This window comes from Asticcacaulis sp. P2_C5, assembly GCF_056404555.1.
On sequence record NZ_JBFUDU010000005.1, the window covers coordinates 115,344 to 170,279 of the forward strand.

General features: G+C 61.8%; 58 protein-coding genes (2 of these 58 running past the window's edge). 37 read left to right on the plus strand and 21 right to left on the minus strand.

The genetic code is table 11. From position 1 onward, the window contains the following. Window positions 1–8, minus strand: partial view of a Fe2+-dependent dioxygenase gene (locus AC1DXO_RS10375; protein ID WP_476978063.1) — the beginning only. The gene continues 628 nt to the left of window position 1, outside the view; the window shows 8 of its 636 coding nt (coding positions 1–8); it begins with the start codon at window positions 6–8; the stop codon falls past the left edge of the window. Between the two features lie 68 nt (window positions 9–76). Here AC1DXO_RS10375 and AC1DXO_RS10380 point away from each other — a divergent pair, with 68 nt between their 5' ends. Continuing rightward, complete coding sequence (locus AC1DXO_RS10380; RefSeq protein WP_476978064.1) at window positions 77–634, plus strand: hypothetical protein; 558 nt, start codon at window positions 77–79, stop codon at window positions 632–634. 16 nt (window positions 635–650) lie between these two features. On the opposite strand, the gene AC1DXO_RS10385 is transcribed toward AC1DXO_RS10380, so the two are convergent. Then, window positions 651–1,421, minus strand: coding sequence for a TlpA family protein disulfide reductase (locus AC1DXO_RS10385; RefSeq protein ID WP_476978065.1), 771 nt, complete (start codon window positions 1,419–1,421; stop codon window positions 651–653). Window positions 1,422–1,485: 64 nt separating this feature from the next. On the opposite strand from AC1DXO_RS10385, the gene argH reads away from it, so the two are divergent. From argH to AC1DXO_RS10410, 5 genes are read left to right on the plus strand one after another with little or no spacing between them, the layout of a single operon-like run. Beyond that, entirely contained in the window at window positions 1,486–2,853 is a 1,368-nt protein-coding gene (argH, locus tag AC1DXO_RS10390; RefSeq protein WP_476978308.1) for an argininosuccinate lyase, read from the plus strand. Further along, entirely contained in the window at window positions 2,850–3,221 is a 372-nt protein-coding gene (locus AC1DXO_RS10395; protein ID WP_476978066.1) for a hypothetical protein, read from the plus strand. The genes argH and AC1DXO_RS10395 overlap by 4 nt, the downstream gene beginning before the upstream one ends. Window positions 3,222–3,250: 29 nt before the next feature. Beyond that, entirely contained in the window at window positions 3,251–4,570 is a 1,320-nt protein-coding gene (gene lysA, locus AC1DXO_RS10400; RefSeq protein WP_476978067.1) for a diaminopimelate decarboxylase, read from the plus strand. A 23-nt stretch (window positions 4,571–4,593) separates the two neighbouring features. Next, window positions 4,594–5,124 carry a DUF4175 family protein gene (locus AC1DXO_RS10405; protein WP_476978068.1) on the plus strand — a complete coding sequence of 177 codons (531 nt, stop codon included), beginning with the start codon at window positions 4,594–4,596 and terminating at the stop codon, window positions 5,122–5,124. A 1-nt stretch (window position 5,125) separates the two neighbouring features. Beyond that, window positions 5,126–5,371: a hypothetical protein gene (locus AC1DXO_RS10410; RefSeq protein ID WP_476978069.1), complete on the plus strand. Its 246-nt coding sequence runs from the start codon at window positions 5,126–5,128 to the stop codon at window positions 5,369–5,371. 102 nt (window positions 5,372–5,473) lie between these two features. Here AC1DXO_RS10410 and AC1DXO_RS10415 read toward each other — a convergent pair whose 3' ends face one another. Continuing rightward, the gene (locus AC1DXO_RS10415; RefSeq protein WP_476978070.1) at window positions 5,474–6,043 is read right to left on the minus strand and encodes a phosphoribosyltransferase; all 570 of its coding nucleotides are present in this window, start codon (window positions 6,041–6,043) and stop codon (window positions 5,474–5,476) included. Continuing rightward, a complete protein-coding gene (locus tag AC1DXO_RS10420; RefSeq protein ID WP_476978071.1) occupies window positions 6,006–6,911 on the minus strand; it encodes a zinc-ribbon domain-containing protein in 906 nt (301 codons plus the stop codon). The genes AC1DXO_RS10415 and AC1DXO_RS10420 overlap by 38 nt, the downstream gene beginning before the upstream one ends. Before the next feature lie 115 nt (window positions 6,912–7,026). Between AC1DXO_RS10420 and AC1DXO_RS10425 the strand changes: the two genes are divergently transcribed. The 5 genes from AC1DXO_RS10425 to AC1DXO_RS10445 are packed head-to-tail and all read left to right on the plus strand — an operon-like array spanning window position 7,027 to window position 10,566. Beyond that, window positions 7,027–7,806, plus strand: a complete 780-nt coding sequence (locus AC1DXO_RS10425) for a cell division ATP-binding protein FtsE (RefSeq protein WP_476978072.1) — start codon at window positions 7,027–7,029, stop codon at window positions 7,804–7,806. Further along, window positions 7,803–8,735, plus strand: a complete 933-nt coding sequence (locus AC1DXO_RS10430; RefSeq protein ID WP_476978073.1) for a cell division protein FtsX — start codon at window positions 7,803–7,805, stop codon at window positions 8,733–8,735. Before AC1DXO_RS10425 ends, AC1DXO_RS10430 begins: the two co-directional genes overlap by 4 nt. After that, window positions 8,736–9,401 (plus strand): YdcF family protein, encoded by a 666-nt coding sequence (locus AC1DXO_RS10435; protein ID WP_476978074.1) that lies wholly within the window; start codon window positions 8,736–8,738, stop codon window positions 9,399–9,401. Between the two features lie 13 nt (window positions 9,402–9,414). Further along, entirely contained in the window at window positions 9,415–10,158 is a 744-nt protein-coding gene (locus AC1DXO_RS10440; protein ID WP_476978075.1) for a lysophospholipid acyltransferase family protein, read from the plus strand. Window positions 10,159–10,173: 15 nt separating this feature from the next. Further along, window positions 10,174–10,566, plus strand: a complete 393-nt coding sequence (locus AC1DXO_RS10445; protein ID WP_476978076.1) for a nuclear transport factor 2 family protein — start codon at window positions 10,174–10,176, stop codon at window positions 10,564–10,566. Between the two features lie 58 nt (window positions 10,567–10,624). On the opposite strand, the gene AC1DXO_RS10450 is transcribed toward AC1DXO_RS10445, so the two are convergent. From AC1DXO_RS10450 to AC1DXO_RS10470, 5 genes are all read right to left on the minus strand, one after another. Beyond that, window positions 10,625–11,752, minus strand: a complete 1,128-nt coding sequence (locus tag AC1DXO_RS10450) for a succinylglutamate desuccinylase/aspartoacylase family protein (RefSeq protein WP_476978077.1) — start codon at window positions 11,750–11,752, stop codon at window positions 10,625–10,627. 61 nt (window positions 11,753–11,813) lie between these two features. After that, window positions 11,814–13,454 (minus strand): sulfotransferase family protein, encoded by a 1,641-nt coding sequence (locus tag AC1DXO_RS10455; RefSeq protein WP_476978078.1) that lies wholly within the window; start codon window positions 13,452–13,454, stop codon window positions 11,814–11,816. Between the two features lie 90 nt (window positions 13,455–13,544). Further along, entirely contained in the window at window positions 13,545–14,162 is a 618-nt protein-coding gene (locus AC1DXO_RS10460) for a hypothetical protein (RefSeq protein WP_476978079.1), read from the minus strand. 25 nt (window positions 14,163–14,187) lie between these two features. Beyond that, complete coding sequence (locus AC1DXO_RS10465) at window positions 14,188–15,087, minus strand: hypothetical protein (RefSeq protein WP_476978080.1); 900 nt, start codon at window positions 15,085–15,087, stop codon at window positions 14,188–14,190. Between the two features lie 46 nt (window positions 15,088–15,133). Next, window positions 15,134–15,718, minus strand: a complete 585-nt coding sequence (locus AC1DXO_RS10470) for a DUF2059 domain-containing protein (protein WP_476978081.1) — start codon at window positions 15,716–15,718, stop codon at window positions 15,134–15,136. A gap of 212 nt (window positions 15,719–15,930) precedes the next feature. Between AC1DXO_RS10470 and AC1DXO_RS10475 the strand changes: the two genes are divergently transcribed. Further along, on the plus strand, window positions 15,931–16,305 hold the full coding sequence (locus AC1DXO_RS10475; protein ID WP_476978082.1) for a cupin domain-containing protein: 375 nt from the start codon (window positions 15,931–15,933) through the stop codon (window positions 16,303–16,305). Here AC1DXO_RS10475 and secA read toward each other — a convergent pair. Next, window positions 16,302–19,184, minus strand: a complete 2,883-nt coding sequence (secA, locus tag AC1DXO_RS10480; RefSeq protein ID WP_476978083.1) for a preprotein translocase subunit SecA — start codon at window positions 19,182–19,184, stop codon at window positions 16,302–16,304. The genes AC1DXO_RS10475 and secA overlap by 4 nt on opposite strands. A 245-nt stretch (window positions 19,185–19,429) precedes the next feature. On the opposite strand from secA, the gene AC1DXO_RS10485 reads away from it, so the two are divergent. The 7 genes from AC1DXO_RS10485 to AC1DXO_RS10515 all read left to right on the plus strand — a co-directional run bounded on the left by AC1DXO_RS10485 (window position 19,430) and on the right by AC1DXO_RS10515 (window position 24,748). Beyond that, window positions 19,430–20,551: a peptidylprolyl isomerase gene (locus tag AC1DXO_RS10485; RefSeq protein ID WP_476978084.1), complete on the plus strand. Its 1,122-nt coding sequence runs from the start codon at window positions 19,430–19,432 to the stop codon at window positions 20,549–20,551. A 23-nt stretch (window positions 20,552–20,574) separates the two neighbouring features. Beyond that, on the plus strand, window positions 20,575–20,880 hold the full coding sequence (locus AC1DXO_RS10490; RefSeq protein ID WP_476978085.1) for a hypothetical protein: 306 nt from the start codon (window positions 20,575–20,577) through the stop codon (window positions 20,878–20,880). 474 nt (window positions 20,881–21,354) lie between these two features. Further along, window positions 21,355–22,782 (plus strand): bifunctional glutamate N-acetyltransferase/amino-acid acetyltransferase ArgJ, encoded by a 1,428-nt coding sequence (gene argJ / locus AC1DXO_RS10495; protein WP_476978086.1) that lies wholly within the window; start codon window positions 21,355–21,357, stop codon window positions 22,780–22,782. Between the two features lie 251 nt (window positions 22,783–23,033). Then, window positions 23,034–23,432, plus strand: coding sequence for an 8-oxo-dGTP diphosphatase MutT (mutT, locus tag AC1DXO_RS10500; RefSeq protein ID WP_476978087.1), 399 nt, complete (start codon window positions 23,034–23,036; stop codon window positions 23,430–23,432). A gap of 25 nt (window positions 23,433–23,457) precedes the next feature. Continuing rightward, the gene (locus tag AC1DXO_RS10505) at window positions 23,458–23,856 is read left to right on the plus strand and encodes a DUF6855 family protein (protein WP_476978088.1); all 399 of its coding nucleotides are present in this window, start codon (window positions 23,458–23,460) and stop codon (window positions 23,854–23,856) included. Beyond that, window positions 23,856–24,311, plus strand: coding sequence for a hypothetical protein (locus AC1DXO_RS10510; RefSeq protein WP_476978089.1), 456 nt, complete (start codon window positions 23,856–23,858; stop codon window positions 24,309–24,311). The genes AC1DXO_RS10505 and AC1DXO_RS10510 overlap by 1 nt, the downstream gene beginning before the upstream one ends. Window positions 24,312–24,409: 98 nt before the next feature. Then, window positions 24,410–24,748 (plus strand): hypothetical protein, encoded by a 339-nt coding sequence (locus AC1DXO_RS10515; RefSeq protein ID WP_476978090.1) that lies wholly within the window; start codon window positions 24,410–24,412, stop codon window positions 24,746–24,748. Here AC1DXO_RS10515 and AC1DXO_RS10520 read toward each other — a convergent pair. Then, window positions 24,745–25,644, minus strand: coding sequence for a methyltransferase domain-containing protein (locus AC1DXO_RS10520; protein WP_476978091.1), 900 nt, complete (start codon window positions 25,642–25,644; stop codon window positions 24,745–24,747). The genes AC1DXO_RS10515 and AC1DXO_RS10520 overlap by 4 nt on opposite strands. Window positions 25,645–25,655: 11 nt before the next feature. Between AC1DXO_RS10520 and AC1DXO_RS10525 the strand changes: the two genes are divergently transcribed. The 8 genes from AC1DXO_RS10525 to AC1DXO_RS10560 all read left to right on the plus strand — a co-directional run bounded on the left by AC1DXO_RS10525 (window position 25,656) and on the right by AC1DXO_RS10560 (window position 29,954). After that, on the plus strand, window positions 25,656–26,471 hold the full coding sequence (locus AC1DXO_RS10525; RefSeq protein ID WP_476978092.1) for a ComF family protein: 816 nt from the start codon (window positions 25,656–25,658) through the stop codon (window positions 26,469–26,471). Further along, window positions 26,468–26,938, plus strand: coding sequence for a hypothetical protein (locus AC1DXO_RS10530; protein WP_476978093.1), 471 nt, complete (start codon window positions 26,468–26,470; stop codon window positions 26,936–26,938). The genes AC1DXO_RS10525 and AC1DXO_RS10530 overlap by 4 nt, the downstream gene beginning before the upstream one ends. A 76-nt stretch (window positions 26,939–27,014) precedes the next feature. Beyond that, window positions 27,015–27,269, plus strand: coding sequence for a glutaredoxin 3 (gene grxC, locus AC1DXO_RS10535; RefSeq protein ID WP_476978094.1), 255 nt, complete (start codon window positions 27,015–27,017; stop codon window positions 27,267–27,269). Beyond that, window positions 27,270–28,100, plus strand: coding sequence for a carbon-nitrogen hydrolase family protein (locus tag AC1DXO_RS10540; RefSeq protein WP_476978095.1), 831 nt, complete (start codon window positions 27,270–27,272; stop codon window positions 28,098–28,100). Window positions 28,101–28,107: 7 nt separating this feature from the next. Continuing rightward, window positions 28,108–28,587, plus strand: a complete 480-nt coding sequence (locus tag AC1DXO_RS10545; RefSeq protein ID WP_476978096.1) for a DUF1178 family protein — start codon at window positions 28,108–28,110, stop codon at window positions 28,585–28,587. Between the two features lie 228 nt (window positions 28,588–28,815). Beyond that, window positions 28,816–29,139, plus strand: coding sequence for an ArsR/SmtB family transcription factor (locus AC1DXO_RS10550; protein ID WP_476978097.1), 324 nt, complete (start codon window positions 28,816–28,818; stop codon window positions 29,137–29,139). A gap of 9 nt (window positions 29,140–29,148) precedes the next feature. Continuing rightward, a complete protein-coding gene (locus AC1DXO_RS10555; protein ID WP_476978098.1) occupies window positions 29,149–29,544 on the plus strand; it encodes a hypothetical protein in 396 nt (131 codons plus the stop codon). Next, entirely contained in the window at window positions 29,541–29,954 is a 414-nt protein-coding gene (locus AC1DXO_RS10560; RefSeq protein ID WP_476978099.1) for an SRPBCC family protein, read from the plus strand. The genes AC1DXO_RS10555 and AC1DXO_RS10560 overlap by 4 nt, the downstream gene beginning before the upstream one ends. 344 nt (window positions 29,955–30,298) lie before the next feature. Here AC1DXO_RS10560 and AC1DXO_RS10565 read toward each other — a convergent pair whose 3' ends face one another. The 3 genes from AC1DXO_RS10565 to AC1DXO_RS10575 form a co-directional block, all read right to left on the minus strand. Continuing rightward, a complete protein-coding gene (locus tag AC1DXO_RS10565) occupies window positions 30,299–31,468 on the minus strand; it encodes a DUF4167 domain-containing protein (RefSeq protein ID WP_476978100.1) in 1,170 nt (389 codons plus the stop codon). A 299-nt stretch (window positions 31,469–31,767) separates the two neighbouring features. Then, on the minus strand, window positions 31,768–32,622 hold the full coding sequence (gene prmC / locus AC1DXO_RS10570) for a peptide chain release factor N(5)-glutamine methyltransferase (RefSeq protein ID WP_476978101.1): 855 nt from the start codon (window positions 32,620–32,622) through the stop codon (window positions 31,768–31,770). Window positions 32,623–32,628: 6 nt separating this feature from the next. Continuing rightward, entirely contained in the window at window positions 32,629–33,468 is an 840-nt protein-coding gene (locus AC1DXO_RS10575) for a hypothetical protein (RefSeq protein ID WP_476978102.1), read from the minus strand. Between the two features lie 108 nt (window positions 33,469–33,576). On the opposite strand from AC1DXO_RS10575, the gene AC1DXO_RS10580 reads away from it, so the two are divergent. Continuing rightward, window positions 33,577–33,831: a type II toxin-antitoxin system ParD family antitoxin gene (locus tag AC1DXO_RS10580; RefSeq protein WP_476978103.1), complete on the plus strand. Its 255-nt coding sequence runs from the start codon at window positions 33,577–33,579 to the stop codon at window positions 33,829–33,831. A gap of 287 nt (window positions 33,832–34,118) precedes the next feature. Here AC1DXO_RS10580 and ubiG read toward each other — a convergent pair whose 3' ends face one another. Further along, window positions 34,119–34,916, minus strand: a complete 798-nt coding sequence (gene ubiG / locus AC1DXO_RS10585; RefSeq protein ID WP_476978104.1) for a bifunctional 2-polyprenyl-6-hydroxyphenol methylase/3-demethylubiquinol 3-O-methyltransferase UbiG — start codon at window positions 34,914–34,916, stop codon at window positions 34,119–34,121. 101 nt (window positions 34,917–35,017) lie between these two features. On the opposite strand from ubiG, the gene AC1DXO_RS10590 reads away from it, so the two are divergent. The 5 genes from AC1DXO_RS10590 (at window position 35,018) to AC1DXO_RS10610 (ending at window position 43,438) form a co-directional block, all read left to right on the plus strand. Beyond that, the gene (locus tag AC1DXO_RS10590) at window positions 35,018–36,289 is read left to right on the plus strand and encodes an aspartate kinase (protein WP_476978105.1); all 1,272 of its coding nucleotides are present in this window, start codon (window positions 35,018–35,020) and stop codon (window positions 36,287–36,289) included. 155 nt (window positions 36,290–36,444) lie between these two features. Further along, window positions 36,445–38,142: a methyl-accepting chemotaxis protein gene (locus tag AC1DXO_RS10595; protein ID WP_476978106.1), complete on the plus strand. Its 1,698-nt coding sequence runs from the start codon at window positions 36,445–36,447 to the stop codon at window positions 38,140–38,142. Between the two features lie 280 nt (window positions 38,143–38,422). Beyond that, window positions 38,423–40,624: a phosphoenolpyruvate--protein phosphotransferase gene (gene ptsP, locus AC1DXO_RS10600; RefSeq protein ID WP_476978309.1), complete on the plus strand. Its 2,202-nt coding sequence runs from the start codon at window positions 38,423–38,425 to the stop codon at window positions 40,622–40,624. Then, window positions 40,624–41,115 (plus strand): nucleoside 2-deoxyribosyltransferase domain-containing protein, encoded by a 492-nt coding sequence (locus tag AC1DXO_RS10605; RefSeq protein ID WP_476978107.1) that lies wholly within the window; start codon window positions 40,624–40,626, stop codon window positions 41,113–41,115. The genes ptsP and AC1DXO_RS10605 overlap by 1 nt, the downstream gene beginning before the upstream one ends. A gap of 217 nt (window positions 41,116–41,332) precedes the next feature. Then, entirely contained in the window at window positions 41,333–43,438 is a 2,106-nt protein-coding gene (locus AC1DXO_RS10610; protein WP_476978108.1) for a protein-disulfide reductase DsbD family protein, read from the plus strand. A 254-nt stretch (window positions 43,439–43,692) separates the two neighbouring features. Here the strand turns inward: AC1DXO_RS10610 and AC1DXO_RS10615 are convergent, their stop codons facing one another. Beyond that, window positions 43,693–44,184 carry a hypothetical protein gene (locus AC1DXO_RS10615; protein ID WP_476978109.1) on the minus strand — a complete coding sequence of 164 codons (492 nt, stop codon included), beginning with the start codon at window positions 44,182–44,184 and terminating at the stop codon, window positions 43,693–43,695. A 157-nt stretch (window positions 44,185–44,341) separates the two neighbouring features. Further along, complete coding sequence (locus tag AC1DXO_RS10620) at window positions 44,342–44,515, minus strand: hypothetical protein (RefSeq protein ID WP_476978110.1); 174 nt, start codon at window positions 44,513–44,515, stop codon at window positions 44,342–44,344. A 260-nt stretch (window positions 44,516–44,775) separates the two neighbouring features. Between AC1DXO_RS10620 and hisS the strand changes: the two genes are divergently transcribed. The 3 genes from hisS (at window position 44,776) to AC1DXO_RS10635 (ending at window position 49,091) form a co-directional block, all read left to right on the plus strand. Next, entirely contained in the window at window positions 44,776–46,284 is a 1,509-nt protein-coding gene (gene hisS, locus AC1DXO_RS10625; RefSeq protein WP_476978111.1) for a histidine--tRNA ligase, read from the plus strand. 450 nt (window positions 46,285–46,734) lie between these two features. Continuing rightward, complete coding sequence (locus tag AC1DXO_RS10630; protein WP_476978112.1) at window positions 46,735–48,843, plus strand: M13 family metallopeptidase; 2,109 nt, start codon at window positions 46,735–46,737, stop codon at window positions 48,841–48,843. Between the two features lie 26 nt (window positions 48,844–48,869). Then, window positions 48,870–49,091 carry a hypothetical protein gene (locus AC1DXO_RS10635; RefSeq protein WP_476978113.1) on the plus strand — a complete coding sequence of 74 codons (222 nt, stop codon included), beginning with the start codon at window positions 48,870–48,872 and terminating at the stop codon, window positions 49,089–49,091. A 106-nt stretch (window positions 49,092–49,197) separates the two neighbouring features. Here AC1DXO_RS10635 and AC1DXO_RS10640 read toward each other — a convergent pair whose 3' ends face one another. Together AC1DXO_RS10640 and AC1DXO_RS10645 are read right to left on the minus strand one after the other, a co-directional pair. Continuing rightward, the gene (locus AC1DXO_RS10640; protein WP_476978114.1) at window positions 49,198–49,557 is read right to left on the minus strand and encodes a hypothetical protein; all 360 of its coding nucleotides are present in this window, start codon (window positions 49,555–49,557) and stop codon (window positions 49,198–49,200) included. Next, window positions 49,544–49,765: a hypothetical protein gene (locus AC1DXO_RS10645; protein ID WP_476978115.1), complete on the minus strand. Its 222-nt coding sequence runs from the start codon at window positions 49,763–49,765 to the stop codon at window positions 49,544–49,546. The genes AC1DXO_RS10640 and AC1DXO_RS10645 overlap by 14 nt, the downstream gene beginning before the upstream one ends. A gap of 315 nt (window positions 49,766–50,080) precedes the next feature. Here AC1DXO_RS10645 and AC1DXO_RS10650 point away from each other — a divergent pair, with 315 nt between their 5' ends. Further along, the gene (locus AC1DXO_RS10650) at window positions 50,081–50,710 is read left to right on the plus strand and encodes a TetR/AcrR family transcriptional regulator (RefSeq protein ID WP_476978116.1); all 630 of its coding nucleotides are present in this window, start codon (window positions 50,081–50,083) and stop codon (window positions 50,708–50,710) included. A gap of 340 nt (window positions 50,711–51,050) precedes the next feature. Here the strand turns inward: AC1DXO_RS10650 and AC1DXO_RS10655 are convergent, their stop codons facing one another. Together AC1DXO_RS10655 and AC1DXO_RS10660 are read right to left on the minus strand one after the other, a co-directional pair. Then, window positions 51,051–53,126 (minus strand): M13 family metallopeptidase, encoded by a 2,076-nt coding sequence (locus AC1DXO_RS10655; RefSeq protein ID WP_476978117.1) that lies wholly within the window; start codon window positions 53,124–53,126, stop codon window positions 51,051–51,053. A 177-nt stretch (window positions 53,127–53,303) separates the two neighbouring features. Then, a protein-coding gene (locus AC1DXO_RS10660; protein ID WP_476978118.1) for a M13 family metallopeptidase crosses the window boundary here: on the minus strand, window positions 53,304–54,936 show its 3' portion. It continues 488 nt past the right edge of the window; 1,633 of the gene's 2,121 nt are visible here — the last part of the coding sequence; its start codon lies beyond the right edge, outside the window; the stop codon is at window positions 53,304–53,306.

The following is a 54,936-nucleotide window of genomic DNA, read 5'->3' on the forward strand; positions in this document are numbered from 1 at the left end:
AACAGCATGAGGTGGGCCTTGAGCAGGATTGACGGAGCACCCAGCTTGGAGGCACTGTCTGTAACGCGGGGATGCAATGAAACAAACACTGATTATTGGTGCGATTCTATTGCTGTTGGCAGGGGGATTCAGTCTTAACCGGCTGATTTGGCTATCGCCGGACTATGCTGTCGTCGGAACCTGCACCGCCGACGAGATCGACAAGACCTATGCCGGTTTGGACTATGCCAATGGCTTCGTCTATGCAGCGGGAGAACGTGCCAGCCATGAATTGTGGGTTTTGCACGGCGGAATGGATATGCACCCAAATGCCAATAGCGCGCGTCGATGGAAGAGGTCGGTCTTTGATCTCAATCGCCGGATTTTTCAGTCAATAAGCAAGCGCAACACGGCAGCTTACGTCTGTAATCATGTGACTTCATTTTTTGGGACGCAGCCGCGTCTGCAAACCGTACCCCAAACTGCATCGGCGATTGCACCTTTTGTCCGGGAACCGCAGCAGGCATGGCCCGTGGCGACATGTGTGGCGACTATAGGGCGCTGCTTTGGCCAAGGGCGCCTGACTCAGGAGACCGTCAATTTCGCAAGTGAGCGCTGCGCCGACCGGCAAAAAAACGCGGCTGCGAAACGCTAACCGGAACCTGGCCGCCTTACTGCGCCAGCAACTTGTCCATCAGCGCCTTGACCTCGGGTGTGTCCCAGGTGGCTTCGCCGACCAGGCGGGCCACGACGCGGCCCTGCTTGTCGAGGATCAGGGTCGAAGGCAGGTTGCTGATGCCCAGCTTCTCCGACTTGGCGATCAGGTCGGAGTCGACATAGACATCGAGCGGTTCCTGGACGTCGATGAACGACTTGACGTCGTTGAACTTGTCCTCGTTGTCGCCGCTCAGCGCCAGGACTTTCAAGCCCTTGCCGGCATAGGATTTTTGCAGGTTGGCCAGGGTCGGCATCTCGAACCGGCACGGCGCGCACCACGTCGCCCACAGGTTCAGCACCACGACCTGACCCTTGAAATCGGCCAGGTGAACCGTCTTGCGGTCGCGGTCGAGGAAGGCCAGATTGTCGATCGACTGCGGCGAGGCCAGGGTGGTCAGGTGGGCGATCGACCCCTTGGCATAGGGCGCCAGCGGGCCTTCCGGTTCAGCCTTGACCGAGCCTTCGACGCCGGCCAACGGCTTGGAGAAGATCTGCGGACCGAACTTCCACGCTGCAAAGCCGGCGATGGCGATAATCGTCGCGACAATGGCGCTGACGACCAGCCAGTTGGGACCGCGCTTTTTCTTCGCTTTTCCCGTGTCCCGCCACTTGGGTTCGGCACGGTCCTCGGCTATAGGCGTCTCCGCGACCGGTTCCGGCGCAGGCTTCGGCACGGGCGAGTTTTGTACTGCCTTGACGTCGTCATTATCCAAAGGGTTATCCATGAGCGATCATTCCGACGACCAGGGCACAAGCAGCCCCCCCAAACCCTCTTCCGAAGGGCAAAAGATGTGGGGCGGGCGTTTCAGTGCCCGACCCGATGAGATTATGCAAGCCATCAATGTTTCCATCGAGGTCGACAAACGCCTGTGGCAGCAGGATCTGCGCGGATCGCGTGCCCATGCCGCCATGTTGGCGAAACAAGGTATCATAAGTTTTAACGATGCCCAAACCATCACCGATGGTCTGGAGAAAATCGAAGTCGAGATTCGTGACGGCGTGTTTCCTTTCCGCCACGAATTCGAGGACATTCACATGAATGTCGAGGCGCGGCTGCGCGAATTGATCGGACCTGTGGCCGGACGGCTGCACACCGCACGCTCGCGCAACGACCAGGTGGCGACCGATTTCCGCCTGTGGGTGCGCGACCAGGTCGATGCCGTGATCCAGCAGCTGTCGGACCTGCAGGGCGCCCTGCTGCAACGCGCTGAACAATACGCCGACAGCCTGATGCCGGGCTTTACCCATCTGCAGCCGGCTCAGCCTGTGACCTTCGGTCATCACCTGATGGCCTATGTCGAGATGTTCGGCCGTGACCGCTCGCGCTTTGCCGATGCCCGGGCGCGCATGAACGAAAATCCGCTGGGTTCGGCCGCGCTTGCCGGCTCGCCGTTTCCGATCGACCGTTTCGTGACCAGCGAAGCCCTGGGCTTCGACGGGCCCATGGGCAATTCGCTCGACGGCGTGTCGGCGCGCGATTTCGCCCTGGAAGGCCTGGGTCACGCGGCCATCTGCGCCGGCCACCTGTCGCGCCTGGCTGAAGAAATCGTCATCTGGACAACACCGCAGTTCGGCTTCGTGAAACTGTCGGATGCGTTCTCGACCGGCTCATCGATCATGCCACAGAAACGCAACCCCGATGCCGCTGAACTGGTCCGCGCCAAGACCGGCCGGATCACCGGCGCCCTGGTGGCGCTGACCATGGTCATGAAGGGCCTGCCTTTGGCCTATTCCAAGGACATGCAGGAGGACAAGCCGCCGGTGTTCGAAGCCTTTGATGCGCTGGATCTGGCGCTGCGGGCGATGACCGGAATGGTATTGGATCTTGATGCCGATACGCGCAAAATGAAGGCGGCCGCGGGTGCCGGCTATTCGACGGCAACCGACCTCGCTGACTGGTTGGTCCGTACCCTGAACATCCCGTTCCGCGACGCCCATCACATCACCGGCGCCGCCGTCCGCCTGGCCGAAGGCAAGGGTGTGGATTTGGCGCAACTAGAGTTGACCGACTTGCAAAATCTGGAAGCCAGGATCACGGATGATGTGTATAAGGTCTTAACGCCTGAAGCTTCGGCCGCGTCACGCCAGTCCTATGGCGGTACGGCGCCCGATCAGGTACGTATACAAATCCAGCGCTGGAAGGATCGCCGCTCATGACTGACACCCGAGGCCTTGGCCCCAACAAGACCCGTTTTGTGACCTCGGCTGCCTTGGCGGGTATCGCCCTGTTGGGTTCGGCGGTTCTGCTGTCCGCCTGTGGCAAGCTGGGTACCCTGGAAACTGCGCCGCCTCTGTACGGCGACGACGCCAAGGCGTCGTGGTCGGCCTCCAGCAACTCGGACGGCGGTACGACGGTGACCATGGATTCGTCGGCCTCGAACGAAACCGAACGCGCCCTGCCGGACGGCAACGGCAAGAACAAGATGGTCGATCCTTACCGCTCCAACAAGAAGATCCAGGACGCGCCGCTAGAAGGCTTCGGCAATGGCGCGACCTTCAATAACAACAGCCCCACCCAGCCCTGATCGTCCTCCCCAGGCCCTGAACCGATCAAATGAACCATTTCGACTACCGTGACGGCGACCTGCACTGCGAAGATGTTTCCCTGACGGACATCGCGCAGCAGGTGGGTACGCCTGTCTATGTCTATTCGTCGGCGACTCTGGAGCGGCATTACAATGTCTTTGCCGGGGCGCTGAATGCCCAGCCGGGCTTGCGCGGGCCGAAGGGTGAAGCGCCGCTGGTCGCCTATGCCATGAAGGCCAATTCGAACATGGCGGTCCTGCGCACCCTGGCCCTGCAGGGCTGCGGCGCCGATACGGTCAGCGAAGGCGAGATTCGCAAGGCGCTGAAGGCGGGTATAGCGGCGTCCAGCATCGTCTTTTCCGGCGTCGGCAAGACCGATGCCGAAATGGCCTTCGCGCTCAAGGCTGGAATCTACCAGTTGAACGTCGAATCGCGTCCGGAACTGGATCGACTGGCCAGGGTGGCGGCGTCGCTCAACATGATCGCGCCGTTCGTCATCCGCATCAATCCGGGTGTCGGCGCCGGCGGCCATGCCAAGATCACCACTGGCGGGGCCAAGGACAAGTTCGGTATTTCGGCCGAAGAAGCCTTGAAATTGTATGCCGAGGCCTCAGCCCATCGCAACCTGGCGCCGCTGGGCATTGCCTGCCATATCGGGTCGCAAATCACCGACCTGACGCCATTGCAGGCGGCGTTTTCGCGTATGCGCGGCTGGGTCGAATCCCTGCGCGCCGAAGGGCTGGGCGTTGAACGGCTCGACCTGGGCGGTGGCCTGGGCGTGCCCTATTTCAATCAAAAGACCCCGCCTGACCCGGCCGACTTCGCCGAGATGACGGCACTGACCGTCGGCGATATGGGCCTGCGCTATACCTTTGAGCCCGGCCGGCTGATTGCCGCCAATGCCGGGGTGCTGGTGTCGCGCGTCGTTCATGTCCATGAACGGGCTGAGAGCGGCCAGAAGTTCCTGGTGCTGGATGCGGCGATGAACGACCTGCTGCGCCCGGCCCTGTACGATGCTTATCACGATATTCGCCCCGTCGTGGCGCCGGTCGACGGCGAGACCGACACCTACGATGTTGTCGGGCCGGTGTGCGAGACGGGCGATACCTTTACGCGCGAACGTAGCCTGCCACGGCTGCATGAGGGCGAACTGGTCGCCTTCATGACGGCGGGCGCCTATGGGGCCGTGATGGGAAGCGAATATAATTCACGTCCACTCGCCCCGGAGGTGTTGGTGCGTGACGCGGACTGGAGCGTTGTGCGCCCTAGGCCGACCTATGATGAGATGATGGCGCGTGAACCCGTGCCGGGCTGGCTGCGGCCTGGCCCGCGGGTGGCAAGCGCATAGCTATGAGCGGAGTTGGGGGCGTTATGTCGGGCAGAAAGCCAACCATTTTATCACCCTTGAACCGCGGGCTGTTCGGCACGCGGTTGGTGATGGTCTGGGAGCGCATCCTGCCGGCCCTGTTTCCCTATGTCCTGCTGGTCGCCCTGGTCGCCGTGGCGGCGCAATGGGGGCTGTTTATGCGCATGCCGGCGATGATCCACGCCGGGCTTCTGGCCGGCGGTCTGCTGGTGGCCATTTTTGCCTCGGTTCGCGCGATTTTCCGCTTTCGCGTGCCCAGTTTTACCGAGCTGAACACGCGTCTGGCAATCGACAATGGCCTGAAGCCGGAACGGTTGCTGGCCATGCGCCATGAGGTCGATCAGCCACCTTTGAAAATCGGCAAGGCGAAGGCGGGAATCGCGGCGGCCGATCCGTTCGCCCTGCGCTTTGTCGCCCTGGTGGCGGCGGTGCTGGGCTTCTTGGTGCTGGGCCCAGTGCCGCTCAGCCGGGTCGAGGCCGGATTTTGTCCCTTCGCCCAGACGACCTTCAGCGACGCGAGCCTGGCTGAGAAGTAGGATGACCGCAGTGGACTTTTTCCATGCGCACCAACATCTGTTCATTTGGGCTGGCTGGCTGGCCGCCACGGCGTTTTGTGCGGCCCAGCTTCTGCGCGGTGCGTTGCATCGTGGCGTAACCTCCACACGCACTCTTGAAACTGTCAGGGAGAAGACCAGGCCCATCGCATTCTGGCTGCAGATGTTCGGCTATGTCTTTGCCTTGATGGGGCTTGTCCTGATTCTGAAAGCCTTGCCGGGATTATAGAGCTAATTGGGTTTGAACGGAATCGCTAATTCGTTCTAAGTTTTTGTTACAACTCACGTTTATTCAAAAGTGGCTACCACTTTTTGAATAAACGTGAGGCATTTAATCCAGCGCGCCGACATAGGGCAAGGCGCGGTACTTGCCGCCGTCGTCCAGGCCATAGCCGACCAGGTAACGCGCGGGGGCTTCCCAGGCGGTAAAGTCGGCCTCCATCTCGCGACGCAGGCCGTCCTTCAACGGATCGGGTTTGCGCGCAAACACAGCCGTCAGGACCTCCGAGGCGCCGGCCTCGCGCACGATATCGACAGCGATGCGCAGACTGGCGCCGCTGTCCAGCACGTCATCCATGATCAGCACCTGGCGGCCCTCGACCGAACGCTGCAACGGCGCGCGAATCAGCATGGCGCCGCCCTCACGACCGTCGCCGTACGAGGACAGCCACAGGGCGTCGAAGGCGATGTCGCGGCCGGCGCGATTCAGCGCACGCGACAGGTCGGCGGCGAACCAGATGCCGCCGGTCAGCAGGCAGACACCGATACAGTCGGGCTTGATATAGTCGACCAGAATATCGGCCAGGACCTGGACCCGCGCCTGGACTTCCGTCTCGCTGAGCAGGACGGACGGCGCGACAGGATCAGGAATGGTGCTCGCGGAGGGCAGGGACGCTGTCATGTTCGGATGGATCTGACTCGGCGACGTCGTGAGGGGTGGCGTGGTCCGGGGCGTCGTCCACCGGTTCGGCCGCTTCGTGGTCCGGCACTGCCGCCGCGTCGTGTTCGCCTTCCGCACCATCGTGGACGGGGGTCGGTTCGTGGCGCAGGGCAGGGCCGCGTTTCGTTTTCGACTTCTTCATCCCTTCGAGATCGAAGTCAAGATCAAGGTGCGCCACCATGTTCTTCGGGTCGCGGACATCGAAGGTCAGGGTGCGCGTGGCGTGCGGCGCGACGACCAGTCCGCTGGACGGGATCACCATATCGTCGAACTGTTGCAGCGTGGCATCCAGCATCTTGACCTTGATCGGCGGCACAGGGGTCGGCTTGTCGCGCAGATTGGTCACCTGGGCGGTCACCGTGACTACGAAGCGGCCGTTCTTGAAGGCCGCCCTCGAATCATTGTCGCCGCTGACCAATGTCATGCCGGCGGCATTGACCGGAATGCCGACCATGGCATAGGCGCCGGCGACGCGCGGAAAGGTGCGGGTGATGTCGACGCGCAGCAGGTAACCCAGCGCAAGGATCATTACGGCGGTGGCGGCCATGGCGCCCCAGACGATACCCTGGGCGGTCAAGGCCTTCAGGCGTTTCTTGCCCTCGACCATGGCGCGGTACTGGCCGGGCAGCTTCTTGGCCTTGACGGTCTGCAGGTCTTCGGGCCTGGCCGGTGGGGCGACGGCCGGCATGGGCAGGTCGATCGGGTCTTCGTGCTTTTCAGCATGCCAGGTCGTGCGACAGGCGGCGCAGCGCACGGTTCGTCCGCCGGCCGGCAATTGCGAGTCCGGCAGGGTATAACGCGTGGTACAGTTGGGACAGGTCAGGATCATGGGCGCTGATGGTGGGATCGCCAAGATAACCAGAAAACTTGTTAACCAGACGAAGTTTCTTAACCTTATGTCCCTAAAAGTCTTAACAACTGATCAAGCTTAACTGGATCGGATGATGGCGATCGCCCCGCTCGACAAAAACCGCACACCGTCTGCCGCCACCGGGTTCCTCCCCGGTGACGACGCCGTCGTGTCGTTTGAAAACGTCAGCATGGGCTATGGCTCAGGACTGAAGGGCGCCCAGGTCGCCGAAGCGGATTACATCCTCAAATCCTTGTCGTTTCAGCTTCCGGCCGGGTCGTTTCATTTTTTGACCGGACCGTCGGGCGCCGGCAAGACGTCGCTGCTGAAGATGATCTACCTGGCGCAAAAGCCCAGCACCGGACGGATTTCGCTGTTTGGCGAGGCGATAAAGGACGGCGACCGCGCCCAGGCGGCGCGGCTGCGCTCCAAGCTCGGCATCGTCTTCCAGGAGTTCCGCCTGCTGGAACATCTTAATGTTTTCGACAACGCCGCCCTGCCGTTGTTCGTCCACGGCCAGCACTACGCAGACTATCGCGACGACGTCAGCGAGCTGTTGAGCTGGGTCGGGCTGAAAAACCAGCTTCAGGCCATGCCGCATATCCTGTCGGGCGGCGAGAAGCAGCGCCTGGCCATTGCGCGCGCGGTGGTGACGCGCCCAACCCTGATTCTGGCCGATGAGCCGACGGGCAATATCGACTACGCCATGGGTCTGCGCATCATGCGCCTGTTCGTCGAACTGAACCGGCTGGGCGCCACCGTGCTGATCGCCACCCACGACGAAAGCCTGATCCGCGCCTCGGGCATGCCGGTTCTGGAACTGAAGGACGGCTACCTGTCGCGACGTGACCTGACAGCGACGGTGCGGTCATGACCAAATTCAATATCGCCAAATCCCACGAGGGTAAGTCTCACCAGGCCGGTTCAAGGCTGTCATCGATGAAGGCGCGCCACCTGCTGCCCGACCAGGACCAGCGCGAGATCGCCCTGCATTACGTCATTGGCGTCCTGTGCATGCTGGCCTGCCTGTCGGCCCTGGTCGTCATGGCGTCGGACCGCGCCGCACGCGGCTGGTCGCGCGATATTCGCGCCGAGGTCACGGTCCAGGTCCGGCCGACCGGCCTGGAAAGCGGTTCGGTCGCCGCGGCCCGGGCGGCCGAGGTGCTGGCCGGCCTCAAGGGTGTCGGCCAGGTGACGGCCATCGAACCGGAAAAGGCCAAGGCCCTGATCAAGCCGTGGCTGGGCGACGCGATACTGGACGACCTGCCTATTCCCAACCTGGTCGAGGTGTCGCTCAAACCCGAAGCGCCAGCCAAGCCGCAACAGTTGCTGGATGCTCTGACGGCGCATGATATCGACGCCTCGATCGACGACCACAGCGTCTGGCTGAAGGATATCGAGCAAAGCGCCCTGACCATCCGCCTGCCGTTCCTGGGGGCGTTCTTCCTGCTGTTTTCGGCGGCGGCGGCCATGGTCGGTTTCGCGACGAGGGCCGGACTGACGGCGCGGGCCAATATTGTCGAGGTCCTGGCGCTGTGCGGCGCCAGCGACCTGTTCATCGCGCAACGCTTTCAATATCGCTTTGCGCGCATGGCTTTTGAGTCCGGATTGCTCGGCGCTTTGATCGCCGCGGCGGTCGCGGCCGTCATAAAAGCCACAGCATCCTCACAAAGCTTCGCGGTGGCTCTTCCCATATCATGGTTTGACCTGTTAATATTAATCCCGTGTCCATTCCTGGTCGCCCTCATCGGCGCGGTGACGGCACGTATTGTGACGTTGCGGCTGTTGGGAGGGAACGGATAGATGCGCAGTCTGATCGCTTTCCTGGTTGTGGTCCTGTTGTGGACTGCAGGCCTGCTGGTCTTTGCCGACCGGGTCGTCGAATCGACTCCCGCCCTCGAACCCGAAGAAGCTGCCGACGCTATTGTTGTGCTGACCGGTGCCTCGGACATGCGGCTCAAGGAAGGCATGCGCCTGCTGGAACGCCGCAAGGGCCAGCGCCTGTTCATTTCCGGCGTCAACCGCGAGGTCAAGCGGCCGGAACTAATGGACGTGACCGAGGGCTCCAAGCGCCTGTACGAATGCTGCGTCGACCTGGGCTACGAAGCTGAAAACACCGTCGGCAATGCGCGCGAAATCGCCGACTGGGGGCGCGGTCACCGTTTTTACACCCTGATCGTGGTGACGTCGGACTATCACATGCCGCGTTCACTGCTGGAGCTGAAGGCCGATATGCCGGACGCCCATTTCGTCGCCTATCCTGTGGCGACGCCCGATCTGGACGCGCGCGGCTGGTGGAAATCGCCCAAGGGTACGCGGATCATCGTGCTCGAATATTGCAAATACCTGGTTATCCTCGGCCGTGACGCGATCCTGAGCATTTCGCGCATGGGCGACAAGGGCCATGAATCAAAGCCCGCACCTGGTTCCGAAGATGAGACTGCCTCGTCCGCCAGCCACGCGGCGTAAGGTATCCTTCTAAATGATAAGACTGCGATCCCTGATCTTCGTGCTGTGGCTGTATGGCACCATGGCCTTCTACGGCCTTGTCTGCTCACCGCTGCTGCTCTTCCCGGATCCGGCGCCCATGGCGGTCATCCGCTGGTGGGCCAAGTCGGTGCTGTTCGGTGCACGCTGGATCGTCGGCATAAAGGTCGAGTTCCGCGGCCTGGAGCATCGTCCGCTGGGGGCCTCGCTAATCGCCGGCAAGCATATGAGCATGCTCGACACCATCGCGCCCTTCACCATCCTGCCGGCCACAGCCTATGTGCTGAAGCAGGAACTGATGTACCTGCCTTTCCTCGGCTGGTTCGCCTCGCGTACCAAGATGGTGCCGGTGCGCCGCGATGAAGCCGCCAAGGCGCTGAAATCCATGGTCAAGGGCTGCCGCGAGCGCCTGGCCGAAGGGCGCCAGATTCTGATCTTCCCCGAAGGCACGCGGACCGACCCGGGTGTCGATGCCGACTACAAGCCCGGCGTAGCGGCGCTGTATCGCGACCTGGAGGTGCCGTGTCATCTGCTCGCGACCAATTCCGGCCAATATTGGCCTGGCCACGGTGTCGACCGCAAACCGGGTACGGTGGTGTTCGAATTCCTGCCACCGCTGCCGGCGGGTCTGAAGCGCGGTGAATTCATGACTCAGGTCAAGGATCGGCTGGAAACGGCCTCGAACCGGCTGCTCGCTGAACAGGCGGACGCCAAGGTCTTGACAGATTCAGCCGAATAGCCGTCCTATTGCGCCATGGAAAGACGTGACAAACCCCAGGCCGTGACCGACGCGCTGACGCCGGAGCAGGTGGTGGCCCATCAGCTCGACGCCTACAATGCGCGCGATATCGATATGTTCATGGACTTCTGGGACCTGGAGGCCGAGATCTATCAGCATCCGGATACCTTGCTGGCCAAGGGCTATGGCGACATCCGCGCTCGCCACGTCGTACGCTTCCTCGAGCCCGACCTGAAGGCCCATCTAATCAGCCGCGTCGTCATTGGTAACAAGGTTGTCGATACGGAGCGCGTGACGCGCAACTTCCCCAACGGCAAGGGCGAGATCGACGTCGTGGGCATTTACGACGTCCAGGGCGGCCATATCAAAAAAGCCTGGTTTATCCAGGGCTCACCGCGCATGGCGTGAGGTCCGACGCGTGTAAAAGATATTGGAACTTTCTTCGAGGCCGCGTCCGCAGTGAAGCTCAGTTATCCTTGACCATGGCTGTCGCCGTAGGGCAGCCGTCCGCCTTGCACGGCAGGTCGCTATTCCAGCGGATCAGGCGGACGACATTGTCGCCCGGATCGGTACGCGGATCGACCGGCACCACCAGCACGCGGGCATCGAAGGGCGCCGTCAGGGTCGCCACGGTATCGCCGAACGCATTGGTAATGGTCGCCAGCAGGTCGCCCTTTTTGACGTCCTGGTTCAGCTTGACCACCGCGTGGGCCCAGCCACCGTGCGGCGACGTCGCATCATAGGTTTCGTTGCCGACAAAAGGCGCCGGTCCGCTGAGCACCGGACTGCCCGGCAGCATTTTGGCATCGATCATGACATTGCGCAGCCCGGCCTTGGCGCGGTCGATATAGGTAAAGTCCCACGACTCGGCGGTGGCCAGTTCATAGGTGACGGCGGGTATGCCAGCGCCATTGAGCATGTTTTCGACAGCACCGTCGATGCCGGGGTCCATATTGATCACATCCGGGCGCAGAAGGTCGGCGATATGACGCGCCTGCCCCGTCTGGGCAAAGACATAGGCGGGATAGGTGCCGCCGCGCGACTGGGTATGCAGGTCGACGGCAAAGTCGGCATTGCCCATGAAGATCTGCGACCACAGGCGGGCGGCGTAGCGGGTGCTGGCGTCGCTGTCGCCGGCCGTGGCGGCCGGATCGCTGGGGATCAGACGATTGAGATTGCCGCCGGCGCTGGTGTGGCTGGCGGAAAAGGTCCGTGTCGAGCGCAACAGGCCGGGCGCATTGAGGCCCGGCACGGCCATAAGCGTGCCCGACAGGCTGTTCGGATCGAGGTCGTGGGTCAGCCCTTGCAGGACGCCGATACCGTTCAGTTCATCACCATGAATGCCGGCGGTGACGAGGAATCTGGGGCCGGGTTTGGCGCCCTTGACGACGATGACTGGCACGTACCAGGCCTGGCCGGTGGCATTGTCGAGCGCGCGGAACCACAGCTTGGTCAGGCCTGCCGGCTGATCGGCGACATCGAGCTTTTCGATCACCCGCGCGCCGTCGATGCGGTCGCCTGTATAGACCGTGGCGGCCGAAACCGAACTGGCCGTCAGCAGACCTGCGGCGATAAGCGGAAAGATATGTTTCATGGGTTTGTCTGGCCTGAGAAAAAGACGATGATCGACTGATGTGTGCGTGCCGCTGGAAATCCTAAATGGCATTACCCGCTGCATCGACATAACCCATGTCGAACAAGCGGCGGCGCAGGGGTTCGAGGTGGCCGGCATAACGCCGCCAGGCGCCGACGCCCTCGGCATTGATCGGCTTTCTCACCTGGCTGGAACTGGCCGATGCCACCGCCCCGGCCGTCTCGTGCGGATTAAGGCATGCCGGCTCAAACGGCAGTCCGCAGGTGTCGAGCAAGCGCCGGATCTGGCCCTCAGGATCGGCGATAAGCGCCTCCAACGACACCTCGATCAAGCCGTCGCCCAGAACGTCGCGCCAGTGCTGCATCAACTCGCGATACAGCGCATAGTGATCGGCCAGATCGTCCTGGTCGAATGACCAGCGGTAATTGTCGTTGACGTGCAGCTTCAAGGCACCGAACAACGAATCCATCGGTGCGCGCTGGACATGGACGATAATGGCGTCCGGCCAGGCCAGGCGGATAAGGCCGGCATAGTCGTGATTGTGCGGCAATTTATCGATCGTATAGGCACTGCCGTCGCTGAGATAGGCGGTTTCGCGATCATAGACCTCGGCAAGGCGACGCGGATCCAGTTTGGCGGCGCGTTCGATCGTGTCGACATCCAGCACGGGCGGCGTGGTCGAGCCGGAGAGGCGCTTCACCGCGACGCCGAAGGTTTGCAACTCACCAAGCGCCTGGACCTGGCTGTGGGCGGTCAGAACACGCTCGGTCAGTGTGGTGCCGGAGCGCGGCAGGCCGATGATGAAGATGCGGCGCGGTGCGGCAGCGCGGGAGGGCAGGGGCGGCGGTGCAGGCGCGGCAAAACGCGACTCTGGCAGGGCGCGTTTCCACGCCCCGACAGTGTCGGCTTCCGCCGCGCGCGACCAGTTGAGGCTGTGGACGGTCACGGGCTGGCGGCGAGCGGCCTGGGCGCCGGTTTCGAGCCAGGTCCAGGCCTGTTCGTCCTCACCGATGTCCGACAGTTCCTTGAACAGGGCGTAGGCGCGGCGGGCTTCGTCCAGGGGCCGTGCAACCTTCAGCGCCTGCAAGGCATTGATGTGGTTATGCTCGCGCGTCCATCGCCGCAGGCGCGCCAGAGCCAGATAGGATTCGCTGTTGGGTGCCAGCCGCACCGCCGCCTCGTAGGATGCCTCAGCATCGCTATTGCGTCCGACAAACTGTTGCAGGTCGCCCAGGCCGTGACGAAAGGCGGCAGAATCTGGTGCCAGCGCGACGGCACGGCGCAGCAGTGGCAGGGCCTCGGCTTCGCGTCCTGCCCGCCCGAGCGCCATGCCCAGGATTGCGAGCGAATCCGGACCGTCGGCGCCGGCGGCCAAAGCCTGGCGCGCCATGTCGCAAGCTTCGCTGTTGCGCCCCTGTGGAACCAGGGCGCGAACGCGCTGGGTCAGGAAACGCGCGCGCAGGGGATGGCCGGCGGGAATATGGCTCAGGCCACGGCTGAGAATATCGTCGGCTTCAGCATAGGCCCATTGGTCCATGGTCGCCAGGCCCCACAGCCACCAGGTTTCCGGACGTTGTGGCGCCAGGCTTGCGGCGCGCCGGGCGGCGGCGGCGGCCCTGGCAAAATCGCCGCTGCGCAAGGCCTGGGCGGCTTCACGAATGTCAGACTCGATGGGGTCGGCGGCACGCGTAAAGGTGGGCATATCGGCTATGTGGGAGTGGACGTCACGGCGACCTTAAACCTTTCGACGTCGGGCGCAAGCCGGTGATCCAGCCTGTCGCCTGACCACGCGTTACTGGGCGGGTGTTGACGCGCTGAAACGGTTGAAGGCAGCATCGGCCGCCGCGCCGACCGTGGGCGTAGCTGTCGTGTAGTCGAACTGCTCGAAGAAGTCGTTGACCCAGGCTTCGTTCATCATCGTCGTGAAGAGGGTCCGTTCCGCCTCGGTCATGCTGGTTTCGTCGGGCGTCGCCAGGGAGGTGTCGCCGCCGGCGAGTACGAGATCCTGGACATATTTGATCTTCGACAGAGCTAGTAACTGGCCGAGCTGTTCCGTCGTATAGTAGCCGGAATTGCTCGTCGCCATGGCATGGACCGTTTCGGCGCGATGCGCGGCGATTTCTTCATCGAACATCGCACCAAGACGGTTCTGGTCGTCGACCGGCATGGCAGCGATCGATTCGTTCTGCAGGATGCCATTATGTCCGCCATAGGCCAGCAGCTCGAACAGATGCAGATTGGTGATCACCTGCTCGCCGACCGCCACCTGTGCCGCCGTCGGTACGGGTGGAGCCGGCGTAGCGGGAACGGGGGTGGGTTGAGCTTCGGCGGCTACAGGTAACGCCACGATGCCGCCAAGCAACAACACAGCAAGCGCCAAGGCGATCAAGCCGGTTTTGTGAAAGCGCATGGGACAGTCTCCCTGGCCGGTGGCTTTACTGACCGGCCTCGAATTGTTTCACGATCTGGTAGGTCGCCAGACGCAGGTCCAGGTCGGCGGCGCGATCCTGCTTGCCGTCGTCATTGAGACGCATCTGGGTCAGCTTGCGCGCCGGATCTATGTCGAAGGCGACGATCAGCTGCATGATTTCGGGCTTGCTGAGGTTGGTCGCCTGCAGCCGGGCATTGATATTCAGGACATTGTCCTCAAGCTCGGTCTGGGCTACCGCGGCAATGGCGGCCAGGCGATACTTGTCCGTTTCCGATAGCTTGCTGAAATCGATGTGACGGGCGACTTCCTGGATGATCAGCTTCATATGCGTGGTGGCAATGAATTTGCGGACCAGGGCGTCGGTGCCATCAGTACGGAACAGGGTGCGGACCAGGCTCAGCCGTTCCTCGAAGGCGGGATCGGCGGGTGCCGTGGTCGCGGCGGCATAGGTCGCCGCCTGTTCGGCTGTAGTATTCTTGTTCGGGTTCTGGAAGGCGGCGACAATGGCCCGGGCGGCCTGTTTGTCCCACAGCCCCATGTCCGGTACGGCCGGCTGGACGCCCTGGCCCGAGGCGATGCCCAGTGTCATGCCGACAGGGATCGACGGTGGGGCGGTGAGGGCCAGGAAGGCTTCGAGGGTCTTGCTGTCGTCATGCGCCGATACCACGGCGACGTCGCTGCTGTGCGCCACGCTGGGCAGGGTGATGTTGGTGGAGACGGGTGCCGGCGTGCCGCCGGGCCTGGGCTTGCCGACGTGTTGCATATAGAGGTCGAGCTGCTTCGACTGGTCTGCGCTCAGGGGTGCTTCGGCGTAAACGGTCCCAACACCCAGGGTCATGACAGCAAGGCTGCCAAGTACGGTCATCAGGAGACGAGTATGAAGACGGCGAACAAATACGGTCACTAAAAAAACTCCCCCGACCCCGGATTAAGGACCCTCGGATTAAAAACTAGCTGGCCATCGATTCCTGGAAGGTCTTGATGATCTTGATCACGGCATCGACCATATAGGCCTGAACCTGCTGGGCGGCGGCTTCACCCGCCTGGAATTTGGTGGAATTGTACTTGGCTGCGGCGACCGAGGAATTGGCGGCGATCAGTTGCTGGATCTCATCGGCGCTGAACCACTGCGACTGCGCGACGGCGATATCATTGATCAGCGAGGCTTCGGTCTGGCCCAGGACCTGGTCGGCAATGGTGTTGAAGCGCGCGCTATCGACATCGGACAGGGCGGGCTGGCCGGAACGGTCGATAACGATCAGCCGTGTGGCGGACTTGGTGTTGCTGATGACGTTGCGGATGTTGCGCGAGACGCCGTTCAGTTCCATCAGTTGCTTGTAGAGATCGACCTTCTTGGCGGCGCCGGCTGTGTCGGCGGCGTCATTGAGCTGGGCCACGGCGACGGTGGCGACATCGCCGGCGGCAACGGCGTAATGATTGGATGGCGCGGCAGCGACGATTTCCTGCGCCAGCACAGGGGCGGCGCACAGGGTCATCATCAGAAAAGCTGCGGTGGCTACGCGGATCGTCTTCATGACGAAAGTCCCCCTGAAGCACAAAAGTAAACGAACGATAAATCAGGGGAAGGGTGGTGGCAAGGCTTGAATCGGCTATGGTGGTGGATTGCGCCAAACGGTGTGGCGAATTCGCCGGTTTTTAGCGCAGAAGGGGATTATTAGCCCGCTTCAACCTTGCAAGCCATACCACGGACGCTTAGTTTTTGGGCCCATGCTCATGCGAGATTCCCATGCCCGTCATATCGCCCCGACTCCTTGCTGAAAGCCTGACCGAATACTGGTCGCCGCGTGTCATCGGTGAACTGGACGACAACTATCTCAAGGTCGCCAAGATCGAGGGCGTGTTTGGCTGGCATGCCCATCCGGACGAGGACGAGCTGTTCCTCATTCTCAAGGGCCACCTGCGCATCGAGATGGAAGACGGCGCCGTCGAGCTCGACGAGGGCGACATCTACGTTGTCCCCAAGGGCGTGCGCCATAATCCGGTCGCCGAGACCGAGTGCCACGTCATGCTGATCGAGAAGAAGGCGACGCTGCACACCGGCGACACCGTCACGGAACGGACGCGCACACTGGAAGAGCAGCTTCGCCCGCTTGGCGCCTAGATTAGTGCCCCGTGGCAGTGCTTGAACTTCTTGCCTGAGCCGCATGGGCACACGCCGTTGCGCGACGTGTTTTCCCAGCCGCCGGGCAGGGCGGTGACGGGCAGGGCTTCGCGTTGTTCCGGGGTCAGGTCGTCGCTCAGCTTGGCCGCACGCTCATTGGTCCCGGTGATCGGATCAAGATGCACTTCCTGGAACTGGCGGCGCGCCGGCGCCTGAAGCGGGATTTGCGGCGGCGGGGGCGCCTGGTCCGGTTCGGGCGGCTGGAAGCGGATTTCCATGGTCATCAGCCAGCGCGTGACCGAGTGGCGCAGATTGACCAATAGCGCTTCGAACATGGTGAAGGCTTCGGTCTTGTATTCGTTGAGCGGATCGCGCTGGCCATAGCCGCGCAGGCCGATCACCGCACGGAGGTGGTCGAGGTGCATCAGGTGCTCGCGCCAGTGCATGTCGATCATCTGCAGCAGGAACTGCTTTTCGAGCGACTTCATCTGGTCGGAGCCCAGCAGTTGCAGGCGCTCTTCCATCTTTTGCGACGCAAAGGTCTGCAGGCGTTCCTCGAATTCCTCGTTGGCGATGCCTTCCTCGGCCGCCCACACTTCAAGCGGCAGGTCGAGGCCGGTCAGGGCCAGAACCTGTTCCTTCAGGCCGGCAATATCCCACTGTTCGGCATAGGCCTTGGGCGGCAGGTGGCGTTCGACGATATCGTGGATCGTGTCGGCGCGGAATTCGTGGATCAGTTCGCTGAGATCGGTCGAATCCATGAAGTCCTGGCGCTGCTCGAACACGGCCTTGCGCTGGTCGTTGACCACGTCGTCGTATTTCAGCAGGTTCTTGCGGATTTCGTAGTTGCGCTGTTCGACGCGCTTTTGCGCCGTGGCGATGGCGCCGTTGAGCAGCTTGTGCGTGATCGCCTCGCCCTCTTCGACGCCGAGGGTCTTCATCATGGCGTTGAGACGGTCGCCGGCGAAGATACGCATCAGGTCGTCTTCGCACGACAGGAAGAATTTCGAGCGGCCGGGGTCACCCTGACGGCCGGTACGGCCGCGCAGCTGGTTGTCGATACGGCGGCTTTCATGGCGTTCGGTGCCGAGCACGAACAGGCCGCCGGCCTGCAGCGCCATCTGCTTCAGGTCGCCGACCTGGGATTCGATTTCGGCGCGCTTGGCCAGCAGCTGGTCCTGGTGAACCTCGTTGCCAGCGGCGTCCTGTTCGGACAGCCACTTCTGAACACGCATGTCAATATTACCGCCCAGCTGGATATCGGTACCGCGGCCGGCCATGTTGGTGGCGATGGTCACGGCGCCCGGAATACCGGCATCGGCGACGATCTCGGCTTCCTGCTCGTGGAAACGCGCATTGAGGACGTTGTGCGGAATGCCCTTGCCCGACTTGTAGACGATGTCATAGGCGGCTTCGCCCGCCTTGAGGATGTCCTTCTTCTCGGCCTTGGCGAACTGCGGCTTGAGCGTGCGCGACTGCTCGACCTTGTAGCTGTAGGCGTCGAGGAATTTCGACAGGTCTTCCGACTTTTCGATCGAGGCCGTACCGACCAGGATTGGCTGGCCCTTGACGTAGCAATAGGCGACCTGGCCGGCGATGGCGGTGAACTTTTCCTGTTCGGTGCGGTAGACCTCGTCGTCGTCGTCGATACGCATGATCGGGCGGTTGGTCGGGCACTCCAGGACGTCCATCTTGTAGATGTCGCCGAATTCCTGGGCTTCCGTTGCGGCCGTGCCGGTCATGCCCGACAGCTTGCCGTACATGCGGAAATAATTCTGGATGGTCACCGACGCCAGGGTCTGGTTTTCCGGCTGGATCTCGACGCCTTCCTTGGCTTCGATCGCCTGGTGCAGGCCTTCCGACAGACGGCGCCCGGTCATCATGCGGCCGGTGAATTCGTCGATCAGGATGATCTCGCCGTCCTTGACGATATAGTCCTTGTTCAGCGTGTACAGCGTATTGGCGCGCAGGGCCTGGTTGGCGTGGTGGACGAGCGAGATATTGACCGGATCATAAAGACCGGCGGAATCCTCGGCGATATGGCCGGACGCCATCAACATTTCTTCCAGGCGTTCCGAACCCAGTTCCGACAGCAGCACCTGGCGCTGCTTTTCGTCCAGTTCAAAGGTTTCCGGTTCGACGATCATTTCCAGGATGGTGGTGTTCAGGACCTTGTACAGTTCCGAACGGTCCTCGGTCGGACCGGAAATGATCAGCGGCGTGCGCGCTTCGTCGATCAGGATCGAGTCGACTTCGTCGACGATGGCGAAGTTGTGTCCGCGCTGGACCATGTCCTGGACCGAATAGGCCAGGTTGTCGCGCAGATAGTCGAAGCCGAATTCGTTATTGGTGCCGTAGGTGACGTCCGAAGCATAGGCCTGCTTCTTCTGGCCCTGCGACATGCCGCTGACGATCACGCCGGTCGACAGGCCGAGGAAGCGGTAGACGCGGCCCATCCACTCGGCGTCGCGCTTGGCCAGGTAGTCGTTGACGGTAATCAGGTGGACACCCTTGCCCGACAGCGCATTGAGATAGACCGGCGCCGTGGCGACCAGGGTCTTGCCTTCGCCGGTCCGCATTTCGGCGATGCCGCCCTTGTGCAGGATCATGCCGCCGACCAGCTGGACGTCGTAATGGCGCTGACCGATGGCGCGCCAGGCGGCTTCGCGGACCACCGCGAAGGCTTCGTCCATCAGGGAGTCGAGCGAGGCGCCCTTGGCGATGCGTTCACGGAAGATCGCCGTCTGGCCCTGCAACTCCTCGTCGCTCATCGCTTTCATTTTGGGTTCCAGAAGCGTGATCTTCTGGGCGCGGCTCATGAAACCGCGTACCTTGCGATCGTTGGAAGAGCCGAAGAGCATTTTGGCGATGGCCAGCATAGAGTACCTAACTAGACGTCTGTGTTCCAGGCCGGGTGTAAAAGCACCAACTAACCTGTTAGATGTTATGGGTTGTGTTGTAGGGCGCCTGGTTTCTTGTATGTGACCGTGTTCACGTAATAGAAACGCGTTTAGGGTCAAATAAGCCGGAAATTGCGCTTTTCAAGCACGGGCACTGACTTAAGCGGCTGAATGGTGTATGTCAACGCAGCCGCCCTTTGACGGGACCAGTTTGGGACAGATTTATGTATAAACGCCGTGGTATTCGCCTTGCCTTGACGTTACTTGCCGCCTGCGTGCTGGGCCTCAGCGCCTGTCAGAAGCCGCAGACCAGCCAGCGCCCGCCGGAACCCGGCGATGTCGCCGTGGCGCGGATCGACGGAGACACCATCTGGACCTCGGATGTGCGCAACGAAGCCATCGCCCAGGGCGCCATCGGCCCGGGTGAGCCGCTCGACATGACATCCGACCTGTTTACCCGCACCCTCGAAGAGGTCATCGACCAGCGCCTGCTGGCCAAGGCAGCGCGCGCCAAGGGCATCGACAAGTCGATCGCCGCTCAGCGCCGGCTGCAGGCCCAGGAAGACCGTATCCTGGGCGACATGCTGGTCGAAACCACCATCGACCGCGATATCGACGAAAAGACGGTCAAGGACCAGTATGACGAACAGGTCAAGCTCAGCAAGCAGTCCGAGGAAATCCGGGCGCGCATCATCCTGCTGAAGACCAAGGAAGACGCCGATACGGCGCTGAAGGCTGTCCAGGGCGGATCGCTGTTCGAAGCCCTGGCCATGGAACGCTCGATCGACCAGGCGACACGCTTTAATGGCGGCGACATGGGCTGGTTCACCACGGACATCATGCCCGTTGCCTATAAGGGCGTCCTGACCACCGCCAAGGTCGGCGACACGGTCGGCCCCGTCCAGGCCGACGGCGGCTGGGCTATATTGCGCGTCGAGGACCGTCGGCCCGAACAATTGCCGTCGCTGGAAGAAGAACGTCCGGTCATCATGCGTTACCTGATCTACAATCAGGTCGCCGGCCTGCTGAAGAATCTGCGCGAAGGCGCCAAGGTCGAGCGTTTGATCGACCAGTCGACGCTTAACGAGCACAGCGGCCAGGAACCGGCCACCGCAGCGCAAGGCGCGTCGGACGACTCGGCCAGCCAATCGGACGATGTCTCATCGGCTTCGGCCAGTGCTTCGGTTACCGCTCCGGCACCGAAAAAGGGCAAGTCTGTCGCCCTGTCGATTCCGCTGGGCCAGGTGAAGCCGGGCGCATCGCGCCTGGTCGCGACCTCGCCCGTCAAAACCCAGGCCGTCGGCGGTCACAAGGGCTTTGCGCCGGCCTCCGCGCCAGGCGGCTAATTGGTCGTTGGCAGATCCAATCTATGAATCGGACCGCGTTTTATTCAACAATCAAAGATTCTGGCTTCACAGTAATCGCTTATGTGGATCGTCCGCAGTTTTTTGGAAATTGGCGGGCACATTTTAAACGTGGCAATAATCGCTATGAACTGGTCAGCGATAGTCGAGAAGGCTGGCTGACGCTTTGGCGTCAACGCGATAACAAAGGCGAAAGGCTCTTTGAGGTTGACTCAAATATGCTCAATCAAGAGCAAGAGACGGCGCTCATTAAACAGTGGTTAGAGGCTGTAAAAAATCTTGAATTCAATTCAGTGCCACCGCCCGGCTAATTCCAATGGCGTTAATTTTGTAACGCCCAAGCCGGGTTAACGCGTTGAGTTTCCACCGCCTGTGGAGCCCCCGAAACTTGAAAAGCACTGAAATTGCGGATTATTTCCTTCTCCCCCGCCTGAGGGGAGAAGCGGGACGGCCCGTGCCGTGGGCCAAAGGTCGGCGCGGGGCGGCGAGCCTGAGGGGTCGTCCTGACCGCGAAGCTGCTCTGAAAGTGGAATTCAACCCCTCACCCTGCGCTTCGCGCTTCCCTCTCCCCTCAAGTGGGTAGAGGGGAATATCTACGAATATGCGGTTTGTTCGCTGGTGGACTACTCCCTTGGGAGTTACTTAATTTTTGATCTTTCTTCGCCGATCCCATTTATCGCAGAGGGGGGCGTCCCATAGCGTGGCACGCGCATAAAATCAGCGTTGGCGAAGCGATGCTTGTCTGTTAAGGGCACGCATCCCTTTTGCTTTTCCGGGAGCGCGCCATGTCCAAGTCCCCCACATCTTCGCAGTCACCAGTCGATCTGGCGGCGCAGGGGCTTGAGCGCGCGCTCGATCCTTTTACCAGTGCGATCCGGCGCACAGTGCAAAAGGGCGCGGAGCTGGCCTCCCAGCTTGGCCATATCGGTGAAGAGACGCCAAAACCGGTTGCGACCGCCGCGGTGCCGGGCAAGCCGGGCCTGGCCGTGTCACCCCTGGCCGTGGCCCTGCCGGACATGCCACCGGTCGCGGGGGTCCAGCTGTCGACCGACCGCGCCGGCTTCTACAAGCACGACCGCAAGGACACGCTGCTGATGAAATTTGCCGAGGGCACGACCTGTGCCGGCGTCTTCACGCGCCACACCATCGGCTCGGCACCGGTCGATTGGTGCAAAAAACAGCTCGATACCAACGGTGGCAACGATGTCCGCGCCATGGTGTGCAATGCCGGCTGCGCCAATGCCTTTACCGGCAAGGCGGGCGCCGATGCGGCGCGACGGACGGCGTCTGCCCTGTCGCGCCGCATCGACTGCCGCCAGCGCGACATCATGTTGGCCAGCACAGGGGTGATCGGTGTCGTGCTCGACGATTCCAAGATCGCGGCACGCCTGTACGAGCTGGAAAAGAACCTGCGCGCCGATGCCTGGCACGATGCCGCCCAGACCATCATGACGACCGACACCTTCCCCAAGGGCGCCCACGCCACGGCGGTGATCGATGGAGTGACCGTGCGCATCAACGGCATCGCCAAGGGCTCGGGGATGATCGCGCCGGACATGGCGACCATGCTGGCCTTTATCGCCACCGATGCGACGCTGTCGCCCGGCGTCCTGCAGGCCCTGCTGGCCCTGTTCACCCGTACGACCTTCAATTCGGTGACGGTTGATGGCGATACCTCGACCAACGACACCTGCCTGCTGTTCGCCACGGGCGCGGCCGGCGCTGCAAAGATTTCGCGGGCCGGCGACAAGCGCCTGGCCGATTTCAAGGACAAGCTGGAGCGGGTCATGCACAGCCTGGCCACGCAGTTGATCCGCGATGGCGAGGGCGCGACCAAGTTCGTCAAGGTCAATGTCACCGGCGCCTCCAGCCCGGCCTCGGCCCGCAAAATCGCCAAGTCGATCGCCGAAAGCCCGCTGGTCAAGACGGCGTTTGCCGGTGAGGACGCCAACTGGGGCCGGATCGTCATGGCGGTCGGCAAGACGGAAGAGCCGGTCGATCGCGACCGCCTGGGTGTTCGCTTCGGCGATCTGATCGCGGCGGAAAACGGCGCGGTGTCACGCGGCTATGACGAGGCGGCGATGAGCGCCTATATGAGGAACGCCGAGCTTGAGGTCAGCGTCGATGTCGGCGTCGGCAAGGCCGCAGCCCATGTCTATACCTGCGACCTCACCCACGGATATATATCCATCAACGGCGACTACCGCTCTTAGGAAATCGCGGTCTTTGGCCGATTGCGTCGCAGTCTGCGCTGGCAGGTACTAAGTGTACCTGCGGCGCTTGCCGGCTAGCACTCGACTCAAATCTCACGATTTTCGCGACGGTGCAAAAGCAAGGAAGTGAGTAAAATGATGCTGTTGGTCTTGCCACTTGACTTTCCTTTGCCCACCCCGCGTGCGGGGAGGGTGGCGCGAAGCGCCGGGCGGGGGGCTTTCTCCAAGTGTCACATTCAGGGGCGGTCGGTATGAAAACCCTGCTTGTCGTTGCCGCTGCCCTGGTTGATGGTGAGGGCCGGGTGCTGATCGCCCAGCGGCCGGAAGGCAAGCAACTGGCCGGGCTGTGGGAGTTTCCCGGTGGCAAGGTCGAACCCGGCGAGACGCCCGAAGTCGCCCTGATCCGCGAACTGCGCGAAGAACTGGACATCGAGGTCAAGCAAGCGTGTCTTGCACCGTTTGTTTTTGCGTCGCACACTTATGACGACTTCCATCTGCTGATGCCGCTGTTCCTGATCCGGCGCTGGGAAGGCGAACCGGAAAGCACCGAACACCAAGCCATCAAGTGGGTAAGACCCAACGATATGCGTGACTATCCCATGCCGCCGGCAGATCTGCCGCTGGTCGCATGGTTGCAGGATTTTATCTGAAGAGCTTCATGACAAGGAGGACGACATGGCCGGTATCAAGGACGATCCCTGGAGACTGACGACACCGCCCGGCACCTCAGCCTATGAAATGTATCGCGACATCAAGGACGGCAAGGAGGTCATTGTCTGCGTCGTCGGATCGACCACGCTGTTCTACGATGCGCGCTGTATCGACGACCTCCACGCCATGCTGAAGGCGCACGGTGACTGGATAGACCTGGGCGGCGCCGACGAGCAAAAAGATGTCAAGCCGGGTACGGTCGAGGCGTGGGGCCGCTCGCCCGACAATCCGCTCGGCGGCTGGTATGGCCTCAAGAAGGGCTTGCGCGGCCGTTTCGGCGTCTATCTGCCGCCCCTGCTCGAAGTCCTGGGCCTCGCCGAACTGACCCACGACGCCAAGAACAACCGCATGCGGGCGAAATAATGCCGGAGCTGCTGTCGGTTTCGTTAACGCGGATTATTGCTGCGGCGCCGCAGGATCGCGACTGGTGGTTGATCGGCAGTGTCGCCGCCAAGCTGTCCGGCATCGATCTCGACCCGCAAGATGTCGATGTACTGGCTTCTCGATCAACGATTGACAGATTTGTCGCCAATCTGGGCGGCGGGGTAGTCATGGGGACAGAAAACGACCGCTTTCGCTCGACGCCGTTCTGCCGTGTCGAGGTGCCGGGCGGGTTACCTATCGAGTTGATGGGCGATCTTCACGTCCGTCATGGCGACGTCTGGCAGCCCTTGGTCATCCGCACCCGTGTCGCAGTCGATACACCGGTTGGCCGCGTCTATGTGCCCTCGGTCGACGAGCAAGCGGAGATTTTCGAACGCTTCGGCCGGCCGAAGGACCTGGCCAAGGCGCGGCGCATTAGGGTTTCCGGTGGTTAATCGCTAATACCTTGTTAAGGTTGGTTAATTTTAACGCTTTCGTCATACTTTTTGTTAGGCTCGCCATGGCATTATGGGCTGGTTCAGGGGAGCCCGCTATGCTTCACGGTCCTTCATACCGCGCCGGACCCGATCCGGATATTCAGTCGCTGCGCGCCCGCCGGCGCTTCGGCCATCACAGGGGCGACCAGGCCACCAAGGCGCCGCGCCGTAACAGCCTGACCGGCTTGATTTTTCTGGCCTTTCTTGCCGTGTCGGCCCTGGTCTTCACGCGCAATATGAGCCTGTTCGGCCTGTGGCTGGGGGTGAAATCGGTCGCCGTTTCGACCGGTTGCGCCGTGGCTGAAGACCTCGGCCGGACGAAGAACGGCGACCAACGCATGTGGGCGGACGGCAAGTATCGCGAAAGCGGCGGCTGCGCTCACGCTAGCGACTAAAGCCGGCCTTCCTTGACCCCCAAGGCATCGGCCAGGCGCATCTTCGCCGTACCCGGGCGCAACGGCTTTTGCTGCGACTCGTGAGCCTTCCAGCCTGACAATGTGATTATCTCGAACGTCGCCGCAATCCGCCCCTCCGCATCGGCGAAGCGCTCGAAATAGAGCTCGCTGGTGCGTGTCAGTATGGCGCGGTTCAGCCCCGTGCGCGGCCGGTCGTGCAGGATATTGCTCTCGGCCATGGCGCGCAGGTCGGCCATCAGGCGCAGCGGATGTTCATAGGACACCGTCACCCGGTCGCTGTCGACTACCGGCATGGCAAACCCCGTGCGCTTCAGCAGATCGATCAGGTCGGGACCTTCGGCGAAGGGCGCGATGCGCGGACCATAGCCGCCGCGCACCTCGATCTCCGCCTCCATCAGGCAGGCGCGAAGCTCCTTCAGGGTCTCGCCGCCGAACAGCGAGGCGATGAACAGGCCGTCCGGCGTCAGGGCGCGGCGGATCTGCACCAGGACGCCGGGCAGATCGTTGACGCTGTGCAGGGCCAGGTTCGATACCACCAAGCTCAGTGCGTCATCGCCGAAGGGCAGGGCTTCCTCATCCATGATCAACCGCGCCGCGCCCGACTGCTGGGCTGACAGGGCCTGGGACAGTTCGCTCTCGATCAGCAGCCCGACCTTGCTGGCGGCCGGGGACGTCGCGAGGGCGCGACCGAACCTGCCGTCACCGGCGCCGATATCGAGCGCCAGGTCGAAATGCCGGTTGATCACCGACAGAGTGGCCAGGGTGTCTTCAATAACGCGGTCGCGCAAAAAATGAGCTTGCGCAAAACCGCGCGCGGCGCGATTCCTGCGTGTGGCGAGCAACGGGCGGTCGAACAGGCGGGGAAGATCGGACATGAGGGACATATATGCCTAGATTGTCCTCGCGTTTAGGCCATATCGCGTCCGAGGTTAAGGAATTTGTCGGCGATCGGGTCAGTATCGCCCATCTGCGGGCCGTGGCAACGCATCTGGCCGACATGGTCTTCCCGCCGCATGGCCTGGCCGGTGAGGCCGACGATACCGGCAGTATCGGCATGGAGGCCGGCCTGTGGGCAAAGATCCGCTTTCTCGAAGGCGACGGCTGCGAGATGTGCGCCCGGCCGTTCGACAGCGGTCTGCATTTCGGCCGCGGGGCCCTATGCCAGACGTGCAGCGACGCACCCTTTCCGTTTTCGCGCACCCGTGCCGCCTGCGTCTATGGCGAGGCCTCCAAAGGTGTGATCCTGGCCTTCAAGCACGGCGACCGGCTGGATGCCGCACCCATGCTGACGCGCTGGCTGGAACGCGCCGCTGCTGATATTCTTACAGAGGCCGACGCGATCGTTCCGGTCCCGCTACATTGGCAACGTCTATGGAGCCGGCGCTACAACCAGGCAGCGGAACTGGCCCGGCCCCTGGCTAAACGCTTCGGCAAGTCCTTTCTGGCCGCCGATCTGCGCCGTATTCAGCCGACCAAACAGCAGGGCCACGCCTCGGCCCAGGTGCGCTGGGACAATGTCAAAAACGCTTTCCGCGTAACGCCCAGCGGGGTAAAACGGATCGTGGGCAAGCGGATTGTGCTGGTCGACGACGTTTTCACCACAGGGGCGACCCTGAAAGCCTGCGCCCGAGAACTGTTGAAGGCCGGCGCGGTGCAGGTCGATGTTGCAGTATTGGCGCGGGCGATCCGGGAGACGCTATGACAGATTATGATGACATGACGGACTATTCAGCTGAAAATATCAGAGTCCTTACTGGCTTGGAAGCTATTAGGCAGCGACCGCGAATGTATGTTGGAAATAGGCCGATCCAAGGCGCCATCTCGACTCTCTGCGCAGGTGTCGCCGAATGCAGCAACTCCGCCTTTGAGGTTTACCGGGGCGATGATTTTGTGGTGATCACTTCCGATACAGATTGGCTAGCAGGACACCGGCCAATCGAAAACTTTTTCAACGAAATTGGGTATCGCTATTGCGGCGAGGCGATCGTTGCAGCTCTATCCGCCGCCTATTTTACCGATGGTCCAGCGGGGCAGGTATCGGCCAATATGACCTTCGACGATATTCCGTCCGAATATCGCGCCCGCATCGCCGGCAAGACCAGATTCCTGATCTTCGATATCCGCAGCCCGTATTTCCAGCCGGTTTCTCAAGAGACACCTGAACTTTAAAATTCGCGGATTGTGACTATATTGGTGACAGTTCAGGCTTTCCCTGTTTTGTTAGCGTGGCATCAACGAGTACACCATGGCCAAGATTGATATCTATACCAAGCCCTATTGTCCCTATTGCGAGCGCGCCAAGGCGCTACTGGAGCGCAAGGGTGTCGAATTCAACGAAATCGTCGCGTCGAGTGATCCGAACTTGCGTTCGCAGATGAACAGCCGCTCGGGTCGCTATACCTATCCCCAAATCTTTATCGATGACCTGCATGTCGGCGGCTGCGACGACTTGATCGCCCTGGAGTCACGCGGCGGACTGGATCCGCTGCTGGCTGCTTAGGTGAGCGAACCTCTCGACATAGCCCTGGTGCAGCTGACGACCCCGGCCGATCAGGTCGCGGCGCTCGACCATGCTGCGCCCTATATCACGCAGGCGGCACAGAGCGGCGCCAAGCTTATCCTGCTGCCCGAATGCGCCAATCTGGTCGAGCAGCGCCGCGACTATAAGGCGGGCAAGCTGCGCTCCGAAGGCGACGACCCCTTTGTCATCGGTGTTCGCCAAATGGCGCGCGACCTGAAGGTCAGCCTGTTGATCGGCTCGGTGATCATCACCGCCGAGAACAGCGACAAGGCGGCCAACCGCACCTTGCTGATCGACGATACAGGCGAGATCACAGCGCGCTACGACAAGATCCATCTGTTCGATGCCGACACACCCGACGGCCGTTCCTATCGCGAAAGCGCCACCATGCGGCCGGGCGACCAGGCGGTGGTGGCCCGGACACCTTGGGGCGGGCTCGGCCTGAGCATCTGTTACGACGTGCGCTTCGCTCACCTCTATCGTGCCCTGGCCAATGCCGGCGCCGACATGATCGCTGTGCCCGCCGCCTTTACGGTACCGACCGGCCAGGCGCACTGGGAGGTCATGCTGCGCGCCCGCGCCATCGAAACCGGCGCCTTTGTCCTGGCCCCGGCCCAGGGCGGGACGCACGAAGACGGGCGTTCAACCTACGGCCATTCCCTGGTAGTCGGGCCATGGGGCAAGGTCCTGGCGATACTGGACCACGACCGGCCGGGATTTGTGTGCTACAGACTCGATTTGGCCGAGGTTGCCCTGGCGCGACAGTCCCTGCCGCAACTCCGGCACGACCGCGCATTTGCCGGTCCATAGGTAACATATGATCAAGTACGCGTTGAAATGTGACATCGACCACGAATTCGAGGCCTGGTTTGCCTCGTCGGACGGTTATGACGACCAGGTCCGTCAAGGTCTGGTCGAATGCCCGATGTGTGGTTCCACACGGGTGATGAAGGCGATCATGGCGCCGCAGGTTCGCACCAGCAAGGGCGCCGACACCCTGGCTGATACCCAGAAAGCGGTGGCCGAGGCCATATACCGCCTGCGTCGTCACGTCGAAACCACGCACGACTATGTCGGCAAGGGCTTTGCGGTCGAGGCCCGGGAGATCCACGAAGGCCTGGCGCCCGACCGGCCGATCTATGGCGAGGCGACGCCCGACGAGGTCAAGTCGTTGGTCGAAGACGGCGTTCCCGTGGCGGCCATTCCGGTGTTCAGCCCACCGACGGACGATGGCGCCGAGATCAAGGCGCTACCCAAGCGTTCGATCAGCCCGGCGGATCAACGCAAGCTGAACTGAGGTCCGAATAGATAGGGTTTGGAACCGCGAATGAACGCGAATGAACGCGAATAAATGCGAGCTTTGCTCGCGTCATTTCAAAGCTGCAAGAACCATTCAGGGCATCCAAAAAATTCGCGTTTATTCGCGTTCATTCGCGGTTCCAAAACTCTTCACCCATGCCCAATCCATAACTCGTCAGCTATTCGTTCTTGACTCATTCATAGCTCATGAGTTATGAATGGCTACATGGACAACGCGCAGGATTTTCTCTTCCAGACCCTGGCCGACCCCACCCGAAGAGCGATCTTCGAGCGCCTGGTCACGGGCGGAGAACAGACCGTGCGCGTCCTGACCGGTCATGCCGGTGTATCGCAGCCGGCCGTCTCGAAGCACCTGGCCATGCTGAAAACGGCAGGCCTGGTGCTCGACCGGCGTGACGGCCGCCAGACCCATTATACGGCCTTGCCGGCCGGCCTGACACCCTTGACCGGGTGGATGAAGCAGTATGGCGCCTTCTGGGAAGGACGCCTCAACAAGCTTGAAAACCTGCTCGACAGGATGGACCAATAGGGAGGACCGATGCTCGGCGTTAACAGTTATAAAAAGGATTTTGTCGCGGCCTGCCGTGCCCGGATGGACGAGCTGCTGGCCGCTTACAACGGTAGTGGTCCCTTCGAGCAGCCCTTCCTGTGCCATATGATTCTGGCGCTCGACCACAGCTTTATGCATCGCTTGCGCGGCGCCGAGGGCAAGGACGGCAACCCCCTCAATGAAGTCCGCATGCTGGCCAATTCGCTGCTCGAAAACGGCGGCGTCATGACCGAAGACAAGACGATCAAATATAAGCCCGAGTCGAGCGTGCTGAAGATCGCCATCGGCGACCCCATCCGTCTCGATCTGGCGGGTTTCGGCCGCCTGGCCACGGCCTTTTTCGACGAAATCGAAAAGCGTTATCCCGAAGCGCTCAGCGCATGACGCGTTCCGTCATCGTCGAACGCGAGCTGCGTCATCCGCCGCACAAGGTCTGGCGGGCACTGACCCAGGGGGCGCTGATCGAGGATTGGCTGATGAAGAATGACTTTCAGCCGGTCGCCGGCCATAAATTCCAGTTCCGCGCCGAGCCCATGCCGCACTGGGATGGTATTGTCGAGGCCGAGGTGCTGGAGGTCATACCCGAGTCGAGCCTGGCCTATCGCTGGGATGCCGCCGGTGGCTTGCGCACCGTGGTGACCTGGACGCTGGAACCTGTTGGGGCGGGTACGCGTCTGCGCATGGAGCAGTCGGGTTTTACGGCGGATCAAGAGTTCAACTACCGCGGCGCCACCTATGGCTGGCAGAAATATTTCGGCGCGCTGGAACGCGTTGTGGAGGGACTGGCCGAGTAGGCCTGGGCCGCGGGCGTCGCCACATATGTCATATTCGCCGGAACATCCTGAGTTAGGCCAAATAAAGCCAGTCCTCCCCCGTAACGCCTATCGGCTACGGTGGGAGGACTGGCTCATAAATTTCGGCGGATGCGTTCGTAGCTGAAAGCGCAAGCCGATAAGTGGGGCCAGGACACCCAGATCAACCGGGTACCGGTATCAGGGCCGAGCAATTGTTACGCTGTCAGTGCCTAGATGAGTTTCGTCACCAATCATCACCGCCGGCAGAAACCACAACCTAATTTCCGTGTCTTCTGCGCAAACAAAAAAGGCCCCGGCTTATATGAACCGGGGCCTTCTCAATATTAGGCTTCTTCAGCGGCGCTGACGTTTTCCTTGGGCTTGCGGCCGCGCTTGGGCTTGGCGGGCGCCTCATCGGAAGCGGGGGCTGCAGCAGCAGGCGCTTCAGGAGGCGCGGCGGCGGCCGGCAGAGGGGTAGGGCGCGACAGGAAGGCCGGCAGATGGCTGGCGTCGTCCGCTGGCGCACGGGCGGCTGCCTTTTCACGGCGCGGTGCTCGTTCGCGGACGACGGGCTGGGGCTGCGGTTGTTCAACAACCGGCACATCGAACGTGGTCGGCGCCGACTCTGTCAGCGGTAAGGGCGGACGGCCAGCGGAGACGCCAAGTGGCTCGGTCGACGCGATAAAGGCGGCCGGTTGCGGTTGAGCCAGCGGAACGACGCCATTGAGGTTCTGTTCCTGCTCGGAGAAACGCTGCTGGCGACGGCGCTCATAGCGCTCGCGGCGGGTTTCGCGGCGCTCGCCATTGGCGTCGAACTCGCTGGTGGGCGCGCCGTTCGGCACTGCGTTTTGCCGGTCCGGATTTTGCCGATCCGCGTTCTGTCTGTCGCCGCGCGGCTCGAAGCTGCGTGGTTCGCCGTTGTTGCGCGGCTCGTAATTGCGCGGTTCACCGTTATTACGCGGTTCGAAATTTTTCGGCCGATCGTTGCGATTGCCGTTATTGCGCTCGCCGTTGTTGCGATCGCGATTGTTGTAGCGATCGCCGTTGTTGTTGCGGTTGTCGCGCTCGCCGTTCATACGGTCACCGTTATTCCGGTCGCGATTGTCGAAGCGCGGCTGTTCGTCGCCCTGGCCCTGATCCTCGCCCGACGGGTTATTGCCGTCGCCTTCGGACTCGTTGCCGTCGCCGTCCAGTTCGTCGTCATAATCGTCGAAGCCGGACGAGAAGGGATCGCGCTGCACGAATTCCGATACCGGCCGCTGTGGCTGCATCTGCCGGATCATGCGGAAATAGTGTTCAGCGTGCTGCAGGTGGTTTTCGGCCAGGACGCGGTCGCCGGACGAGTTGGAGTCGCGCGCCAACTGCTGGTATTTTTCGTAGATGGTCTGGGCGTTGCCACGGACCTTGGTCCCCTCGGGACCGTTCGATTCGTAGGCGCGGTTGGGATTGTTCTGATTACCCGACGGCTTGCGGTTACGGTTACGTTGCCGCTTCATGCCCCTGAAATCTTTCATGTGTACTTACGTCTCTCTTGCGCTCGCCCGGATCATCTGAGGTCAGGCGGCGGCTGATGCTGAATAATCTAGCCCGTGAAACCGCGCGGAAACTCAAGTAAGCGGTGATCAGGCTTGCAATTGTGTCTTGGCTTTCGTGACAGGCGCCGGGGTCGTTTTACCCCTGCTGAAGCGCTTTGCCGTGTCCCTGACGCGATAATACCCGGACTTAACTTATAAAAAGTTGTCGAGGCGCATTCACGGTAGGAGGAAGACGCCTATGTGTTAGCGCTGATTATAGCCTCTGCCAAGTGGTTTTTTTATGAAGGCTTTGTGGCAGTGACGATGCGCGGCAGGTTGGACAGGTCGAGAAAGGTCACAACGTCCTCAAATCCGGCATCTTTCATAAGTTTTTCAACATCTTGCGACTGATCGAAGCCGATCTCCAGCCAAGCCCAGCCGCCGGGCTTCAACAGTCGGAATATTTCCGGCGCCAGCTCTTCATAGGCGGCCAGGCCCGTCGGGCCGCCGTCCAGCGCCAGGATCGGGTCGTGATTCTTCACCTCGGGGTCGAGCGTGGGAATCACATCGCTGCGGATATAGGGCGGGTTGGACGCCACGATGTCGAAGCTTGCGTCGGCCAGGCCCGAGCCCCACGATGTGCGCAGGAAGGCGGCGCGACCGGCCAGGCCGAGATTGGCAGCATTGTCGCGGGCAACCGCCAAAGCCTCTTCCGAGATGTCGGTGCCCAGGCCGCGCGCCGCCGGCCGTTCGGACAGCACCGACAGCAGGATGGCGCCGGAACCGACGCCAAGATCCGCCAGGCTGAAGGCCTGCGACGGCTCGGTGCGTTTCAGGATCATGTCGACGATGCATTCGGTTTCCGGCCGCGGGATCAGCACGTGGTCGCTGAGATTGAGCAGCAGTTTCCAGAAACCCTTGCGACCCAGGATACGGGCGACCGGCTGGCGTCGTTCGCGTCGCGTCAGGTAGTCCTCGAGCAGGACCTGCTGCTCCTGCGTCAGCTCGCGGTACGGATCGGTGATGATATCGGTGCGCGTCGCGCCGGTGGCCGCTTCGAGCAGCATGCGGGCGTCGATTGCCGGCGAATCGATATCGGCGGCCTTCAGGCGCTTCTGGGCGCCGTTCCAGGCTTTAACAAGAGTCGTGGTCATGCCCGCCTATTTAGAGGCTTCGGCGGCCTTTGGGTAGGGTGCAGAGAAGATATCCATGCGTCCGGGACCGATTTCCGGGCAATAGGCGGAGTAAAACAGCACGCCCGGCCGGTTCGGATCGAGGCTTGGGCCGTTGTTGAAGACCGGCGAGCAATTGAACGGGGCGGTCAGTTCGACCGGCACGGCATGGCTGCCATCGGCCTGTCGGTGGGACACGAACAGCTTGATACCTGTTTCACTTTTAAGATCACCGGAGGTCAGGATCACAGTGTCATCGTTCAATATGACGGCATCAAAATCGTCGAGCGGCCCATTTATGGGTGCGCCGAAATTACGCGGCTCTTCGCCGTCGCCGCCAATGAACAGGTCCTGCCCACCCAGACCCGGCCAGCCGTCGGACGAGAAAATAACCCTGCCATCGGGTACAGGGGTCGGCGCCCACTCATTTCCGGCGGAGTTAAACGTCGGTCCCAGATTGCGTACCCCGCCAAAGGTCCCGCTCCCCGGCTGGCGCTCGACGGCATAAAGATCGTCACCGCCCAGTCCACCCGGCCTGTCCGAGAAGAAATAGACCGTTGTGCCATCGGCCGAAAACGCCGGATCGAAGTCTTTGAAGGGGCTGTCGAACGACACGGTGGCGGGCTTCGACCATCCGTCGCCCTCGCGGCAGGTCTGCAGGATCTTCCAGTCGCTGCCTGTATCGATCGCTCCCCACAGGATGCAGAGCCCGTCGGGACTGAAGGCTGGCCGCACCTCCGACACCGGACTGTCGACTATACCCGGCAACAGCGGCTCAGGCGCGGCGGTTGTGGCGACCAGCATGGCGGCAAGGAGGAAGGGCGTCATCGAATATTCTCCGATCCACGACGGATGTAAAACCTTTGTGTCGCCCTGAATAGGATATAATTGACCATTCCATGGCGCATGTTATTTTCTAATGATAAGGAGCGCTTCATGCCTACCAGCTTCAGCATCGGCGGTCACTATGAGGCCTTCGTGAAGTCCCAGCTTTCCAGTGGCCGGTATAATAACGCCAGCGAAGTCGTGCGCGATGCTTTGCGCATGATGGAAGAACGTGAAAGACGTCTATCGGCTCTCGATGCCGCGATTGAACGCGGCCTAGCGGACGATGCGGCCGGCCGCGTGAAACCCGCGGACGAAGTCTTCGACCGCCTCGAGGCGAAATATGCGGCCATGCTCAAGAAATAAAGATCAGCAAGAAACCCCACCAGCCTCGCCGGCAGGCACACATCTCACGTCTCGTTGGCTATCGCCAACTCGCGCTCGTGCGGTCCCCCTCCCCAAATTTGCAAGCAAATTCAGGGATGTGTAGAATCGGCGCTGCGCGCCTTCAAACTTATGCATTCTCGGCATCCGAAGCCGCAGGCGTAGGCTGACGGGGAGGGGGACCGCCCAAGGTCAAGCGAAACGAAGTGAAGCGCCGGCCGCAGGGTGGTGGTGGGGTTTCTTGCTTTCTTGCCTTGGTCAGCTCTTCCCTAGTCCGACACAGACTCCGGATAACGCGCCACGATCATATAGTTGACGTCCGTATCGTCCGACAGCGCCCAGGCTTGCGACAACGGATTGAAACTGACACCCACGGCGGGATCGGTCAGGAGGGGCGTGCCGTCAAGAAAGGTGCAAATCTCGGTCGGTGACAGGAACTTGTTCCAGTCGTGCGTCCCCTTCGGTACCCAGTTCAGCACATATTCCGCCCCGACGATCGCCAGGGCATGCGCCTTCAGCGTCCGGTTCAGGGTTGCGACGAACAACAGCCCGCCCGGCTTGACCAGGGCGGCGCAGGTCTTGAGGAAGGCTTCCGGATCGGTGACGTGCTCGATCACCTCCATGGTCAGCACCACGTCGTACAGTACCTCGCCCGAGGCGGCCAACTGCTCGACCGTCTGGTTAAGATAACGGATATCCAGCCCGCCCATATCGGCATGGGCCGTCGCCGTGCCGATATTCTTCTCCGACGCGTCCAGGCCTGTAACGTTGAATCCCATGCGGCACATGGGTTCGCTGAGCAGCCCGCCGCCACATCCGACATCGAGCAGGCGCAAGGCCACAAAGGCCGAACGCGCCTTGGGATCGCGTCCGAAATGGTCGAGGCACGTATCGCGGATAAAGCCGACGCGCGTCGGGTTGAATTTGTGCAAGGGCGCGAACTCGCCCTTGACGTCCCACCACTTGGCGGCCAGGGCCGAGAAACGCGCGACCTCACCCCGGTCGATACTGAACCCTTCGGCGCTACCACTGTCATTAAGGGAGGAACTGTTTAGCGATTCAGCCATTTTCGACGCCTATTTCTCACCCGTCGCCCGCGTATAATGCCTTGCGATCAGAGGCTTGACCCTTTAGATAGGCCCGCGCGAACAAGAAGGAAAGTGGCGAAATGACGCGTTTGGTGATGAAGTTTGGCGGCACCTCGATGGCCGATCTCGAACGCATCCGCCGTGCAGCGCGGCTGGTCGCCGCCGAAGCCGATGCCGGCCATAAGGTCGCCGTCGTCGTGTCCGCCATGGCTGGCAAGACCAACGAATTGGTCGCCTGGACCGACGGTTGCGGCCGCCCGACGGGTGCTGCAGCAGGGAATGATGACGCCAACAGCGACGATGAATACGATGTGGTCGTGGCGTCGGGCGAACAGGTGACCGCCGGCCTCCTGGCCATGACCCTGCGCAATATGGGCTACCGCGCCCGCTCGATGATGGGTTGGCAGGTGCCGATCAAGACGACCGAGATTCACGGCAAGGCACGCATCGCCGACATCCCGCCGGAAAACCTGATCCGCGCCATGGACGGCGGCGAGATCGTCATCGTCCCGGGCTTCCAGGGCGTGACCGATGACGGCCGTATCACCACCCTGGGCCGCGGTGGCTCGGATACCTCGGCCGTGGCCGTGGCGATCGCCGCTTCGGCTATTCGCTGCGACATCTATACCGACGTCGACGGCGTCTATACGACCGACCCGCGCATCGAAAGCAAGGCGCGCCGCCTGCCCAAGATCTCGTTCGAGGAAATGCTGGAAATGGCGTCGCTGGGCGCCAAGGTCCTGCAAACGCGCTCGGTCGAGCTGGCCATGGCCTATCGCATGCCGGTGCGCGTGCTGTCATCCTTCGTCGAACCCGGCGAAAATCTGCATCAGGGCACCATCGTGTGCGACGAGGAAGAAATCGTGGAAAAGCATATCGTTTCCGGCGTGGCCTACAGCCGTGATGAGGCCAAGATCACCCTGCTGGGCCTGCCCAACAAGATCGGTGTCTCCGCCGCTGTCTTCGGCAAGCTGTCGTCGGCCAATATCAATGTCGACATGATCGTCCAGTCCGACGCCCGCACGGGCGAGGTCGCCAACCAGTTGTTCACGGTCGGCCGCCGCGACGCCGCCAAGGCCATGGAACTGATGCGCGAGGTCCAGGCCGAGATCGGCTTTACCGAACTGCGCGTCGACGAAAACGTGTCGAAAATCTCGATCGTCGGCGTCGGTATGCGCTCGCACACCGGCGTGGCCGAGACCATGTTCCGCGCCCTGTCGGAAAAAGGCATCAATATCCAGGTCATCTCGACCTCGGAAATCAAGGTCAGCGTGCTGATCGACGAAGCCTATACCGAACTGGCCGTTCGCGCGCTGCATGCGGCCTACGGCTTGGACAAGCTCGGCGCGTAGTTTCTGTTCCGGAATACCTGCGTCTGAATGGCACAGCCGGAATCCGACGAACAGCCATAAAACCATATATTTATTATGGATTTAAGGTCTGATTAAGTATCCGGGCGCAACCGTCGGTTCGGCTCACGCAACAGAGCCGTGTAAGAGGTAGCGTAATGTCATTCAATCATATTCCCATGCTGGGCAAGATCATGCTGCTGATGGCGGCGCTGGGCTTGGTCAGCGTGGGCGCGGCCGTTTACGCGACCTCCCGCATGCAGGTTATCGCCGGCACCTATGCCGACATCGTCGCCGGGCCGGAGGAGGCTGCCCTGAACCTGGCGCGCGCTAACCGCTATGCCATGACCATCCGTGCGAGCATATATCGGAAAACTACAGCCCCGACGCCTGGCGAAATCGCCAGCGCGCAAGGCGAGCTTGATGAAGCCTCTGCCAAATTCGAAGGCTTTATCGTGGCGGCTGAAAAAGCCTTGCCGGAAAAGGCAGCCGAGATCGGCGACCTGCGCCAGGCCATGCAATCGGCGATCAGCCAGCCTTGCGCCGAAACCCTGAAGGCAGCCAATTCCACCGACCCGGTTGAGATTGCAAGGGCCGTGGCGAGCATGAGCGTCTCATGCGATCCCGCCCTTCTGGCCGTGGCCGGCCAGATTACAGCCCTGGTCGACGGGATGGTTACCCACCTCCGTGAAAAAGACGCCCAGGCCAGCAAGACCAGCCGCGACACCATTGTCATGACCTACGTGTCGGTTCTGAGCGGCTTATTCCTGGTTATGGCAGGCGCATTCTGGCTGACACGTTCGGGTATCGTGGCCCCGATCAAGGCTTTGAACGAGACCATGGATCGCATGAGCAAGGGACAGCTTGATGTCACTGTGCCCGGCCAGGTCCGCCATGACGAACTGGGTGCGATGGCGCGGACGACGGAGAGTTTCCGCCAGGGCCTCACCGACACAGAAAAACTGCGTACACAGGCAAGCGTGACGGAATCGCAGAACCTGGAGCGCATGCGCAATGAACGCCACGCCATTGCCGACGATTTTCAGTCGAAAATGGGCGCTCTGGCCACTGCCATGGCCAAGTCTTCAGACGAAGTTTCCGGTGCCGCGCAAAGCCTGTCGGCTACGGCCGAGGAAACCTCGCGCCAGGCCAATGTCGTATCTTCGGCTGCTGAGGAGGCCGCCACCAATGTCCAGACCGTCGCTGCCGCAACCGAAGAAATGTCGGTTTCGGTGCGCGAAATCAACGGGCAGGTGACAAGGGCTTCTGTCATAGCCGGCGAAGCGGCCACGGAGGCGGCCCATACGGAGGGTGAAATCCGTGCCTTGTCCGTGGCAGCGCAGAGCATCGGCGTCGTCGTTAATCTGATCAATGATATTGCCTCGCAGACCAACCTGCTTGCGCTGAACGCAACGATCGAGGCCGCCCGCGCCGGCGAGGCCGGCAAGGGTTTTGCCGTTGTTGCCTCCGAGGTAAAAGCCCTGGCCACGCAAACAGCGAATGCGACCAAGGAGATTGGCGACAAGATCGCCGATATTCAGAATGCCACCAAGCGCACAGTCGGTTCGATCGAAAAAATCGTCGGCACCATCACCGACATGCGCGGCATATCGGCCAATATTGCCCTGGCGGTCGAACAGCAGGGGGCGGCGACCAATGAAATTGCCGGCAATACGCAAAAGGCGTCCGACGGCACGCAGGCGGTTACCGAGACCATTTTCGGTGTCGGACGTGCCGCGGAAGCCACGGGTGCGGCGTCGGCTCAACTCATGTCCTTGTCGGGGAGCCTGTCCGATCAGGCCGGCGATCTGCAGAAGCAGGTCCAGCAGTTCGTCCGGCAACTCCGGGCGGCGTAACTGTCTGATCGGTTTGCAGGCTTCCTTCGACGGCGGTACACATCCCGGAAGGGTAGGGCGATCCAATTGTATCAGACTGTTAAACCAATGTGATTATACACGGCTCCGTGACTTGCGTTTGCCGGGGCCCGGCGGCTAGACAACCGGGCGAAAGCGCGCGAGATTTGCGGCAGAAATTTTGGGGAAGAAAACCAGGGTGAAGACTGGACCTGCAGCGGTTGGACCATCGAAACTGGCCATACGCGGCCAGCGCGGCCTGCTGCGCCAGATTCGCGAAACCATGGAAGAGGGCCAGTCGGCCCAGGCGCGGCTCGACACCGTCGTCCGTATCATCGCCAATTCGATGATCGCTGAAGTCTGCTCGATCTATCTGCGCCGTACTTCGGAAGAACTGGAACTGTTCGCCACGCAGGGCCTGAAGGCCGAGGCCGTCCACAAGACGCGCATGCGCCTGTCGGAGGGCCTGGTCGGTGAAGTCGCCCGCGCCGGTGCCCCCCTCAACCTGATGGACGCGCCCGCCCATCCCAGCTTCTCCTACCGGCCGGAAACCGGCGAAGACCCCTACAATGCCTTCCTCGGCGTGCCCCTGCTGCGCGGTGGCCGCACCATCGGCGTGCTGGTCGTCCAGAACATGGCGGCGCGCAAGTACGAGGAAGAGGAGGTCGAGGACCTCCAGATCATCGCCATGGTGTTGTCCGAGATCGTGACCGCCGGCGACCTGGTCGGGATCGAGGAACTCAAGGACATCGAACTGGCGCCGTCGCGCCCGGAACGTCTGAAGGGCAGCGTCTTCGCCGACGGCCTGTCGCTCGGCGTCGTCATACTGCACGAAACCCCGGTGACGCCGGAACACCTGCTCAGTGACGATTCGGCTGCCGAAGAAGTGCGCCTGCTGGCCGCCATCGAAGCCCTGCGCGCCCAGATCGACGAGATGTTCGACGGCCAACACGGCCTGGCCGGCCCAACCTACGACGTGCTCGAGACCTATCGCATGTTCGCCCACGACCGCAGTTGGGTGCGCAACCTGACTGAGGCGGTGAAATCGGGCCTGACCGCCGAAGCCGCCGTCGAACGCGTGCGTAACGAACAGCGCGCCCGTTTGAACAGCGCTCGCGACACCTATATGCGCGAACGCCTGCACGACCTCGAAGACCTGGCCAACCGCCTGCTGCGCGTCCTGGCCGGCAAAAACACCACGGTCCGCATCATTCCGGAAAACTCGATCCTGGTCGCCCGCGACCTGGGGCCTGCCGACCTGCTCGAATACGATCGCACGCGCCTGAAGGGCATATTGCTGGAAGAAGGCTCGGCCTCCAACCACGCCGCCATCGTCGCCCGAGCGCTGCAGATTCCCTGCGTCGGCCGGCTGCAGTCCCTGCGCGACCGCGTATCGCAGGGCGACGTCGTTATTGTCGACGGTGAAACAGGCGAAGCCTATCTGCGCCCGCGTCCCGACATTATCGAAGCGGCCAATGCGCGCATGGATGTCCGGGCCCAGCGTCGCGCTGAATTTTTCAAGATCAAGGACACGGCCGCCGTCACCAAGGACGGCCATCGCATCACCCTGCTGATGAATGCCGGGCTGGAATTCGATATCGAGATCATGAATGAGACCGGCGCCGAGGGCATCGGCCTGTTCCGCACCGAATTCCAGTTCATGGTCTCCGAAGACCTGCCGCGCCTCAAACGCCAGACCGAACTGTACGAACGCATCATGGACGGCGCCGGCGACCGCCCGGTGACCTTCCGCACGCTTGACCTGGGCGGCGACAAGATCCTGCCCTATATGGAGATGGAGCGCGAGGAGAACCCGGCCCTGGGCTGGCGCGCCATCCGCATGGGGCTCGATCGTCCGGCCCTGCTGCGCATGCAGCTACGCGCCCTGATCACGGCGGCGCGCGGCCGCGAACTGCGCATCATGTTCCCCATGGTCGCCTCGATCGACGAATTCCGCCAGGCGCGCGAAATGGTCGATGTCGAATGCAACTGGGCCAAGCGCCGCGGCCGGCCTTTGCCCAGCCTGTTGCGCGTCGGCGCCATGATCGAATGCCCGTCCTTATTGTGGCACCTCGACGCGCTGTTGCCCCTGGTCGACTTCGCCTCGGTCGGCACCAATGACCTGACGCAATATCTGTTCGCCGCCGACCGCACCAATCCGAAGATGAGCGATCGTTACGATCCCCTGTCGCCGCCCATGCTGCGCGCCCTGGCCAGCATCCAGCGGGCGGCCGAGGAATCCGGCACACCGGTCTCGGTCTGCGGTGAAATCGCCGGCCGGCCGCTCGAAGCCTTCGTGCTGATCGCCCTGGGCTTCAACCGCCTGTCGATGCCACCCGCCGGCCTGGGCCAGGTCAAGCGCATGATCCTGTCGTGCGACCGTGATGCGGCAGCCAAGGCGATCAACAAGCTGATGGCCAGCTCCAACGGCTCGCTGCGCAACGAGATCCTGTCCCTGGCGCGCAAGCTGAACGTGGACATCTGATGTCGGCAAGGTCCGCCTGTAAGGTTGTAAAGCCGCCCCTGAACTACTTCAAGCCAGCCGGCGATACCGGCCTATCGCTGTTTACCGGCGGCACGATCGATATGGGGCAATCGGAAGACTGGCAGGACAGCTTTATCGCGGCTGTCGGATCGCACTTTTCCCTGGCCTACAACCCCAGGCGCGGCGAGTGGAACAGTTCCTGGACGCAATCCATCTCCAGCCCGGACTTCAACATCCAGGTCAATTGGGAACTGCAGGCGATCGAGGAGGCCGATATCGTCTTCCTCTATTTCGCCGAGGCGTCGAAAAGTCCCATCACACTCATGGAATTGGGGATCGTGTCGCAAAGCAAGCCTGAGGCGACCGTTGTGGCCTGTCCGCCCGGTTTTTACCGTCGCGGCAATGTCGAAATCGTCTGTAACCGCTACGGCATTGTCCTGCTGGAAAGCTTGCAGGACAGCATCGACCATTTTGCCACCAGGTTTCGTTAAAGCGACACGACCGGCCTGGTCAAAAAATCGATGAATTTCCGAAAAATATGTGTCACCAAACGACGCTGCAAATCGTATAAGACTTCCAGCGGCAGTGTCTGGCTTTTCTTTGCCCACCCCACTTATGGGGAGGCGGGGCGCCCCGTGGCGTGGCGTGAAGCGCCGGGCGGGGCACTTCCCAAACGTCGAAAGCAGTCTTAATTTACGAGGGATATGCGTGTCTTCGGTCTATCGGTGGTTTGCGTCCCTGTTCCTTTGTCTCGCTTTGGCGGTCTCGGCATCCGAGCCGGCCTCTGCCGCCGAGGGCGAGTCCGCCCATATCAAGGCACGGCTGATCGCGGCGTCCTCTACCGTAGCGCCAGGCGGCGATATCGATCTGGCACTGGATTATACCTCCGCCCCCGGCTGGCACACCTACTGGATCAATCCCGGCGATACCGGCCTGGCACCGACCTTTACCTGGAATCTGCCGGATGGTTTCGCACAGGATGGCGACATCCAGTTCCCGACGCCCAAACGCCTCCTGTCCTATGACCTGATGAGCTACGGCTACGAAGGCCGCACCGTGCTGATCATTCCCATGCACAATGCTGCCAAGCTCACCGCCGGCCAGGCCCTGCCGATCCACGCCAAGGTCGACTTCCTGGTCTGCGCCGATGTCTGCATCCCGGAAAGCCTGGAGGTCAGCCTGCGCCTGACCGTTGGTCAAGGTGGACCCGGCGCCGATGCCCGGACGATCGATAAGGCACGTCCGGCCATCCCCGTGCAGGGCAACAAGGACGGTCCCGCCGGCGTAACCATCGACATACGCGACGGCATGGTCGAGCTGGGTTTCCCGTTTCCCTACACGCCGGCGCCGGACAGCTATTTCTTCCTCGAACAGCCGGACATCATCGTGCCGGGCGCGCCCCAGGCAATCGACATGGGGCCTGGTGGATTTACGCTACGCGTCAAGGCGGCAACCGCGACCCTGCCCGCCGGTGACTTGACTGGAGTCCTGGTCGCCGGTCCGGGGCCTGGCAGCCGCTTTCCGCTGGATCGGGCGCCCTTGGCGGCGAAGGTCCACGGGCTGGGCACGCCGCTCCAGGGGACCGTGAACCAGAACACCTCATTCGGCGGCGTCCTGATGGTGGCGCTGGGCGCGCTTCTGGGCGGCATGATCCTCAACCTGATGCCGTGCGTGTTTCCCGTCCTGTCGATGAAGCTGCTGTCCCTGTCGCGAGCCGGGCACGATCATCGTGCGGCGCGCCTGGAAGCCCTGGTCTATGGCGGTGGCGTCCTGGCCAGCTTCCTGGTCCTGGCCGGGCTGATCGTGGTGGCGCGACAGTTCGGCGCCCAGGTCGGCTGGGGCTTTCAGTTGCAATCGCCCTTCGTCGTCGCCGCCCTGGCCGTGATCATGCTGCTGGTGGCGCTGAACATGTCGGGCCTGTTCGAGGTCGGTACTTCGCTGCAACGTTTCGGCGGCATCCGGATCGACGATAGCCGGCCACTGCTGTCGGCCTTCCTGACCGGCGTCCTGGCTGTCGTGGTGGCGGCCCCCTGTACGGCGCCCTTTATGGGGCCGGCGATCGGCGTCGCCCTTACCCAGGGCGGCCTGACGGGTGTGGTCATCTTCGCGGCGCTCGGACTGGGCTTTGCCCTGCCGTTTGTCGCCCTGACCTTCCTGATCACCTGGGTTCCCGCCGTGGCGCGCGCCTTGCCCCGGCCTGGGCCCTGGATGGACTGGCTCAAACGCGGCCTGTCCCTGCTGATGTACGCCGCGGCCCTGTGGCTCCTCTGGGTCTTTGCCCAGCAGGTCAATCTGGTCGGCGTCGCCCTTCTGGTTATCGCCATGGCCCTGGCCATCGCCGCGGTCATGCCGCTGAAGCCCATGCCGGTGTGGGCGCGACCGGCCCTGTGGGGCGTGGCTCTGATCCTGGCCATCTTCGCGCCGGGCCAGCCGCAAGCGACGAAGCCTGCCGCCGTGACATCGGGCGCCTTACCGCACCAGGCGTTCAGCGTGGCGCAACTGACGGCCCTGCGGACGGCGGGCAAGCCGGTGTTTGTCGACCTGACGGCGGCGTGGTGCGTCACCTGCAAGGTCAATGAAGGGCGCGTCCTGGCGTCGAAACCGTTCGAGCAGGCCATGATCGATACCGGCACGGTCTATATGGTCGGCGACTGGACCAACCAGGACACCGAGATTTCGCATTATCTGGCGCTGTATGGTCGTTCGGGCGTGCCGTTGTATGTCTATTATGGTCCGAACAATGCCGAGGCCAAGGTCCTGCCACAACTGCTCGACACCAACGCGGTGGTGAAGGTCCTGCGCGGCGGGAAGTAGAGGTTGAGTAGGGGTTTAACCGTCAGTATGCCGAGTCAAACGTATAGCGTTTGACCGCCATGCGCAGATTTGCGCAGATTTTTTCAGCGCTCAATCGGAACGAATAAGGCAGTCATCGTGGCGAAATGATCGCTATGCGATCTAGAAAAGCATCACTGCACACTTCAGATTCTTGCGCTGAAAAATCTGCGCAAATCTGCGCATGGCGGTCAAACGCTATACGTTTGACTCGGCATACTGACGGTTAAAAACCTTCAACCCTTGCCGAACTCGATCACGCAGTCCAGCCCCGACTCAGCGGTGGCCGGGGTGACGATGACGTCGATATTGTCGCTCAGCAGCTCCGACATATTGATCAGCGCCGTCTGGACCTCGGCATCGCTTTTCGCGGCCAGCAATGCGTCCATCTTGATATTCAGATCCAGCGACACCCCCTTCAGGATGCACTTCAGGTCGCTGTCGGTGCCGCGCGCCTTCAGGTCCATATGCCCCGCCAGATCGCCGTCCGAGAGGCTGCGGATATCGCGCGCATAGGCCTGGAAATCCGGTTGTGACAACAGGCCGAGCGACGGCGCAAAGGCGTCCGTCTGCGCCTTCAGCGCCTCGGCCCGCGTCACCAGGCCGGCATAGAGCGGTTCGTGCGAGATGGCGCTGGTCGCGGCCGGTTCGGCGCGCGCCGCTACCGTCACCGCGCTCAATCCGAGCAGCAGTGCCAGTATAGCAGCCGGTTTTCGGGCATAGCCCATCCTGCGTTCCTCTTCAAAGACAGCAGGACGCACTATGCAAAATTCCGGCCAACAAAGCGTTAACCGCCAAAACCTGACACGCCTTTGCCCAAAGCAAAGACGTTATAAAAAATAGGGCGGCCGCATAAAACGGCCGCTATCCGTCAGACATCGACGATCAGTAATGCGGTTGCGTCATCTCGGCTTCGGTGCGGCACTGGATGCCGCCACTGCAGCCTTTGTTGTCGAACGCGACGAACGCCCAACCGACGGCGCCGAGCAAGGCCAGTGCGCCCGCTGTGGCGATTACAAAACGCGAGAAACTTTCCATTGCGTGAGAACGCTTGCTCATGGTTTTGCCCTCCTTAAGGGTGCCTCTTTTATAACACCGTTTTGCCACGATTAACAGGGGTTAAGGAATATTTTTGACGTCGGTGTCAAAATACCATTCCGCCAGAAAATTCCCCTGCAACGCGAGGCGCCGGCAAGCACTACAGCGCCAAACCGGAGGTGAAAGTCGGTTGTTTCCTCAGAGCCTGTGCGCTTTTGTTTTGTCGCGCAATTTAATCGAAAAGTGCTGCACACCTTATCGGATTGCGCTAAGGCGACGCCATGACAAACAGCACCGCAAATGACCCATCGGCCGCGCCCGAAACTCCCTTCCGTCCCGAGGCCCGCAGCCCGCGCGGTTTCATCGACAAACGTGCCGGCCAGATTGCCATCGAGCGTCATCTGATCGCCACCGTGTCGAAGGTGTATGAGGACTTCGGTTTCGAAGCCTTGCAGACGCCGGCCTTCGAATATGCCGACGCCCTGGGCAAGTTCCTGCCCGATTCCGATCGTCCCAATGTCGGGGTCTTCGCCCAGCAGGACGACGACGATCAGTGGATGGCGCTGCGGTATGACCTGACGGCGCCGCTCGCCCGGTTTGCCGCCCAGAACTGGGAAACCCTGCCCAAGCCGTTCCGCCGCTATGCCCATGGCACAGTGTGGCGCAATGAAAAGCCCGGTCCCGGCCGCCTGCGCGAATTCACGCAGTGCGACGCCGACATCGTCGGTTCCGACCGCCCCGAGGCCGATGCCGAAATGATCGCCCTGGCCGTCGCCGGGTACAAGGCGCTCGACATTCCGGCACGCATCCGCATCAACAACCGCAAGCTTTTGAACGGCCTGCTGTCCGGTCTCGGTGTCACCCAACCGGGCCAGCAACTGGGCGTGCTGCGGGCGATCGACAAGCTCGACCGCTTCGGTCTCGAAGGCGTCGCCCTGTTGCTGGGCAAGGGCCGCAAGGACGAAAGCGGCGACTATACCAAGGGCGCCGAACTGCCCGACGCCGCCATCCAGCCCGTGCTCGACTTTGTGAGCGCAGGCATTGGGGCGGGCGGTGCATCAACCCGCAGCGGCGTGCTCGACAAGCTGGCGGCGGTCCTCGCCAACTCCGCCGAAGGCCAGGCCGGTCTCGAAGATCTGGCGCGCATTCATACCGCCATGACAGCCATGGGCGTCTCCGAAACCGATGCCATTTTCGATCCCGGCATCGTGCGCGGCCTGGAATATTACACGGGGCCGGTATTCGAAGCCGAACTGCTGATGGACCTTTTCGACGACAAGGGCCAGCCGGTCCAGTTCGGCTCGATGGGCGGCGGCGGGCGCTATGACGACCTGGTGGCGCGCTTCACTGGCGAGTCGACGCCGGCGACCGGCTTCTCCTTCGGCGTGTCGCGCATTGCCGCCGCCCTGGCCCTGACCGAGGCGGGCAAGGCCACGCGTGTGCGCGGTCCGATCGTCATTATCAACTTCTCGCAAGACGATATGGGCGCCTATTTCAAGCTGGCCGCCGACATCCGCGCTGCCGGTATGGCGGCAGAGGTTTACCTCGGCCGGTCGGGCATGAAGGCGCAGATGAAGTATGCCGACCGTCGCCTGTCGCCGGCCGTCGCCATGCTGGGCGGAGACGAGCTGAATAGTGGTACCGTTACCATAAAAGACCTCGATTTAGGGCGCGATTTGGCGTTGCAAATTAGTGACAATAAAGAGTGGAAGGAAGCCCGTCCGGGGCAGGTGACATTGCCCCGCGAGGAGGCAATTAACCATTTGAAATCCATAGTGAAATCTTCCTGACAGCGGTGTCATAATTGACCTGTTTTTGGTGCGGTTTGGTTGAGTATGTTACGGTCTTGACGCAGGGGCAAAATAATTTTGACGCTATGTGATAAATTAAGTTGACACCCCGGTCCGAAATCTGGTTATTGCCATCTCAAGAGAACGGAACTTCTCCCGCAGAGAGAAGTCAGTTCCGGCGTTTCGGGGAGGAAACGCTCGCTTAAACAAAAACAAAGAGCTCGCTCGGTGGTATCCCCCCGGGCGGGCTTTTTTTTTGCCTTTTGGCCGCCGATATTTCGGATTATTTGACGTAGTCGTCAAAAATGATGCCGTGGCCGCTTTGCGTCCGCATCGTGGCGAGATTAAGAAAATTTCATGATACAAACCGTCGGAACTGTATCACAGTCAGGCCTGATTTAGATCGCGCGCTCTTTTAAGACGCGCCGCCTGTTCCGTGAAAGACCTCCGATGCGCACACTTCGTCACCGTCTGCTGACGTCCGCCCTTATTCTCACCCTGCCGCTCGTCGCCCTGCCGGCCCTGGCCGCAACGCCGGCCCCGACCGCCAGCCGTTATATGCTGGCCGATGCCACGCCGGGTTCGGCGGAGCCGGTTGTGAGCACGACGGCCCAGCGCTACGGCACCTGGGGCTTCGATACCGCCGGCATGGACCTGACGGTCAAGCCGGGCGACAACTTCTTCGACTATGCCAACGGCACGGCGATCCGCAACATGGTCATTCCGGGCGACCAGGTCGGCTACGGTGTGTGGAACGTCCTGTCCGACCTGTCGGAAGTGCAACTGAAGGCCTTGGTCACGGGGCTGGCGGCGCGCAACGACCTGTCGGGTGAAGACCTGAAGATCGCCGACCTCTATCGCAGCGCCATGAACGCCGACCTGAAGGAACAACGCGGTGTTGGCCCCGTGGTGCCGGAACTGCGCCGCATCGACGCCATCAAGGACAAGAAGCAGATGGCCGCCTTCATGGGCTGGACGTCGCAGGGTTTCGGCTCGGCCTTCTTCGGCATGTATGTCGGCGACGACGCCAAGAAGCCCGGCTATTACGCCCTGCAAATGACCCAGGGCGGCCTGGGCCTGCCTGACCGCGACTATTATCTGACGGAGGGCTTTGCCGACAAGAAGGCGGCCTATGAGGCCTATATCACCGACCTGCTGCGCATGGTGGCCTATCCCGACGCAGCCAGGCACGCGCACGACATCGTGGCCATGGAAACCGCCATCGCCGAGGTCAGTTGGACCAAGATCGAAAGCCGCGACGACACCAAGACCTACAATCCGATGGCGTTGAAGGACCTCAACACCTATGCCCCGGGCTTCGACTGGAACGGCTTCTTCGCCGCGGCCCATGTTTCCCAGGCGCACAAGGTTGTCGTGGCCCAGAACACGGCCATACCGAAGATCGCCAAGATCTTCGCCGATACGCCTCTGGAGACGCTGAAGGCGTGGGAAACCTTCCAGGCCGTCGATCAGGCCAGCGCCTATCTGCCGAATAACTTCTACAGCCGCCGCTTCGAGTTCCGCTCCAAGACCATGTACGGCATCCAGGAACAGCGTCCGCTGTGGAAGCGCGCCATCAGCATCACCGGCGACAAGATGGGTGAATCGCTCGGTCGCGCCTATGTCACGGCCTATTTCCCGGCCGAATCCAAGGCCAAGATGGAAGCCTTGGTCGGCGATCTGCTGGCGGCGATGAAGATTCGTATCGAAGGCCTGACCTGGATGAGCGCGCCGACCAAGGCGAAGGCGCTGGAGAAGCTCAGCACGTTTGGCGTCAAGATCGGCTATCCCGATAAGTGGCGTTCCTATGAGGGTCTGGAGATCAAGCCGGACGATCTCTACGGCAATATCGAACGCGCCCAGGGCTTCGACTGGGCCTATAGCGTCGCCCGCATCGATAACAAGATCGATCCGTGGGTGTGGGAAATGAACCCGCAGGATATCAACGCCTACTATTCGCCGACCAAGAACGAGATCGTCTTCCCGGCCGCCATCCTGCAGCCGCCGTTCTTCGATGCCCAGGCCGACCCCGCTGTCAACTATGGCGCCATCGGCGCCATTATCGGCCACGAAATCACCCACGGTTTCGACGACCAGGGCCGTAACTACGACTCGACCGGCGCCCTGGCCGACTGGTGGACGCCGGAAGATGCCGCCAAGTTCGCCGCCCAGACCAAGACCCTGGGCGCGCAGTACGACACCTACGAACCGGTTCCGGGCGCTCACGTCCAGGGCGGCCTGACCATGGGCGAGAACATCGCCGACCTCGGCGGTGTCCTGCTGGGCCTGGATGCCTATCATCTGTCGCTGAAGGGGGCCGAGGCGCCGGTCATTGACGGCTTTACCGGCGACCAGCGCGTGCTGCTGGGCTTTGCCCAGAACTGGCGCTCGAAGTATCAGGACGATTTCGTCAAGTTCATCGTGTCGTCCGACCCGCATACGCCCGACAACTTCCGCGCCATCGGCACGGTTCGGAATGTCGACGCCTGGTACAAGGCCTTCGACATCACCGAGGGCAAATATTACGTCAAGCCGGAAGACCGCGTGAAGATCTGGTAGCTGGCCTGCCAGGCTGAGCACATGTCATGAAAACCTTCCTGAACGGGCTCAGCATGGCCTCCGCCTTTGGTGGACTGGGGATAACCCTGGCCAGCTTTGCTGTCTTTTGCGTGCTGTGTGCCCGTGACGGCTTCAGCGAGCTGATCTTTTCCGGCTGGGGCACGGCTCTGGTCGCCGGCTTTATCGCGGGCGTCGTGCTGTCGGTTGCCGGCGTGGTCGGGCTGATCGTGCTGTCGTCGAAGCGTTAGATCTCCAAGCCATGGCGATGTAATCGCGACATGGCTTGGCAAGGGCGACTGCCCGCCGCCGCTGATGCGGCGAGCCATCGGGGGCGCCCGTGCGACGGCGCTTGAGCTATGTAATAGCGCTTTTGGCGGCATAGATGTAGATCACCCGGTCGTCGCGGATACCCAGGTTAACCCAACCGTCGGCCAATAGTCCGTCGACCCTGTACTGGTCTATTTGCGTAGCGTCGGCGCAGCCGCCGTTTCCTGTCGCGGCCTGACAGGTCTCGGTCCCGGCGTAACGAAAGCGCCAGTTGCTGAGAATAGCCGCACGGGCCTGGGTCTCGGTCATGCCGACCTCGACCCCGAACTGTCGTTTGGTGAACCGGGCGTGGTCGGTGACGGCAAAGTCCGCAGGTAGCAGGGCCAGGCTGATCAGCCCGGCGGCGGCGGGCACGACGGCCCACCCCAAATTCTTAAGGCTGGACATTGGACGGATCCATCGCCTTGCGCACCTTGCCGGAATAGCTGGCGCCATCGGTCGGGTGATAGTGCAGGAAGGTCGGCAGGTCGTTGGCCATCAGGCGGGCTTCGCGTTTCCAGTCGCGATCCTTGTCGGCATGGGCACTGTGAGCGACCGCTTGATACGAAGCGACGCAGGCAAGCACGGTCACAACAACATAAAACAGGCGCTTCATCGGTCTTCTCCAATGTTGAGGTATTCCAGGCTGCGACTTCCGCAGCTTGGCAAGGGCGACCGCCCGCCGCGCACGTTTGCGCGAGCCATGCGGCGCTTGAGCTCTAAAGTAAGGGGATGAAGGTGGTGGTCGCCTTCATCCCCCTGGTCTAATCCCCCCTGGCCCCCCAGGGTGTGAACTAAGGGCTTCATCACCGGGGCTATTGGTGATATGAACCCCGTTCACATGATCCTTGTATCACAATGTGAACTGCGTTCAAGTAAAAAATGAACATCGTTCAAAATATTTTTCAGAGCACCCATAAAGAGGCGCACCATGACAACCGAAAATGCCACGCCAAAGACACCCTCCGCTGCGACTGCCGATCGCCGCCAGGCCCAGCTCGAGGCGCTGATTGCCGCCGCCGAAAAACGCATTTGCGAATCGGGGATGCAGAGCCTGAAGGCGCGCGATCTCGCGGCCGATATTGGCATCGCCCTGGGCGGTCTTTACAATCTGGTTGCCGATATGGATGCTTTGCTGTTGCTGGTTTCGTCCAAGACGCTGCGCCACCTCGGCGAACTGGCGACGGAAAAGACGGGCAGCCTGCCTATGGCGACGCGTGAGGAGGCCGTCGAGCGCCTGGTCGCCGTGGCGCACACCTATCTCGACTTCGCGCGCAAGAACCTGCCGCTATGGCGGATGATCTTCGAACTGCGGCTGGACAGTCCGCTGCCGGAATGGGCGGCCCAGGACCAGCTGCGACTGTTCCGCCATATCGCCGAGCCGCTCAGCGCCATCATGCCGACGCTGGATGCCCGAGCACTGACGGTTCGCGCCCGAACCTTGTTTGCCGCTGTGCACGGCATCATCAGCATTGGCCTGGAAGAGCGGTTGATCGCGGTGCCGGTGCAGAAACTGGCCGACGAGATCGCCTGGCTGACGCGCTCGGCTTGCCGAGCCTGAACGGTTTCGATGGAGCCGAGGCCAATTTTGAAAGAAGTTTTGAAACACGAATGGACACGAATATTCACGAATAAGACGCTTGCTAACGCTGCGCGGCGTACCTGAGCGGCCGATGCGTTCATCCATCGTCCCACGCGGTAGCCGGTCATAAAAATGCGCTGCGCGCGATAGCGCATTCATGCGCTTGCTTATGCAGAGCTCGATGCTGACCGTTAGTAACTGTCGTTTCTGCCGGCGCGCGCAGCGTTAGCAAGCGTCTTATTCGTGAATATTCGTGTCCATTCGTGTTTCAAACCTTCTTGCTGAGTTACCGCTGCACAATAGGCTCTCGGCGGCCCCATCACCAAATCCGGACGCGATCTTCCGGCTTCACATAGTATTTGTCGCCCGGCTTGATATCGAACGCCTTGTACCAGGCGTCGACATTGCGCATCGGCCCGATCACCCGGAAGGCATAGGGCGAGTGCACATCGGCCACGATCAGCATCTTCAGCGTTTCGTCACGCACCTTACCCTGCCAGGACTGGGCATAGGACAGCATGACGCGCTGATCGCCGCTGAGGCCGTCTATTGTCGGCGCCGGCTTGCCCTTCAAGGCCAGGTGATAGGCGTCGAGCGCAATCAACACGCCGCCCAGGTCGGCAATGTTCTCGCCGTTCGACTGGTCGCCCTTGATATGCAGGCCGGGCAAAGGCTCGAAGGCGTCGAACTGCTTGGCATACTTGGCGGCCTCGGCATCGAAGCGCGTCGAGTCGGCCTCAGTCCACCAGTCGGTCAGGAAGCCGTCGCCGTCATAGTGCCGGCCTTCATCGTCGAAGCCATGGGTGATTTCGTGGCCGATGGTCGAAGCGCCGATGCCACCATAGTTGACCGCCAGATCAGCCTTGGGATCGAAGAAGGGCGGTTGTAACTCGGCCGCTGGCAGGACGATCTCATTGCGTACAGGATTGTAGTAGGCATTGACCGTCTGCGGCGTCATATCCCATTCCAGCGGGTCGACCGGTTTGTCCAGCTTGGCCAGCAGGAAGTTCCAGTCGAAGACGTTAGATCGCTCGACATTGCCGTACAGGTCGGAGGCTCCGATAGTCAGGCCGCTATAATCGCGCCACTTGTCGGGATAACCGATCTTGGCGGTCAGCTTGGACAGCTTTTCGACCGCCTTGGCCTTGGTTTCCGGCGACATCCAGGTGACGTTTTCGATACGGGCCTGCAGCGCCTGGCGGAAATAGCCGAAGATTTCCTGCATCTGCGCCTTGGACTCGGCAGGGAAATAGAGCGCGACATAGTCACGGCCAAGGGCTTCGCCCAGCGCGCCTTCGACCAGGCCGACACCGCGTTTCCAGCGCGGTCGCTGTTCGTCGGCGCCGCGCAGGTCGTGGCTGCGGAACTGCCACTGGGCGTCGACAAAGCGCTTAGACAGGTAGGGCGCGGCCTGGTCGATCGTGCGGAAGGCTTCCCACGCCTTCAGCGTCTCCAAAGGCGTGGCGTCGAACACGGCAGCGATCTTCGGGAAGGCGGTGTTTTCGCTGACTATGGCTTTCGACGCACTTGCCAGGCCCGCCGCCTTGAAAAAGACCGGCCAGTCGAAACCGGGCGCTGAGGCTGCGACCTCAGCCAGGGTCATCGGATTATAGGTGGCGACGGCGTCGCGGCGTTCGGCGCGCGTCCATGACACCTTGGCGATCTCGGTCTCGAGCGTGACGATGGCGGCGGCGTGGCTGTCGGGATCGGGATAGCCGGCCATGGCCAGCATCTTCGCGATATAGGCCTGATAGCCCTTCAGCTTGTCGGCATAGGCGGCTTCCAGATAGTAGTCGCGATCGGGCAGTCCCATGCCCGACTGCGACAGGTACAGCACATTGAGCTTCGGGTTCTTGGCGTCGGCATCGATATAGGGGCCGAAGAAGGCCGAACCGAAGGTGCCCGACGTGCCGCCCATCCATGCCGCCATGGCGCTCTTGTCGCTGATCGCGGCGATACCGGCGAGGGCGGGTTTCAGCGGCGCGGCGTCCAGTTTTTCGACGGTGGCCTCGTCCATCATCGAATTGTACAAGGCCGAGATCTTGGCGTCGTCACCGCTCAGGTTCTGCCGTCCGGCCAGGTCCTCGACAATGGCGCGCGAGCGGGCTTCGGACAGGTCTTCCAGGATCTCGTTGACGCCGTTCGACGTCTTGTCGGCCGGGATGGTCATCCGGGCATTGGCCGCACCGTTGACATAGTCGAAGAAGTTGTCGCCGGGCCTGACCTTTTTGTCCATGCCGGACAGGTCGATGCCCCAGGTGCCGAAATGCGGCGTGTCCAGCGCCGGATCGCCCAGTTTGGCCGCCGGGGCAGGGGAGGCGGTTTCGGCATGCGCCATACCGAGAACGGCAGTTGAAAGGGCAGTGGACAGCAACAGGATTTTCAGAAGGCGCATGACAGTGTTCCGGGTTTCCCCCTCTACCCACCTGAGGGGAGAGGGTGGCGCGAAGCGCCGGGTGAGGGGTTCTATGGGCGATGCAAATTGGAAGGATGGTGGAATTTAACCCCTCACCCTAACCTCTCCCCTCAGCCGGGAGAGGGGTTTAGTAAGTGAATTCAACGCCTCATACTGCTACCAGATTTTGACGCGATCTTCCGGCTTCAGATAATACTTGCCGTCGGTGATGTTGAACGCCTTGTACCACGCATCCATGTTGCGCTCGGGCCCGATGGCGCGGAATTCGTTCGGCGTGTGCGGATCGGAGGCCACCTGCTGTTTCAGGGAATCGTCGCGCAGCTTCTGGCGCCACACCTGGCCGGCGCCTAGGAAGAAACGCTGGTCGCCGGTCAGGCCATCCAGCACAGGGGCTTCAGCACCGTTCAGCGACAGATGATAGGCATCGAGCGCGATCAACAGACCGCCCAGGTCGGCGATGTTCTCGCCCATGGTCAAATTGCCCTGGACATGGACGCCGGGCAGGGGCTCGTAGGCGTCGTACTGGGCGCCGAATATCTTCGCCTGGGCTTCGAACTTGGCCGAATCCTCGGTCGTCCACCAATCGACCAGATTGCCGTCGCCGTCGGAATGGCGGCCCTGGTCGTCAAAGCCGTGGGTGATTTCATGGCCGATAACGCCGCCGATGGCGCCGTAATTGACCGCCATGTCGGCCTGCGGATCGAAATAGGGCGGCTGCAGGATAGCAGCCGGAAAGACGATCTCGTTGCGTGTCGACGAATAATAGGCATTCACCGTCTGCGGCGTCAGCCCCCATTCCAGCGGATCGACCGGCTTGCCGATCTTCGACACCTCGAAGGCCCAATCGAAGGCCGACGAGCGCTGCATATTGCCATACAGGTCATCGGCGACGATGGTCAGGCCGCTATAGTCGCGCCACTTATCGGGATAGCCGACCTTGACGCCGAACTTGTCGAGCTTTTCCAGCGCTCGCGCCTTGGTTTCGGGCGACATCCAGTCCAGGTTCTGGATGCGAATCTTCAGCGCGGCGCGGAGGCCGGCGACCAGGTCCTGCATCTTGGCCTTGGATTCGGGCGGGAAATAGCGCGCAACATAGGTCCGGCCGAGCGCCTCACCCAGCGAACCTTCGACCACAGCGATGGAGCGTTGCCAGCGCGGGCGTTGCGCCTGGGCGCCGGATAGGTCACGCGAGCGGAACTCCCACCGTGGCGTCACGAAGCGTTCGGACAGATAGGGCGCGGCCTGGTCAATAGTGCGGAAGGTTTCCCACGCCTTGAGCGTGTCCAGCGGCGTGTCGGCAAAGATCTGGGCGATCTTCGGAAAGGCGGTGTTTTCGCTGACGACGACCTTCGGCGTCGCGGTTAGGTCGGCGCCCCTGAAATAGGCCGCCCAGTCGAAGCCCGGCGCGAAGGTCGCGACCTCAGCCGGCGTCATGGCGTTATAGGTCTTGGTGCGGTCGCGGCGCTGGGCACGCGGCCACGACACTTCGGCGATCTTCGTTTCCATGGCGACGATATCGTGCGCCGCCGCAGCAGCATTGGGGTAGGCGACCAGGCGCAGCATCTGGGCGATATAGGCCTCGTATTTCGCCTTTTTGTCGGCGAAAGCGTCGGTCAGATAGTAGTCGCGATCAGGCAGGCCCAGGCCTGACTGGAACAGCACGACCGTGTTGAATTTGGAATTCTTGGCGTCGGCCGTGACCCCGGCACCGAAAAATGCTGAACCGAACCCGCCCGCGGTCTTACCCATCCAGGCGGCCATGTCGGACTTGGTCTTGATGTTTCGAATG

Excerpts from the sequence above, each read along its gene's own strand:
- AC1DXO_RS10380 (WP_476978064.1), top strand. The coding sequence starts at position 77 with ATGAAACAAACACTGATTATTGGTGCGATTCTATTGCTGTTGGCAGGG.
- AC1DXO_RS10385 (WP_476978065.1), bottom strand. The coding sequence starts at position 1,421 with ATGGATAACCCTTTGGATAATGACGACGTCAAGGCAGTACAAAACTCG.
- argH (WP_476978308.1), top strand. The coding sequence starts at position 1,486 with ATGTGGGGCGGGCGTTTCAGTGCCCGACCCGATGAGATTATGCAAGCC.
- AC1DXO_RS10395 (WP_476978066.1), top strand. The coding sequence starts at position 2,850 with ATGACTGACACCCGAGGCCTTGGCCCCAACAAGACCCGTTTTGTGACC.
- lysA (WP_476978067.1), top strand. The coding sequence starts at position 3,251 with ATGAACCATTTCGACTACCGTGACGGCGACCTGCACTGCGAAGATGTT.
- AC1DXO_RS10405 (WP_476978068.1), top strand. The coding sequence starts at position 4,594 with ATGTCGGGCAGAAAGCCAACCATTTTATCACCCTTGAACCGCGGGCTG.
- AC1DXO_RS10410 (WP_476978069.1), top strand. The coding sequence starts at position 5,126 with ATGACCGCAGTGGACTTTTTCCATGCGCACCAACATCTGTTCATTTGG.
- AC1DXO_RS10415 (WP_476978070.1), bottom strand. The coding sequence starts at position 6,043 with ATGACAGCGTCCCTGCCCTCCGCGAGCACCATTCCTGATCCTGTCGCG.
- AC1DXO_RS10420 (WP_476978071.1), bottom strand. The coding sequence starts at position 6,911 with ATGATCCTGACCTGTCCCAACTGTACCACGCGTTATACCCTGCCGGAC.
- AC1DXO_RS10425 (WP_476978072.1), top strand. The coding sequence starts at position 7,027 with ATGGCGATCGCCCCGCTCGACAAAAACCGCACACCGTCTGCCGCCACC.
- AC1DXO_RS10430 (WP_476978073.1), top strand. The coding sequence starts at position 7,803 with ATGACCAAATTCAATATCGCCAAATCCCACGAGGGTAAGTCTCACCAG.
- AC1DXO_RS10435 (WP_476978074.1), top strand. The coding sequence starts at position 8,736 with ATGCGCAGTCTGATCGCTTTCCTGGTTGTGGTCCTGTTGTGGACTGCA.
- AC1DXO_RS10440 (WP_476978075.1), top strand. The coding sequence starts at position 9,415 with ATGATAAGACTGCGATCCCTGATCTTCGTGCTGTGGCTGTATGGCACC.
- AC1DXO_RS10445 (WP_476978076.1), top strand. The coding sequence starts at position 10,174 with ATGGAAAGACGTGACAAACCCCAGGCCGTGACCGACGCGCTGACGCCG.
- AC1DXO_RS10450 (WP_476978077.1), bottom strand. The coding sequence starts at position 11,752 with ATGAAACATATCTTTCCGCTTATCGCCGCAGGTCTGCTGACGGCCAGT.
- AC1DXO_RS10455 (WP_476978078.1), bottom strand. The coding sequence starts at position 13,454 with ATGCCCACCTTTACGCGTGCCGCCGACCCCATCGAGTCTGACATTCGT.
- AC1DXO_RS10460 (WP_476978079.1), bottom strand. The coding sequence starts at position 14,162 with ATGCGCTTTCACAAAACCGGCTTGATCGCCTTGGCGCTTGCTGTGTTG.
- AC1DXO_RS10470 (WP_476978081.1), bottom strand. The coding sequence starts at position 15,718 with ATGAAGACGATCCGCGTAGCCACCGCAGCTTTTCTGATGATGACCCTG.
- AC1DXO_RS10475 (WP_476978082.1), top strand. The coding sequence starts at position 15,931 with ATGCCCGTCATATCGCCCCGACTCCTTGCTGAAAGCCTGACCGAATAC.
- secA (WP_476978083.1), bottom strand. The coding sequence starts at position 19,184 with ATGCTGGCCATCGCCAAAATGCTCTTCGGCTCTTCCAACGATCGCAAG.
- AC1DXO_RS10485 (WP_476978084.1), top strand. The coding sequence starts at position 19,430 with ATGTATAAACGCCGTGGTATTCGCCTTGCCTTGACGTTACTTGCCGCC.
- AC1DXO_RS10490 (WP_476978085.1), top strand. The coding sequence starts at position 20,575 with ATGAATCGGACCGCGTTTTATTCAACAATCAAAGATTCTGGCTTCACA.
- argJ (WP_476978086.1), top strand. The coding sequence starts at position 21,355 with ATGTCCAAGTCCCCCACATCTTCGCAGTCACCAGTCGATCTGGCGGCG.
- mutT (WP_476978087.1), top strand. The coding sequence starts at position 23,034 with ATGAAAACCCTGCTTGTCGTTGCCGCTGCCCTGGTTGATGGTGAGGGC.
- AC1DXO_RS10505 (WP_476978088.1), top strand. The coding sequence starts at position 23,458 with ATGGCCGGTATCAAGGACGATCCCTGGAGACTGACGACACCGCCCGGC.
- AC1DXO_RS10510 (WP_476978089.1), top strand. The coding sequence starts at position 23,856 with ATGCCGGAGCTGCTGTCGGTTTCGTTAACGCGGATTATTGCTGCGGCG.
- AC1DXO_RS10515 (WP_476978090.1), top strand. The coding sequence starts at position 24,410 with ATGCTTCACGGTCCTTCATACCGCGCCGGACCCGATCCGGATATTCAG.
- AC1DXO_RS10520 (WP_476978091.1), bottom strand. The coding sequence starts at position 25,644 with ATGTCCGATCTTCCCCGCCTGTTCGACCGCCCGTTGCTCGCCACACGC.
- AC1DXO_RS10525 (WP_476978092.1), top strand. The coding sequence starts at position 25,656 with ATGCCTAGATTGTCCTCGCGTTTAGGCCATATCGCGTCCGAGGTTAAG.
- AC1DXO_RS10530 (WP_476978093.1), top strand. The coding sequence starts at position 26,468 with ATGACAGATTATGATGACATGACGGACTATTCAGCTGAAAATATCAGA.
- grxC (WP_476978094.1), top strand. The coding sequence starts at position 27,015 with ATGGCCAAGATTGATATCTATACCAAGCCCTATTGTCCCTATTGCGAG.
- AC1DXO_RS10545 (WP_476978096.1), top strand. The coding sequence starts at position 28,108 with ATGATCAAGTACGCGTTGAAATGTGACATCGACCACGAATTCGAGGCC.
- AC1DXO_RS10550 (WP_476978097.1), top strand. The coding sequence starts at position 28,816 with ATGGACAACGCGCAGGATTTTCTCTTCCAGACCCTGGCCGACCCCACC.
- AC1DXO_RS10555 (WP_476978098.1), top strand. The coding sequence starts at position 29,149 with ATGCTCGGCGTTAACAGTTATAAAAAGGATTTTGTCGCGGCCTGCCGT.
- AC1DXO_RS10560 (WP_476978099.1), top strand. The coding sequence starts at position 29,541 with ATGACGCGTTCCGTCATCGTCGAACGCGAGCTGCGTCATCCGCCGCAC.
- AC1DXO_RS10565 (WP_476978100.1), bottom strand. The coding sequence starts at position 31,468 with ATGAAAGATTTCAGGGGCATGAAGCGGCAACGTAACCGTAACCGCAAG.
- prmC (WP_476978101.1), bottom strand. The coding sequence starts at position 32,622 with ATGACCACGACTCTTGTTAAAGCCTGGAACGGCGCCCAGAAGCGCCTG.
- AC1DXO_RS10575 (WP_476978102.1), bottom strand. The coding sequence starts at position 33,468 with ATGACGCCCTTCCTCCTTGCCGCCATGCTGGTCGCCACAACCGCCGCG.
- AC1DXO_RS10580 (WP_476978103.1), top strand. The coding sequence starts at position 33,577 with ATGCCTACCAGCTTCAGCATCGGCGGTCACTATGAGGCCTTCGTGAAG.
- ubiG (WP_476978104.1), bottom strand. The coding sequence starts at position 34,916 with ATGGCTGAATCGCTAAACAGTTCCTCCCTTAATGACAGTGGTAGCGCC.
- AC1DXO_RS10590 (WP_476978105.1), top strand. The coding sequence starts at position 35,018 with ATGACGCGTTTGGTGATGAAGTTTGGCGGCACCTCGATGGCCGATCTC.
- AC1DXO_RS10595 (WP_476978106.1), top strand. The coding sequence starts at position 36,445 with ATGTCATTCAATCATATTCCCATGCTGGGCAAGATCATGCTGCTGATG.
- ptsP (WP_476978309.1), top strand. The coding sequence starts at position 38,423 with ATGGAAGAGGGCCAGTCGGCCCAGGCGCGGCTCGACACCGTCGTCCGT.
- AC1DXO_RS10605 (WP_476978107.1), top strand. The coding sequence starts at position 40,624 with ATGTCGGCAAGGTCCGCCTGTAAGGTTGTAAAGCCGCCCCTGAACTAC.
- AC1DXO_RS10615 (WP_476978109.1), bottom strand. The coding sequence starts at position 44,184 with ATGGGCTATGCCCGAAAACCGGCTGCTATACTGGCACTGCTGCTCGGA.
- AC1DXO_RS10620 (WP_476978110.1), bottom strand. The coding sequence starts at position 44,515 with ATGAGCAAGCGTTCTCACGCAATGGAAAGTTTCTCGCGTTTTGTAATC.
- hisS (WP_476978111.1), top strand. The coding sequence starts at position 44,776 with ATGACAAACAGCACCGCAAATGACCCATCGGCCGCGCCCGAAACTCCC.
- AC1DXO_RS10630 (WP_476978112.1), top strand. The coding sequence starts at position 46,735 with ATGCGCACACTTCGTCACCGTCTGCTGACGTCCGCCCTTATTCTCACC.
- AC1DXO_RS10635 (WP_476978113.1), top strand. The coding sequence starts at position 48,870 with ATGAAAACCTTCCTGAACGGGCTCAGCATGGCCTCCGCCTTTGGTGGA.
- AC1DXO_RS10640 (WP_476978114.1), bottom strand. The coding sequence starts at position 49,557 with ATGTCCAGCCTTAAGAATTTGGGGTGGGCCGTCGTGCCCGCCGCCGCC.
- AC1DXO_RS10645 (WP_476978115.1), bottom strand. The coding sequence starts at position 49,765 with ATGAAGCGCCTGTTTTATGTTGTTGTGACCGTGCTTGCCTGCGTCGCT.
- AC1DXO_RS10650 (WP_476978116.1), top strand. The coding sequence starts at position 50,081 with ATGACAACCGAAAATGCCACGCCAAAGACACCCTCCGCTGCGACTGCC.
- AC1DXO_RS10655 (WP_476978117.1), bottom strand. The coding sequence starts at position 53,126 with ATGCGCCTTCTGAAAATCCTGTTGCTGTCCACTGCCCTTTCAACTGCC.